Below are 57,671 nucleotides of genomic sequence, written 5' to 3' on the forward strand. Positions count from 1 at the left end.
GCCTGCGCTTCCTGACCCCCGAGAAGGCTGCCGTCGTGCTGGCGCACACAGCTGCCGAACGCCGGAGCGCCCCGGCGGCTGAGGACGAGGTCTGTCCCGTCGGAGTGTGACGATCTCGCAGGCGGAATCCGCCGTCCCGATCACGGAGCGGTCCGCTCAGGTCAGTCCTCGCCACGCGCGCTTGCACGATCACTCACGGCCGACAGTGCAGCGCCCCACGGATACGTCTCCATGACCTGCCCACCCGTTCGCGGCGGATGCGGCACGAAGCCGCCCTCGCCGAACAACACGGTCACCCCCGACTCGCGCAACTCCTCGACGCTGCGCCGGAAGGGGCGATTGTTCGCGAGCGCGGTGTTCACGAACGGCAAGACCGCAATCGGAACACCAAGACCGGTGAGTTCGGCGAGCTGCGTGAGCACGTAGGTGTCAGCGATGCCCGCCGCCCACTTGTTGATCGTGTTGTACGTGGCCGGAGCCACGATGACAGCCGCAGCTTCGGGAAGCGCCGGTTGCCCGGCTCGCTGGTGTCCCGTGCGGACGGGATGGCCGCTGAGTACTTCGAGTGCTTCGAGATCGAGGAAGTGTTCCACGGCGGCGGGCGTGGCGACGCACCAGACGTCCCACCCATCGGCCTGCGCCAGCTTCACCATGCGGTCGATGTGGTCGGCAGGTCCAGCCCCACAGATCATCAGGTACAGCACGGGTGCGCTCACGCCTCTACTCCCGCTCGTCCGGCCATCTGACGCACCAGCCTTCCAGGCTCGCCCGTGGTGTTGTTCAGCAGTGACCGCAGCAGGCCATGAGCCAGCGGCCGGCAGCGGACCTCCTCGGGTGCGATCTGCTCCGCACGTCCCAGCATCCGTACCGCTTGGCGGTAGTCGCCGACGCCCGCGTGCGCCTCGGTGAGATCGAGCAGGTAGTTGGCCTGCCGTTCGGCGGACAACGCGGCGACCGCACGAGAACTGATCGTCGCCGCGAACTCCAAGGCTTGCCCGCACTCGTGCAGCCGCACCAAGGCGGAGACACGGTGAATCTGCGTATTGGTGACACCGAAGAAAGTGTGGTGGTCGTTGTAGTGCGGCTCGTAGATCAGCGCGGATGCAAGCGCCGCCTCATGCATCTCACGAGCCAGGTCAGCGTCTTCCTGTCCAGCCGCCGTGATCGAGGCCGCCAGGTACAACATGCCGTGCAGCGACAGCAACTCTGCCGCGTTGCTGTTGACCTCTGGCCTCATCCGGTCCGCCATCGCCAGCAAGGTCGCAATGGCTTGCGACCGCTCGTGGATGCTGGTCATGGCGCGAGCGACGCTACGGGTCGCGCGGGCGAGGGACCACGTGTCGTCGATCCGCATCGCCGTGTTCATGGCGCGGTCAGCGGCGAGCCACGCCACGTCGTTCGTTTCGAACTTGAGCAGCATGGACGACGCAAGGCGGTACACCGTGACCAGGATGCGGTAAGCCGCTACGCGGTCGGCTTCCGACACGGTCTGCACCGCGACCTGAGCCTCGGCCATGAGTCCCGGCAAGTGCCTCGCCACAACGGTGAAGCGCGACATGCTCCAGGCATGGTCAAGATAGGACGCTTGGCGCGCAACAGTGCCGAAGTCCGCCTCCGGGGCCGACGTCCGCAACCCGGGGTACGCGGCAAGCGCTCGGCGGATCGCCTGGACTTCACCGACATCAACACATTGTCGGGCCCGCTGGTCGCGGTGGTCATCGGTGAGCACAGTGGGATCGATGCGCAGCACCTCCGCCACCCGCTCGATCATCGGCAGACGCGCCAGTTCACGCTCACCGGATTCGATCTTGTCCAGCCACGACGTCGAGCGTCCGACCATGTCGGCGAACTGCTTGCGTCCGAGCTTGCGCCGCTCACGCCAGTAGCGGACACGTGCACCGATGCGCTCGTCGGCCTGCTCCATGCTCCACCTCGCTGACCTGCGTGGACAGCCGCCACTGTACCCAGTCAGAGGTCACACATTTTGTACAAGCCGTTACGCGCGGTTGCCATAGCGTCCTTTCGACGCATCGACCTTGGCTGTCTACGGAGACGAGGAGCGATGAGCCAACTCATCGTGCCGTACATCACCAGTTGGAGTGCGGAGCAAGAGATTCCTTCCCGCGTGGTGGAGCTTCCCGGCATTGGCATCGGCTACGCGAACGAGATGTTCGGCGACCGGGACGCGCAGGGCGTGCTGTGGCTCCGGTCCGGTGTACGCCACGGCGTGGGCAAACCCGAGTTCGGCAAGGTGCACCCCCTCCGGCAACGGCGGGCCATGCGCAAGCTCCTGTGCCAGGTGTGCGCTGGACCCGCCGACCTGAACGACGACGGGCTGCTCTGGCTGCTGCGCGACTACCGGAGCGACTGGACGGGCTGGCCCGACGGCATGGGTTGCACCGAGCCGCCTGTCTGCCTGCCGTGCGCCTCCGTCTCGTTGCGGTTGTGTCCGGCGCTCAGGCGGGGAGCCGCGGCTGTTCGAGTACGTGAGTCCGTGGTTGCCGGAGTCCGCGGTGCGCTGTACAGGAAGAGCCCGATCGGGCCGGTCTCGGCGGAGGACGTGAACGTGGCCTACGACGACCCGGACATCCGGTGGGTGGTGGCGTCGGCGCTCATCCGCGAACTTCGGGACTGCACGCTCGTGCCGCTGGAGGAGCTGATTGAGCAGCGCTACGCGGCCCACAAGCGGTGATAGCGCCACCACGAACACCAGCTCGGCGCACTGAGCGTCGGAGTTCGGTGGGCGCGACAGGGATCGAACCTGCGACCGCTCGGGTGTAAACCGAGTGCTCTTCCGCTGAGCTACACGCCCCAACCCCACACCCCGGCAAGGGGCACAAGGAAGCTACATCATGCCGTGAGAGAGGCTACGGCCTTCTTCCAGGCGTCCTGATCCCGGGCCTCCCCCGGCGAGTTCACCTGAGCGAACCGCACCACACCGGTCAGGTCGACGAGGAACGTGCCCCGCACGGCCATGCCGGCGGCCTCGTTGAACACGCCGTACGCCTGCGCGACGGCGCCGTGCGGCCAGAAGTCGGACAGCAGCGGGAACTGGTAGCCCTCCTGCTGGGCCCACGCCTTCAGCGCGAACGGGGTGTCCACCGACACACCCAGCACCTGGACGTCGCGGTCGGAGTACTCGGCCAGCTCGTCGCGGAGCTGGCAGAGCTCGCCGCGGCACGTTCCGCTGAACGCGAACGGGTAGAAGACCACGAGGACGTTCTTCTCGCCTCGGAACGACGACAGCGTCACTGGCTGCTTGTTGTAGTCCTTCAGCGTGAAGTCCGGGGCTTCCGAACCGACGACGACCACCACGACCTCCGCACCCGACCAGGAGCCACGGGCGACTTGCGTGCCCGTGACCAACCTAGCCGAAGGTCAGCGCTTGGCCTTGGCCGACTTCGGCCAGACCAGGCGGGTGCCCGCCCAGTCGTCGGCGACGCTGATGTTCGAGGTCTGGGACAGGCCGGCGGTGGGCACGGCCTCGGCGATGTCCGAGGGTTCGACGTGGCCGGGGCGGCCGGTCTTCGGGGTGAGCACCCAGATCACGCCGTCCTCCGCGAGCACGCCGGTGGCTTCGAGCAGGGCGTCGACCAGGTCGCCGTCGTCCTCCCGCCACCAGAGCAGCACCACGCTCACGGTCTCGTCGGCATCCTCGTCGAGGAGGTCGCCCCCGATCTGCTCCTCGACGGCGGCACGGAGGTTGTCGTCGACGTCCTCGTCCCAGCCGAGTTCTTGGACGACCATGCCCGATTCGATCCCGAGCTTCTCGGCGACGCCGATCTTGCCGGCGTCTTCCGCGGCGACCACGGTTTTCACTCCTCCAACTACGCAAGAGCGACAGCCCTGAGACTGCCGCCGAAGTCCGTTACTCCGGCTAGCGAACACTGTCAGCTACCTCCGGCGCAACTGTTGACCACGTGACACGCCGTGACGCCCACCCCTGTGACGTTGCCTAGACTGGCATGAGGCACGCTCTACATACCTCTTATCGCGCGCGCGTGAGGACACGATCCAGAACTACTGACCAGTAGCGATGCCGAAGTCGGCGCGCAAGGACAACGATAGGAGCGCGTGGCACGGTTTCCGGGCCACGCGAGTACCGCCAACGAAGCCGAGGAGACACCTTGAGCCCGCAGAACACCGGCCCCGAGCGGGTGCGTGTCATTCGCGACGGACTGGCAGCTCACCTGCCCGACATCGACCCGGAAGAGACCAGCGAGTGGCTGGAGTCGTTCGACGAGGTCCTCAAGGGCGGTGGCCAGCAGCGGGCCCGCTACCTGATGCTGCGTCTGCTGGAGCGCGCGCGTGAGAGCCACGTGGGCATGCCTTCGCTGACCAGCACCGACTACGTCAACACCATCCCCACCGAGCAGGAGCCGTGGTTCCCCGGTGACGAGGAGGTGGAGCGTCGTTACCGTGCGTGGATCAGGTGGAACGCCGCGATGACGGTGCACCGCGCGCAGCGGCCCGGTGTGGGTGTCGGTGGCCACATTTCGACCTACGCGTCCAGCGCGTCGCTGTACGAGGTCGGCTTCAACCACTTCTTCCGCGGCAAGAACCACCCCGGCGGCGGCGACCAGATCTTCATCCAGGGGCACGCCTCGCCCGGTGTCTACGCCCGCGCGTACCTCGAGGGCCGGCTGTCGGAGCACCAGCTCGACGGCTTCCGCCAGGAGTACTCCCACGCCGGTCCCGGCGGTGGCCTGCCGTCGTACCCGCACCCGCGGCTGATGCCGGACTTCTGGGAGTTCCCCACGGTGTCCATGGGCATCGGCCCGATGAACGCGATCTACCAGGCGCGGTTCAACCGCTACCTGCAGGCCCGCGGCTTCCGGGACACGTCCGACCAGCACGTGTGGGCGTTCCTCGGCGACGGTGAAATGGACGAGCCGGAGTCGCGCGGTCTCCTCCAGCTCGCGGCGAACGAGCAGCTCGACAACCTGACGTTCGTCGTGAACTGCAACCTGCAGCGCCTCGACGGCCCGGTGCGCGGCAACGGCAAGATCATCCAGGAGCTGGAGTCGTTCTTCCGGGGTGCCGGCTGGAACGTCATCAAGGTCGTCTGGGGCCGCGAGTGGGACGCGCTGCTGCACGCCGACCGCGACGGCGCGCTGGTCAACCTGATGAACCAGACGGCCGACGGCGACTACCAGACGTACAAGGCCAACGACGGCGCGTACGTCAAGGAGCACTTCTTCGGCCGTGACCCGCGCACGAAGGCCCTCGTCGACTCGATGACCGACGACGAGGTGTGGAACCTCAAGCGCGGCGGTCACGACTACCGCAAGGTCTACGCGGCGTACAAGGCGGCGACCGAGACCGTCGGCCAGCCGACCGTGATCCTCGCCAAGACCATCAAGGGCTACTCGCTCGGCCCGCACTTCGCGGCCCGCAACGCGACGCACCAGATGAAGAAGATGACCCTGGACGACCTGAAGGGCTTCCGGGACAGCCTGCGCATCCCGATCTCGGACGAGCAGCTCGAGGCCGACCCGTACCTGCCGCCGTACTACCACCCCGGGCAGGACTCGCCGGAGATCCAGTACATGCTGGAGCGCCGCCGTCAGCTGGGCGGGTTCGTACCCGAGCGCCGGACGAAGTCGAAGGCCCTGGTGCTGCCCGGCGACAAGGTCTACGAGGGTGTCCGGCGCGGCTCCGGCAAGCAGGAGGTCGCCACGACGATGGCGTTCGTCCGGCTCGTCCGCGACCTCGCGAAGGACCCGGAGATCGGCCCGCGCATCGTGCCGATCATCCCGGACGAGGCGCGCACGTTCGGCATGGACTCCATGTTCCCGACGCAGAAGATCTACAACCCGAACGGCCAGACGTACACGTCGGTCGACGCCAACCTGATGCTCGCCTACAAGGAGTCGGAGCAGGGCCAGATCCTGCACGAGGGCATCAACGAGGCGGGGTCCACGGCGTCGTTCACGGCGGCCGGCACGTCCTACGCGACGCAGGGCGAGCCGATGATCCCGATCTACATCTTCTACTCGATGTTCGGCTTCCAGCGCACGGGTGACGGCCTGTGGGCGGCGGCGGACCAGATGGCGCGCGGCTTCGTGCTCGGCGCCACCGCGGGCCGCACGACGCTGACGGGTGAGGGCCTGCAGCACGCCGACGGCCACTCGCTGCTGCTCGCGCACACGAACCCGGCCGTGATCGCGTACGACCCGGCGTGGTCGTTCGAGGTGGCGCACATCGTCAAGGACGGTCTGCGGCGGATGTACGGCGAGAACGCCGAGAACGTCTTCTACTACATCACCGTCTACAACGAGCCGTACGTGCAGCCGGCCGAGCCGGAGAACCTGGACGTGGAGGGCCTCCTGCGGGGCCTGTACAAGTACCAGGACGGCCCGCAGACCGGTGGTCCGCGCGCCCAGATCCTCGGGTCGGGCGTGGGCCTGCCGTGGGCGCTCAAGGCCCAGCAGCTGCTGGCCGACGAGTGGGGCGTCTCCGCGGACGTGTGGTCCGCCACGTCGTACTCGGAGCTGCGCCGCGAGGCCGTGGAGACCGACCGCCACAACCTGCTGCACCCGGACGCGGAGCCGCGCGTGCCCTACGTGACGCAGGTGCTGAACGACGTGCAGGGCCCGGTCGTGGCCGTGTCCGACTGGGCGTCGGCGATCCCGGACCTGATCCGCCCGTACGTCCCGACCGACATGACGACGCTGGGCACGGACGGCTTCGGCTTCTCCGACACCCGCCCGGCCGCCCGCCGCCACTTCCTGGTGGACGCGGAGTCGGTCGTCGTCGCCACGCTGGCCGCACTGGCCAAGCGCGGCGAGGTCGAGCAGGCGAAGGTCGTCGAGGCGGCCCGCAAGTACCGCATCGACGACGTGCAGGCGGCCGGCCCGTCCACGTCGGACGCGGGCCTCGCGTAACCAGCCGAACCGGAAAGGGCCACTCCGCCTCGTGCGGAGCGGCCCTTTCCGCGCCCTGAGAGCGCCGTCAGCACACGGACAGCCTTCAGGCGCCTCACCATCCTCAAAGGCCGTCCGGCGGCGGCACGGCGCTCCTCAGCGGGCAGAGATGATCAGCACTGCGGCACCGGCCTGGCCGCCAGCAGCGGCTGGTCCGCACGACCGTCCAACAGCAACGGGACCAACGGACGCGCCTCCTGCTTCAGCGGCACGATCCGGTCACCGCCACGCAGGTACTGCGACGTGATCCCGTGCAACGCCAGCTCGTCCTGCGCCTCGACGTACTGCGCCCCGGTGAGCACGTACCCGCACGGCGCCGCCACCACATCGGACGGATCCGGCGCCTCGTTGTCCGCCCCGCCGAAGTAGACCGGCCCGGACCGCGCGGCACGGGACGCCGCGTTGGCCGCCTCGATGCCCGCGCGGTTGTCCTGGACGAACGACTGCGTGCCGTCCAACGCCTTGAGGTGCGACTCGACGCGGTACGCGGGGGTGTTGGACGTGTTGGTCTCGACGAGCAGTCCCATGCCGTGCTTCAGGCCACCTGTGTTGCGCAGGATGCGTTCCTGGCCGTCACCGGCGACCTGACGGACGGGTTCACCGGTCACTGGGTCGACATAAATGCCGTAGACACCGGACGTGCGCCCGGCGGCCTCGACGGACGGGCGGACGTACGAGCGCGACAGCGTCTCCGAGAGGTCGTGCACGCCGTCGGCGACGTTGAGGTTGCGCGGCCACAGCCACAGCACGTCCTTGACGTAGTACGGCACGGACTGCCCGAACTCGTGCAGGTCGTGGATCACGTCGGGCTGCCAGTCGCGGATCACCGCGGCCATCGCGCGGGCCTCGGCGGTGCGCAGCAGCAGGTGGTCGCGGTTGATGTCGACGCCGTCGGAGTTGCCGCGGGTGTTGGCCGCGCGGCCGTCCGGGTTGGCGTTCGGGACGAACAGGTAGGTGACGGACGAGGTGCGCGGCAGCGAGCGCATCCGGATCAGGCACGCTTCGCGGCCCGCCGGCTCGTTGCCGTGCTGGGAGCAGAGGAAGAGCACGATGGTGCGCGCCGAGCGCGGGCCGACCCGGACGAGCTGGACCGGGCGGCCCTGGGCGGTTCTGCCGATCTCGGTGACGGGCAGGCCGGTGGCGCGCAGGTAGGTCTGCTCCCCGGCTTCGGTGGTCCACGCGCCGGTGAGCTCGAACTCGGTGCGGGGCGGTTCGGCGGCCCCGGCCGGGACCGGAACGAGAACCAGGACGAAGGCGAGTAATGCGATCAGTCCCCTCATAGGGGTGACTTTGCCGCCTGTGTCAACCGGTTGGCGGTCCGGTTCCAGTCGATGAAGCCGTGGACCACCAGGCCCGCGAAGATCAGGTAGACGAACGCGCTGAAGTACAGGCCGGACTGGATCTGCAACGGCACGCCGACGGCGTCGACCACGAGCCACACCAGCCAGAACTCCACGAGTCCCAGGCCCTGCAGGGCGAACGCCAGCACGGTGCCGACGAAGATCGCGGCGTCCGGCCACGGCGCCCACGAGGCGTCCAGCCAGTCGAGGACGAGGGCGAACGCGACGGTGCCCGCGGCGAAGACGCCGGCGACGGCGAGCCGTTCGCGCGGGGAGCCCTTGCGCACCACCACGCCGAAGACGGGGTCACGCCGGCGCACCCACGCGTACCAGCCGTAGATCGCGATCAGGCCGACGACGACCTGCCTGGTCGCGAGCCCGCCGAGGTGCGCGGAGAGGTAGACGGTGAACAGCAGTGCCACGGAGACCAGCTGCACGGGCCAGGTCAGCAGCGAGCGGCGCTGCGCGAGGAAGACGACCGCCAGCGCGAGCACCTGCCCGACCAGCTCCGTGTACGCGATCTTCTGGCCGAAGATCGTCAGTCCCAGCTCGTACCACACGGTTCGTCTCCCGCGGTTCAGTCGCAGCACACCGGATGTTCCCGGCGGTCCCACCTTGTCACCCTCCACAGCACCGGCGCGCGTCTCTTTGTTCCAGTTCACGATTCGGAGGGCTCTAACCTGACCCGATGGGGATCTTGAGCCGGGACCGGCTGAACAGGGCGCTGGTCGAACGCCAGCTGCTGCGCGAACGCACGGGGATGAGCGCGCTCGCCACCGTCGAGCACCTCTTCGGGGTCCAGGCGCAGGAGCCGAAGTCCCCCTACATCGGGCTCTGGACCCGCGTCGAGGGCTTCCTGCCGAAGGAGCTGGAGGACCTGCTCACCGGCAGGCAGGCGGTCCGCATGCTGCTGATGCGCGGCACGATCCACCTGGTCAGCGCCCGGGACGCGCTCGGACTGCGTCCCCACACGCAGCTCAAGCTGGACCGCGAGCTGCAAAGCGGTCCGTTCGCGAGCCGGTTGCGCGGTCTCGACCTCGACGCGGTGGCGGAGGCAGGCCGCGCGATCCTCGACGACGTCCCGCAGGGCACCGCCGACGCCGGGAAGCAGCTGAGACAGCGCTGGCCCGACCGCGAGCACACCGTCCTCGGCAACGCCCTGCGCAACAAGCTGGCGCTGGTCCAGCTCCCGCCGCGCGGCCTGTGGCACCGCAGCGGCCGGGCGGTGTGCACGACGGTCGAGAACTGGCTGGGCAGGCCGCAGGAGGCCATCGGGAAGGACGAGATCGTCCTGCGCTACCTGCGGGCGTTCGGCCCGGCGACGGTCATGGACGCCCAGCAGTGGTCCGGTCTCACGCGGCTCCGCGAGACGTTCGAGGCGCTCCGGCCACAGCTCGTGACGTTCCGGGACGAGGCGGGCAAGGAGCTGTTCGACCTGCCCGACGCCCCGCGTCCGGACGCGGACACTGCGCTGCCGGTGCGGCTGCTGCCCGAGTTCGACAACATCCTGCTCGCCCACGCCGACCGCCGCCGCGTCATCGCCGACGACCGGCTGGGTGTCGTCGTCGGCGGCAAGCCCACGGTCCTCGTCGACGGGTACGTCGTCGCCACCTGGTCACTCGGCAAGGACGGCACGGTCACCGTCGACTACATCGACGACCTGCCGCCGAGCAGGAAGAAGGCGGTCGCCGAGGAGTGCGACCGCCTTCAGGACTGGGTGCGGGCCGGCTGAACACGCCTCAGCGGCACTGTCCGTGACGCCAAGCCGCACTCGCGACTCCCTTTCGTGTTTCTCGCCGGGTACGCGGGGGCCCTACGTTTCGTCCACCGACACGCGGGGACCCCGCGTACTAAGCCGCGTCACGCAGAGGCAGCGTTTACCGCTGGATGGGATGACACGCGAGTGGGTGTGCGTGGCGACCGGCGGAGGACAGAAGTCCGGTCGGGCGACTAAGCCGCGGCCACGTCGACGTGTGCGCCGTCGCCGACGATCAGGCGGTGCTGGCGCGCCGAGCCGACCCGCGCGCCACGGCCGATCAGCGACGTCTCGATGCCGGACACGTTGTGCACGGACGCCTCGTTCAGCACGATCGAGTCGGCCACGCCGGACTCGGTGATCCGGCAGTCGGCGCCGATCGACGTGTACGGGCCGATGACCGACTCCTCGACCAGCGTGCCGGCGCCGATGATCGCGGGCCCGACGATGCACGACCGCACGACGCGGGCGCCCTCCTCGACCACGACGTCGCCGATCAGCCGCGACTCGTCGTCCACGACGCCCTGGATGTCGGTCCGCAGCCCCATCAGCAGCTCGCGGTTGCACTCCAGCACGTCCTCGACCTTGCCGGTGTCCTTCCAGAACCCGGAGTACATCCGCGCCCGCACGTCCCGCTCGTGCGTCACGAGCCACTGCAACGCGTCGGTGATCTCGAACTCGCCGCGCCACGACGGCTCGATCGCGTCGACCGCGGCGTGGATGGCGGGCGTGAGGAAGTAGACGCCGATCATGGCGAGGTCGCTGCGGGGCTCCTGCGGGTGCTCGACCAGCCGCGTCACGCGGGAGTTCTCGTCCACCTCGGCGACGCCGTACAGGCGCGGGTCCTCGACCTTGTCCACGAGCACCTGCGCGGACGGGCGCAGGCGCGCGAACTCGTCCGCGATCTGCCCGATGCCCTCCACCAGCACGTTGTCGCCCAGGTACAGGACGAAGTCGTCGTCACCGAGGAACGGCCGGGCGATCCGCACGCAGTGCGCCACGCCGAGCGGCAGGTCCTGCCGGATGTAGGTGATCGACACGCCCAGGTACGAGCCGTCGCCGAACAGCTCGGAGATCTCCTGCCCGCCCTCGCCGACGACGATGCCGATCTCGGTGATCCCGACGTCCCTCAGGTTCTCGACCACGTACTCCAGCACCGGCTTGTTCGCGATGGGAACGATCTGCCGGGGCAGCGAGTATCCGGCGGGGCGCACGCCCGCGGACAGCACAAGGGCTTTCATAGGTCCTCCACCGCGACGGAACAGTTCGGGTGGAGACGACAGTGGGCCGGGTCGCTGGACCGGAGCTGGAGAACCGTCAGAACACGAGGAAGGGGCCCCGCGCGGCACGTTTGCGCGGAACCCCTTCCTGTGGAACGAGAACTACATCTCGGATCGCGGCGTGCCCGTCGGCGGCGTCGGGGCGTCCATCCGGCCGCCCACGTTCGACGGCATCTCCTGCGAGGCGCGCGGCATCGGCGACTGGACCCGCGTCTCCTCCTGCACGCGGGACAGCCAGCCCTCCCAGCGCTGCTGCATCGGGCGGACCAGGCCGCCGCCCACGCCGATGATGACGACACCGGCGACGGTGGCGAGGACCGCGATGAGCACCGGCATGGTCACCGAGATGGCGATGCCGAGCTGGTTGAGCGCCGCGATGACGCCGAGCGCCATCACGAAGCCGTAGGTGATGTTGCCGAGCAGCTTCGTGTACGAGCGCTGGCCGAGCGCACCGGTCACGAGGCCCTTCAGCGCGGTGCCGATGGCCGACGCGACGATCACGAGCACGATCGCCACGACGATGCGCGGCAGGTACGCGATGACCTCGTTGAGCAGCGTGCTCACGGGGTTCGTGGCGCCGAAGACGCCGAACGCGAGCTGCAACGCGATGAGCAGCACGAAGTAGTACACGATCTTGGCGATCAGCCCGGACGCGTCGAACGAGGACTGCTTCAGCGTGTTGTTCAGGCCCGAGCGGTCCACGAGCTTCTCGAAGCCGACGCGCTTGAGCAGGAACGCGACGCCCTTGGACAGCGCCTTCGCGATGAACCAGCCGATGAGCAGGACAACCAGGAAGCCGAGCAGCTTCGGCACGAACGTGGCGACCATCGCCCACGCCTGGCCCAGGCCCTCGGTGATTTGCGAGCCCACGGGCCCTCCTAGAACGAAAGTTGCGGTGAGTGAAGATCCGACACGGTGATCGTTTCGTGGATCACACCGCTCCACAACTTCGACACTGTGACACGAAAGGGTGGCTGACGTGGATTTTTGTCGTAATACAGTCCAGAGTGGAGCTACCGGTGGGGACCGGGGAGAGGGAAGCGCCCGCCACGCTCCGTGGCGGGCGCTTCCACGTTCCGGAGGCCGTGTTCCTCAGCCCCGTCCGGCGCTCAGCCCGCGGCCGTCGAGGTAGGCCCTGATCCGCTCCGGCGACGGCGAGGGCACGGTCCTGCCGCCCTCGCCGGCCGCCGGCACCTCGGGTCGCGGGTCGCCCGCGCACCGCGTGCTGCTGCCCGGCAGGACCCCGTCGACCAGGTACCGGTTCACCTTCTCGTCCACGCACGGGTTGCCGTGGTAGAGCCCGTGCTTGCCCTCGTCGACGACGGTGACCAGGTTGTGCCCCAGCCGCGCGGCCATCGCCGGACCGCCCGCGTACTGGGTCTGCGTGTCGCCCTCGGCCTGCACGACGACGCCGACCGGGTAGCGGTCGCGCTTGATCCGCACCGGCGGTTCCGGCGGCGTGAACGAGCGGAACGTGCACGTCATCGGCGCGGCCCTGACGACGCCGAACCCGTACGGGTAGCGGTCGCGGAACGCGCGCATGTCCTCGTAGTAGACGTGCAGGTCGGTCGGCCAGTCCGCCTCGCAGGGGACGGTGTCGAACACGCCGGACCGCAGCTCCGCGAGGCCGGTCTCGGCGAGCAGCCGCCCCGCCCGCGCGCCGTCGGCCTGGTCCGGGTCCTCCCCCGACCGCAGCTTGGCCACGACCGCGGCCAGCTCCGACCACAGTGGACGGTAGCGGGCGCCCACGCCGACCGCGCCGTCGAAGGACGACCGGCTGTAGTCGCCGACCGGTGTCGCGTGCAGCTTCGCGGCGACGTCCTCGATCGTGGCGAGGACCTGGTCGCGCGACGTGCCGAGCCCGAACGCCCTGTCGTGGCCGCCCGCCCAAGCGGCCCACGCCTCGACGTCCTCGCGGAGGGCGACGGCCTGCTGCCGGAACTGCTGGTGCCAGATCCACTCCGGGTGCACGGCCGAGTCGAGCACGCTGCGGTCGAGCCGGTGCGGGAACAGCGTCCCGTAGACCGCGCCGAGGTAGGTGCCGTAGGAGTAGCCGAAGTAGTTGATCTTCGGTTCGGCCAGCACCGCCCGCAGCACGTCCATGTCCCGCGCGGTGTTCGCGGTGCTGATGTGACGCCGGATGCCGCCGCCGGACCGCTGGCACGCCTCCTCCGCCTCCCGCGCCTCGGCCGCCCACTTCACGAACTCGCTGTCCGCGGGCCGGGACTCGGGCTCGGCGATCGCGGGCGTCGAGGGGCAGTTCAGCGCGGTCGACCCGCCGACGCCGCGCGGGTCGAACCCGATGAGGTCGTAGACCTGCGCGAGCTCGGTGTCCGCCAGGAACGCCGGCAGGCCGACCCCGGAGCTGCCGGGCCCGCCGGGGTTGGTGAACAGCACGCCGCGCCTGCGGTCCTCTGCCACCGCCCGCTTGCGGCTGACCAGCAGGCTGATCCGCTCGCCGGAGGGGTTGGCGTAGTCGAGCGGCGCGACGAGCGTGGCGCACTCCAGCTCCGCGAGCTCACCCGCGCACGGCGCCCAGCGCACCGGTTGCGCGTAGTAGACGGCGAGGGGGTCCGGAGGGTCGGCTGACGCTGTGACACCCGCGACGGCGAGCACGAGCACTCCCACGACGAAAGCCAGGAACCTGCGCAAGACCAACCTCCGTTGCGTCGCGGACGACCGACGTTTCCCGAAGGTATGGCCGGTCACACCGCCCGCCCGGTTGCGTCACCCGTCCCGGTGATGTCACCTCCGTGGCCTTAAGCTGCGGGTATGACGAGCAGCCCGGCGAAGGAGGAGCACCCGCCCGCGCTCTCCGCCCGCACGATGCGCAAGATCGAACGCGCGTCCGGCTCGCTCGCCACCGCGAGCGTCGCCGAGATGGAACGGCGGCTGCCCTGGTTCGCCCGGATGCCCGCGGACCAGCGGGCGAGCGTGCTGCTGCTGATCCAGAACGGCGTGGCGGGCTTCGTCGAGTGGCTGCACGACCGGCAGCAGGCGATCCGGCTCACCGCCGACGCGTTCCGCAGCGCCCCCAAGGACATCTCCCGCTGGGTGAGCCTGCGCCAGACCGTCGAGCTCGTCCGGATCGCCCTGGAGCTGTTCGAGCAGCAGATGCCCGCGATGGCGGCGGACGAGACCGAGCGCGGGCTGCTGATGGAGGGCGTGCTGCGGTACGGGCGGGAGATCGCCTTCTCCGCCGCCACCTCCTACGCGACGGCGGCCGAGGCGCGCGGTGCGTGGGACGCGCGGCTGGAGGCGCTGGTCGTCGACGGCATCGTGCGCGGCGATCCCGAGGAGTCGCTGCTGTCCCGCGCGGCGGCGCTGAACTGGGACCCGGCGCTCGAAGCGACGGTGCTGGTGGGCAACCCCGGCGGCGAGGACCCGCCCGCGATCATCTACTCGGTGCGCAGCAAGGCCGCACGCGCCGGACGCCCGGTGCTGCTGTCGGTGCAGGGGTCGCGGCTCGTCGTCGTGCTCGGCGGCCCGACGGAGACCGGTGACGACGTGCTGGGCCTCATCGCCGAGGGGTTCGGTGAGGGTCCCGTGGTGGCGGGGCCGACCGTGGCGAGCCTGTCCGAGGCCCACCGCAGCGCGGGCGACGCGCTGAGCGGGCTGCGGGCGGTCGTGGGCTGGCCGGCCGCGCCGCGACCGGTGCGGTCGCTCGACCTGCTGCCGGAACGGGCGCTCGCGGGCGACCCGGAGGCGGAGTGGCAGCTCGTCGACGGGGTCGCGCGGCCGCTGGAGGACGCCGGGGGCGCGCTGCTGGAGACCGTGGACGCGTTCCTGGAGGTCGGTGGCGTCCTGGAGACGTGCGCGAAAAGACTCTTCGTGCACCCGAACACGGTCAGATATCGCCTTCGGCGCGTTCAGGAAATGACCGGAAGAAATGCACATGACGCTCGAGACGCGCTTGTGCTTCGCGTCGCTTTGTCTGTAGGACGGCTTGCCCGCTCCCGGGGCCTGTGGTAGCGATCGAGCTGTGACGGAGTTCGCACACATCCGTTGGAGTGAGGGCCAAACGACCGTCCAGGCCGCTGAGCTGCGCAGACGCTGATTTCGTCACGACTGTCCGTCACTTTTGTAGGTTCTCTACAAATACGATCGCCGTACTTCGTTCTTCCCGACATGGGGTACCGGCCGGTCCACCGGCTTTAGTAATCGGCGTGATCGCACTCCTCGCGCCCGGACAAGGGTCCCAGACGCCCGGCATGCTGACCCCCTGGCTCGAACTGGAGGGGGCGGAGAAGCAGGTCCGCACGTGGTCGGAGATCACGGGCCTCGACCTGGTGCGTCTCGGCACCACCGCGGAAGCCGAGGAGATCGTCGACACCGCCATCACCCAGCCGCTGGTCGTGGCGCTCGCGCTGCTCGCGTTCGACGAGCTGCGCCGCCGCGTCGCGCTGCCCGCGGACGTGGTCGTCGCCGGCCACTCGGTCGGTGAGCTGGCCGCCGCGTCGATCGCCGGTGTGATCAGCGCGGACGACGCGGTCGCGCTGGCCGGGGTGCGCGGTGCCGCGATGGCCCGCGCGTGCGCCCTCGAACCGACCGGCATGGCCGCGGTGCTCGGCGGCGACGAGCAGGAGGTGCTCGCGCGCCTCGACGAGCTCGGCCTCGTGCCCGCCAACCGCAACGGCGCGGGTCAGATCGTCGCCGCGGGCCCCCGTCCCGCGCTCGACGAGCTCGCGGAGAACCCGCCCGGCACCGCGAAGGTCCGCAAGCTGGCCGTCGCGGGCGCGTTCCACACCCGCTTCATGGCTCCCGCCGAGGACGCGGTGCGCGCCCGTGCCGCCGAGGTCACGACGGTGGACCCGGCGCTGCCGCTGCTGTCCAACAAGGACGGCCAGGTCGTGACCTCCGGCGCCGAGGTGCTGAACCGCCTGGTCACCCAGGTCACGAGCCCCGTCCGCTGGGACGTCTGCCAGGCCACCCTCGTCGAGCGGGGCATCACCGGCTCGGTCGAGCTGCCGCCCGCGGGCGCGCTCACCGGTCTCGCCAAGCGCGCGATGAAGGGCACCACCACCCTCGCCCTGAAGACCCCCGACCAGCTGGACAAGGTCGCGGAGCTCTTCGACACCGCTGGAGCCACGCAGTGACGACCTCTTCCGGGACGACGTCTTCCGGGACCACCTCTTCCGGGACGCCCGCCGTGTCGATCGCCGCCCCGCGGGCGGCCGCGGGCAGCCGCATCCTCGGCCTCGGCAGCTACCAGCCGGACACGGTGGTGAGCAACCACGACCTCGCGGCGCGCATGGACACCTCGGACGAGTGGATCCGCGACCGCGTCGGCATCGTCAACCGCCGGTTCGCGGCCAAGGACGAGGGCGTCGTGGACATGGCCGTCACGGCCGGCACCAAGGCGATCGAGGACGCGGGCCTGACCCCGTCCGACATCGGCGCGGTGATCGTCGCGACCTGCACCATGCCGTCGACCATCCCGAACGCCGCCGCGCAGGTCGCCGACCGCATCGGCGTCAAGGCGGCCGCCGCGTTCGACCTCAACGCCGCGTGCGCGGGCTTCTGCTACGCCGTCGCGACCGCCGCGGACATCGTCCGCGCGGGCACGGTGCGCAACGTCCTCGTCATCGGCGCCGAGAAGCTCACCGACTGGACCCACCAGGACGACCGCTCGACCGCGATCATCTTCGCGGACGGCGCGGGTGCCGTCGTGGTCGGCGCCAGCGACGAGAACCAGATCGGTCCCGTCGCCTGGGGCTCGGCCGGTGACATGTCCGAGGTCATCAGGATCGACGACCGCGACTCGTTCATCCACCAGGAGGGCCAGACGGTCTTCCGGTGGGCGACGACCCAGATCGCACCGGTGGCCCTCCGCGCGGCCGAGCTGGCCGGCGTCGACCTGGCCGAGGTGGACGTCTTCGCCCCGCACCAGGCCAACCTGAGGATCATCGAGGCCATCGCCAAGCGCCTGCACAAGAATGGTGCCCGCGAGGACCTGAAGGTCGCTCGAGACATCGTCGAGTCCGGCAACACGTCGTCGGCCTCGATCCCCCTGGCACTGGACCACATGCGCGCCTCGGGGGAGATCTCCCGGGGAGACGTCGTGCTGATGGTCGGTTTCGGCGCGGGCCTGTCCTACGCGGGCCAGGTCGTCCGGTGCCCCTGAGCCACACCCCCAGTTTTTCCACCGTTTCAACCGAAAGGGAACTTCAGTGAGCGACAACGTCCTGTCCGGTCTTGCCGAGATCGTCGAAGAGGTCGCCGGCGTTGCCGCCGACGACGTCACCGCTGAGAAGTCCTTCGTGGACGACCTCGACATCGACTCGCTGTCGATGGTCGAGATCGCCGTCCAGGCCGAGGACAAGTTCGGCGTGAAGATCCCGGACGACGAGCTGGCCAACCTCAAGACCGTTGGTGACGCGGTGAACTACATCACCAGCAACAAGTGAGTTCCGGCATCGAGGTCGTCATCACCGGGCTGGGTGCCACCACCCCGCTCGGCGGTGACGTCACGTCGACCTGGGACGCGCTCCTGGCCGGCAAGTCGGGCGTCAGCCCGATGACCCACGACTGGGTCGAGAAGTACGACCTGCCGGTCAAGATCGCGTCACAGCTCGTCGTCGACCCGACCGAGGTGCTGCCCCGCGTGGAGGCCAGGCGTCTGGACCGCTCCGAGCAGGTCGCCGTCGTGGCGTCCCGCCAGGCGTGGCAGGACGCGGGCCACGACGACGACACCGTCGACCGCCAGCGCCTCGCCGTGATCATCGGCACGGGCATCGGCGGCGCGATCACCCTGCTCACCCAGGACGACCTCCTGGAGCAGCAGGGCCTGCGCAAGGTGTCGCCGCTGACCGTCCCGATGCTCATGCCGAACGGCCCCGCGGCCCACGTCGGCCTGGAGCTGAAGGCCCAGGCGGGCGTCCACGCCCCGGTGAGCGCCTGCGCCTCCGGCGCGGAAGCCATCGCGTGGGGCTACCGCATGATCATGTCCGGCGAGGCCGACGTGGTCGTGGCGGGCGGCGCGGAAGCGTGCATCACGGCGATCCCGGTGGCGGGCTTCTCGCAGGCCCGCACCATGAGCACCCGCAACGACGAGCCGGAGAAGGCGTCGCGCCCGTTCGACACGGCCCGCGACGGCTTCGTGCTCGGCGAGGGCGCGGGCATCATGGTCCTGGAACGCCGCGAGTTCGCCGAGGCCCGCGGCGCCAAGATCTACGGCCGCCTGGCGGGCATCGGCACCAGCGCCGACGGCTACCACATCACCGCCCCGGACCCCGAGGGTGTGGGCCAGTCACGTGCCATCGCCGCGTCCCTGCGGTCCGGTGGCATCGACCCGTCCGACGTGGGCCACGTGAACTGCCACGCCACCTCGACCCCGGTGGGCGACGTGGCGGAGACGGTGGCGATCCGCAAGGCGATCGGCGACCACCCGGTCCTGACCGCCCCGAAGGGCGCCCTGGGCCACCTGCTGGGAGCGGCAGGCGCGGTGGAAGCCATCGTCACGGTCCTCTCGATCCGCGACGGCATCGTTCCCCAGACCCTGAACCTGGAGAACCTGGACCCGGCCGTCTCCCTGGACGTGGTGGCAGGCGAACCCCGCAAGATCAAGCTGGACGCCGCGGTGAACGACTCGTTCGGCTTCGGCGGCCACAACGTGGCCCTGGCCTTCACCCCGGCCTAGGCCCTCCGCACACCGAGGCCCCGGTCCCACGAGGACCGGGGCCTCGCGCTGTCTCCGGCACCGGCGCGGTTTCGGCTTCCCCGGCGAAGCCGGATGGGTGGTCCCGTCACGACGCGACCGGCCTGCGCGGCGGCAAGCGAACCCGACCCGTCAACAGGCGGACATCTGAGGCGCCCGGTTCTCCGGAGCGTCATCCACCTTGAACCCGCCCCCCTCCCGGACCAGCACGTACACCACCCGCCACCGAATGCACTCCTCCGGCAAAGCAGGCGGAGCCTTGCTCACGTCCTGAGTGGACACGAACGAGATCATCACGCGAAGCCGCCCGGCGACATCAGCCTCGATCCGCTGGACGACCATCCCCCCGTCCCGAGTGCTCTCGTAAGCAGCCACCCACCCGGCCTCAGGCGTGACGGAGACCCGCCGAGCGGTCACCACCGACCGCCACGCACCGAAGTCCCGGGAGTTGATCGAGTCGAAGTACGTCTGCAGCACCCGCTGGACGTCCGTCCGGTCGGGGTGGGTGAACGAGTCGGGACTGAGCCGGACCTCCGCGGACCCCGGCAGCGGCCCCGCGACCGACGAGGACGGCACCACCGGTGTGCCCTTGGCCTCCGCCGGGCGTGAGTACACGGCCCGCCCCACCATCCCGGCCGCCACCGCGGCTCCGGTGATCACCACCACGGCCGGCACCAGCCAGCGGCTCGCCACGCTCCCCACGCACGCAGCCTAGCCGGACGAGGAGCTGCCGGACGCGGCCCCGTGAAGGTCTCCGGACGACCGTCCGGCTGTTACAACTCACCGCGAATTTCACCCGAAAGGTTTGGAGAAGACGAAAGTGACAGGAAGCATGTGGCAAGACAATCTTTGACACATAAATTCCATAGCGGCAATCTCCTCCAACGAATGAGTGCAAACGGTCCATCAAGTACCGCCGTTCGGTCGCTTCAAACACGCATTGGGCCGTAATTTCAGCCTCACCCGAAGAGAGCACACACCACAGCGCGTACACGACAGGTACCCACCCCCGCCTATACGTCAAGATCGATGTGGAATATCGCAGCTCAGAGACTCACGGAAACGGAACGGATCGGTTCAGTTCCAAATCGAACCGATGATCGACGACGAAACAGCTGCTCATCAAACATTGCGACCGGGTGAGATGGACCCAAACTTCATCACTCAGAGTCATATACCCACGGGTAGCGATGGATCTTTTGATCACGAACGGGTTACCCATACGACTCGAACGGCGGATTGGCCATAGGCGCCGAATTGTGCGGGAATATGCCGCGTCGAAGAAAACGCAAACGAGCCGAGGAGGGAATTCGGTGGACCTCAGATACGAGGCGTACTGCTTCGCCGATCGGCAGTTCTACGATCTGCAGAGCAGCACCGAAGGCACTCCCGGCGACGACTTTTCGATCGACCTGCCGGCTCTTCCCCACGACTGGGTGATGATCGAGCGGAACGTCTGGCGGCACCACCACCCCCAAGGGGTGCGGCTGCCGAACCAGGGCTGGAAGATCCACGTCTCGGCCGGTCTCGACAACGCCGGCCGGGTGTTGCGGAAGACCTACGACTACTGCGTCGAGCGCCGCATCCCGTTCAAGTACCTGCGGACGATGTCGATCGTGCTCGCCCGCAACTCGAAGTACGCCCCTCGAGAGGGCAGCGGCAAGCTCATCACGATCTACCCGGCGGGCACCGCGCAGCTGGAGGCGATCTGCACCGAGCTGGGGCAGCTGCTCGACGGTGAGCACGGCGCGTACGTCCTGAGCGACCTGCGCTTCGGCAAGGGGCCGCTGTTCGTGCGCTACGGCGGGTTCTCCGAGCAGTGGCTGGAGGTCGACGGGCAGCAGGTGCTCGCGATCGAGGGTCCCGACGGCAAGCTCGTCGCGGATAAGCGCAAGCCGGTGTTCAGCACGCCCGAGTGGATCGAGCTGCCGGAGTTCCTGGCGCCCCACCTGGCCGCGCGCAACGCCGGTGACCCGGAGAAGTTCCCGTACCACATCAAGAGCTCGCTGCACTTCTCCAACGGCGGCGGCGTCTACCTGGCCACGCGCAAGAGCGACGGCAAGGAGGTCGTGCTCAAGGAGGCACGGCCGCACGCCGGCCTCGACCGCGAGGGCCGCGACGCCGTGGCACGGCTGGAGCTCGAACACCAGGTTCTCACGCGGCTGCACGGAGTCCGGGGCGTGCCGGAGGTGTACGACCGCTTCACCGAGTGGGAGCACCTGTTCGTGGCCATGGAGTTCATGCCGGGGCGTTCGCTCGGGCAGTGGCTCGGCCACAACTACCCGTTGACGCGCCGCGAGACCACGCCCGAGGACCTGCGGGAGTACCGGGAGCGGGCACAGGCGCTCATCGGCCGCGTCGAGGACCTCGTCGGGCAGGTGCACGAACGCGGTGTCGTGTTCGGCGACCTGCACACGATGAACATCCTGGTGGACGAGGACGACCAGGTCTCGCTGATCGACTTCGAGCTGTCGTCCACCATCGAGGACGTGCACCGGCCGACGCTCGGTGCACCGGGGTTCCAGGCGCCGAACGACCGCGAGGGCTTCGACATCGACGCCTACCCGCTGGCCGCGCTGAAGCTGTGGATCTTCCTGCCGCTCAACGCGGTGCTGGAGCTCGCACCGGCCAAGCTGCGCCAGCACGTGCGCGTCGTCGCCGAGCGCTTCGGGCTCTCCGAGGACTACCAGCGCCAGATCGTGGACGTGCTCACGCCGCGCACCGACCCGCCCGCGGACCCGGCGTTCACCTCGTTCGACGACGAGAGTCCTGATTGGACGGTCGTGCGCAAGGAGATCGCCACGGCGGTCCTGCACAGCGCCACGCCGCACCGGAAGGACCGGCTGTTCCCCGGCGACATCGAGCAGTTCGAGGTCGGCGGCACCTGTTTCGGCTACGGCGCCGCGGGTGTGCTGCACGCCCTCGCCCACAGCGGTGAGGGCCGCTACGCCGAGCACGAGGACTGGCTGGTCGACAGGACGAAGCACGACCCGCCGAAGCAGCCCGGTTTCTTCGTCGGCGCGCACGGCATCGCCCACGTGCTGGAGAACTTCGGCCACCACGACCTCGCGACCGAGCTGGTCGAGAGCTACGCGCCGCTCGTGCGCACCACGCAGGACCACGGGCTCAGCACCGGTCTGTCCGGCATCGGCCTCAACCTGCTGCACTTCGCGGACTCGCGCGGCGACGGCGGGTACGCCGAGCAGGCGGGAGAGCTGGCCGAACGACTCGAGCAGCAGTTGGAGCAGGCGCCCGCGCCCGGCCAGAAGGCCAAGGCCGGTCTGCTGCACGGCTGGTCCGGTCCGGCGCTGTTCTTCCTGCGGATGTTCGAGCACACCGCGGACGAGCGCTGGCTCGACCGCTCCGAGCAGGCGCTGGAACGCGACCTGGCCGAGACGATGGTGGCGCTCGACGGCTCGCTGCAGGTGCGTGACGGCACGTTGCGGTCGCTGCCGTACGTCGGCATCGGCGGCGCGGGCATCGCCCTGGTGCTCACCGAGTTCGCGAAGGTCGCGCCGGAACGCCCTTGCGTCACCAAGCTTCCCGACCTGCTCAGCGGGTGCACCGGCGAGTTCGTCATCCAGCCCGCCTTCACGCTGGGCAGGGCAGGACTGATGGCGACGCTGGCGCACGCGCACCGGCACCGGCCCGACGAACGGCTCGGCCGCGCCGTCGACCGGCACCTCAAAGCCCTGGGCTGGCACGCCGTGCGCTACGGCGGCGGGCTCGCCTTCCCCGGCGTGCAGCTGCGCCGGCTCTCGATGGACCTCAACACCGGCGGTGCGGGCGTCCTGCTCGCGATCGCGTCCACTGTGGACGGAACTCCGCCACTGCCCTTCCTGGGCTCACGAACGCCGGTCACCTCCGACCGGTAGCAGTACACCGAATCACTCGAATGAAGGAGAACAGTCATGGGCTTCATCCTTGACATGCAGGACCTGGAGACCCCCGAGGCCCCGAGCAACGCGATGGCGTCGGGCCACGGCGGCGGCGGTGGCGGCGGCTCCACGACCGCGTCCAACGCGTCGCTCCTGCTGCCCTGCTCGCACAGCACCGTCAGCCTGCTGGCCTGCTGAGCTTCTCCACAGGTGAACCGCGGCCGGTGAGCGGCATAGGCGAAGTATGCCGCTCACCCGCCAACTGCAGGGCCCGGCGGCCGGCCAGCCGCCGGGCTCTGGCTCATGATGCGCCCTGACGACCCTCCGGAGGAACAGCGGATGGCCAAACCCGGTGACGCTCTTCTGGTCTCCGTCGTCCGGCGCGACCACCGCCCGTGGCTGCTGCTGCTCAACGCCGCCGTCGCCACGACCGGTGGCCTCCTCCTCCCCGCCGCCCTCGCCGACGCCGTCGACATGGCGCTGAGCGGGGAGTTCGTGCTGTTCACAGTGCTGTTCCTGCTCCTGCTCGCCGCGTCCGAGATCATCGGTGACGCCATCGGGATCGTGCTGGCCGCGAGCATCACCAGCCGCGCCACGGCGTGGCTGCGCCACACGCTCTCCCGCAAGCTGCTCGGTCTCGGCCACCCCTCGCCGTTCGCCGCCGGTGACGCGGTCAGCAGGATGACCGGCGACTGCGGCAACGCGGGCGGCATCGCCGTCACGCTGATCACCCTGCTCGTCACGGCCGTCTCCTCGGCCGGTGCCATCGTCGCGCTGGCGCTGCTCGACTGGCGGCTCGCCGTCGTCTTCGCGGTGAGCGTGCCGCTCGCGACGTTCCTGGTCCGCACGCATCTGCAGCTCACCGCCGACGACGTGCTGGCCTACCAGGATGTCTCCGGCGACGTCTCGGCCAGGCTGCTCGACGCCGTCGCGGGACGGCGCACGATCGCCGCCGCCGGGATCGCCGACGAGGAGACCGGCCGCGTGCTGCGCCCGCTCCCCCGGCTCGCCGCGGCGGGCGCGGGCATGTGGCGCACCCAGGCGCGGATGATGTGGCGGGCCGGTCTGCTGCTGCCGGCCGTGGAGATCGCGGTGCTGGTCACCGCCGGGTTCGGTGTCATGGCGGGCAGGCTGACCCCCGGCGACGTGCTGGCCGCGCTCGGCTACGCGGCGCTCGGCATGGGCATCGTCGGCCAGATCCCGCAGCTCACCGCGCTGGAACGCACCCGCGCGTCCGCGTCCCGCATCGCCGAGGTCCTCGACACCCCCGCGCCCGGCCGCCCGCCCGCCTCCCCCGGCGCCGGTGTCCTGGAGCTGCGGGACGTCAGCGTCGGGACCGCGCTGCGCGACGTGAACCTCACCATCCCCGCCGGCACGTTCACCGCCGTCGTCGGCAGCTCCGGCGCGGGCAAGTCGACGCTCGCCGCCGTGCTCGGCGGACTGTCCTCTGTGGACTCCGGACAGGTGCTGCGTGACGGCGAGGTCGGCTACGCCTTCGAGCGCCCCGCCTTGCTGGGCACGACGATCGGCCGTTCGATCGGGTACGGAACCACCGCCGACGACGCACGGGTCCGGGAGGCCGCGGTGGCCGCCCAGGTGCACGACGTGCTGGTCCGGCTGCCGCGGGGCTACGACACCCCGCTCTCCGACGCCCCGCTGTCCGGCGGTGAGGCGCAACGGGTCGGGCTCGCCAGGGCGCTCGTCCGGGAGCCGGAGGTCCTCGTGCTCGACGACGCCACGGCCAGTCTGGACACGGTGACCGAGGCCGAGGTGGACAGGGCGCTCACGACGGCGCTGCCCGGCAGGACGCGGGTGGTGGTCACGCACCGGGCAGCGACGGCGGCACGCGCGGATCTCGTGGTGTGGCTGGAGAACGGCCGGGTGCGCGGCACCGGCACCCATCGGGAGCTGTGGGACGACCGGGACTACCGCGCCGTGTTCACCGGGGGCGAGTGATGCGTTTCTACTTCTCCACGCTGGCAGGTCATCGCCGCGGCGTCCTGGTCCTGCTCGGCTGGTCCGCGCTGGAGGGCGTGCCCGCGTTCTTCGGCGGCAGGCTCGTCGGGACCGCCGTCGACCGGGGTTTCGCGGCCGGGGACCCGCTGGCGGGCGTGCTGTGGCTGCTCGCGTTCGCGGCGCTCGCGGTGGCGGGGGCCCTCGGCCAGCGGCAGGTGTTCGCCCGGCTCGGCGACGTCGTGGAACCACTGCGCGACGCCCTGGTCACCCGCGTCGTGCGGGGCGTGCTGAGCGACCCGGCGCACCGCCGCACCCCCGACGCCAGCGCGGTCGCGATGATCACCCGGCACGTCGAGGTGATCCGCGACGCCACGGCGGGCGTGCTGGTCCAGGCCCGTGCCCTGCTGGTCACGACGCTGGCCGCGCTCATCGGTCTCGCGACGACGGCGGCCGTGCTGTTCTGGCTGGTCGTGCTGCCGATCATCGGCGCGCTGGTGCTGTTCGGGCTCATGCTCCCGTCGCTGGCCCGGCGGCAGCGCGACGTCGTGATGGCCGACGAGGGCACGGCGGAGGCGTCCGGCGCGGTGTTCACCAGCCTGCGCGACGTGGCCGCCTGCGACGCCGCCGACGAGGCCCACCGCGACATCACCGCGCAGGTCGACCGGCAGGCCAGGGCCGCGGTCACGGTCGCGTGGGCGAACTCGTTGCGCGCCACGGTGATCGCGATCGGCGGGTTCGCCCCGATCGTCCTCCTGGTCGCGTTCGCTCCCCCGCTCGTCGCCTCCGGCAGGCTCACGACGGGCGCGGCACTCGCCGCCGTGGTGTACCTGACGAACAGCGTGAACCCCGCGCTGCACGGTCTCGCGCGCACCACGAGCACGGTCGTGATGCGGCTGATGGTCGCCCTGAAACGACTGGAGGAAGCCGCGCCGCCCGCGTCCGGTGACACCGGCGACGAGACCCCCGCGCACGGCGAGATCGAGTTGCGGAACGTCACGTTCGGCTGGAGCCCCGGCGCGGAGCCGGTGCTGCGCGACCTCTCGCTTACCCTCCGGCCCGGAGACCACCTGGCCGTCGTCGGCCCGTCCGGCATCGGCAAGTCCACAATGGCCAGTCTGCTGACCGGTCTGGTGGCTCCGGACTCCGGCAGCGTGCTGTTCGGCGGCGTTCCCGTCGACCGGGTCGCGCCGGCCGTCCGTCACCGCGAGATCGCCCTGATCCCGCAGGAGACGTACCTGTTCACGGGCACCGTGCGGGAGAACCTCGCGTTGCTCGCTCCGCACGCGAGCGACAGCCACCTGATCGATTCCGCGGAGAAGGTTGGCGCCAAACAACTTCTGGACAGGCTCGGCGGGCTGGACGCCTCACTCGGCCACGCGGGCGAAGGACTGTCCGCGGGGGAGGCACAGCTGCTGGCGCTCGCGCGGGTCTACGCCACGTCCGCGAGCGTCGTCGTGCTCGACGAGGCGACGTCCCACCTCGACCCCGCCGCTGAGGCACGCGTCGAGCGGGCTTTCGCGCAGCGGCAAGGAGTTCTCGTGGTGATCGCGCACCGGCTGAGCTCGGCGCTGCGGGCGAACCGCGTGCTGGTGCTGGACGGGGGCGCGCCGCTGCTCGGCTCGCACGAGCTGCTGATCAGGACCTCCGCGCTCTACGGGCGGCTCATGCTGGCCTGGGACCCGACCCACCACGAGAAGACCCCGCTCCCCAAGAGGTGAGCGGGGTCCACACCGGACTCGAAGGGCCGGTCAGCCGACACGGTGCAGCCAGGTGACCGGTGCGCCGTCGCCCGCACGGCGGAACGGTTCCAGCGCGTCGTCCCACGCGGCGCCCAGCAGCTCGTCCACGCCGTGCGCGAACGCCTCACCGCCGCGTGCGCGTACCGCGAGTGCTCTGAGCTGGTCCTCGTTGACCACGATGTCGCCGTTGGCCGACGTGCGCGCGTGCCACAGCCCCAGCACGGGGGCGAAGCAGAAGCGCTCGCCGTCCTGACCAGGTGACGGTTCCTCGGTCACCTCGAAGCGGAGCATTGGCCACGCACGCAGCGCAGCCACGAGTTTCGCGCCGGTACCGGCCTCTCCGGTCCATGCGCATTCAGCGCGCAACTGGCCTGGTGCCGCGGGTTGCGCTGCCCACCTGAGGTCCACCCGGACGCCGAGGGTGCCCGAGATAGCCCACTCGACGTGCGGACAGACCGCAGACGGCGACGAGTGGACGTAGACCACGCCACTGGTGCTGCCACGGGTGCTCACTGCTGACCTCCGCTACTCGACGAGGGACGTCTTCCCCTACGCCTTTGCCGAGCGAGGTGATCACCGTGCGATCCCGCTTGCTGCATTCTGCCTCGACTTGAGGCATGTCCGCCATAAGAACCAGCTCGATCATCACCCGACCGGGGCAGATACGGGTCTTAAGTCCCGATCTCCCCCGCCGAGTGATGCGTGATCGTGATCTACGGGGCGTTTACCGCGGCGACCACGTCGACCAGGCCCGTTCCCTTGTCGTACGAGGAGGTGTGGGGCCCGGCGGGCTGGTAGCCCGTGCCGTGCTTGTGGGCCGTCGACTTCAGCGCGTGCTCGATCTCGGCCGGCGTCGCGGAGGGCTTGGACTGGAACAGCTGTGCGACGATCCCCGCGACGTGCGGGGCCGCCATCGAGGTGCCGCTGATCGTGTTGAACGTGCCGAGGTCGAGCAGTCCGGGACCGTGCCGCGGGTCCAGTCCGGTGGCGCGGATCGGCAGGTGCAGACGGCAGGACGACGTGATGTTCTCGCCGGGCGCGGAGATGTCCGGCCACGTCGAGGAGTCCGCCGCAGCACCCCGCGACGAGAAACCGGACACGGCGCCGTCTCGCGTGCCCGTGCCCTGGTCGTCGTAGGACGCCACGGAGATCACGGGTCGATGCCGGGCGGGTTCGACAGGTTCGCCGACCCGTCGCCGCCGTCGTTGCCGTTCGCCCACACCACGACGACGAGCTGCCGCTGCAGCTTGACCGTCACGGACTCGGGGTTGAAGGCGCCGCCGCCGGACGGGCCGCAGGAGTTGTTGACGACCTTGATGGGCGGGTGGGGTCGGCGCCGGAGTCGATCACCGCGACCGACACGCCCTCGCCGGTGAGCCCGAGATCGTTGCGGGCGTCGAGGCCGCGGGTGGCGGTGTGCGAGGTGGAACCGAGGAACCGGACGGGTTGCCGGACCTCGACGCGCGTGACGCCCGCTTTGGTCCGCGCGGACGAGATCCGGCTGGCATCGCCCCGCGCGGCGACGACTCCGATCTTGCGGAAGCTCGTGATCTTCCGCAGGCCGGCGGCCTCGACCGCCTGTTGAGCGGCGGTGATGCCGGTGCCGTGGACGTAGACCGTGGAGGCGGGAGCGGCCGTCGCGACAGGGGAGGCGACGGCCACCGGCAGCACAGCCAGCTAGGGAACACGCAGGGATATGGACCCTCCGTGAACATAGGCAGGCAATCCATCTAACGAGTGATCCACAATCCGGTGACGGAACTCACCCAATGTGTCGACTGGCTGCGGTTGCCCGGTCCCGGACCGCTACGGTGTCCCCCCGTGCGGAAAGGTGGGGAGTCGTGCGGCTGATCCGTCTGGGTGCCGAGCCCTCGGCCATCGGGGCGGACGTGCGTGCCGCCCTCACGGCCTGCGGCACGGGCACCCAAGCCCTCGGTGGGATCGCGTTGCTCGGCGTCCAGCCACCCGGCTGCCCGATGCCCCTCGACGCGATCGTGGTGCTGCCCAAGGGCGTGCTGGTGATCGTCGGCGTCGACCTGCCGGACCCCGCCGTGAAGCTCGAGGCACCGCTCGGCGGCCAGTGGAAGATGGACGGCTGGCCCCTCGTCTCCCAGGACGGCTCGCCCAACCCGGCGGCCGAGGCCGTGGCGGCGGCGACCGCGGTCGCCCAGCGCCTCCAGACGATGCGCGCGGAACCGCTCCCCGTCAGCACGGTCGTCGCGGTCGGCCCGTTCGTCGGCCAGGTCGTGCAGCCGACGGTCGACCTCAACCGCGGCGTGCGCGTGCTGCACCCCAAGCTCTCCACGCTGCTCTCCGCCGCGCGCGAGCTCGCGACGGCGACGGTGCCGTGCACGGCCGACCACGCGGCGAAGCTCCTCGCGGTCCTGCAGACCACCGGTACCCCGCCGGATCCGCGCTCGTTGCTCACCGAGGGCTTCAGCGACGCCGTGGCCCCCGACCTCGCCTCCGCCAGCACGATGCTGATCCCCAAGATCGGCGGCACGCGGTCCCCGTTGTCCCGCAAACGCTTGCCGGACGGCACGCCGCAGAAGACGCCGTGGGCGGTCTTCGCGGTGGCCGGGGTCGTCGCGCTGGTCCTGCTCGTCTGGCTGCTGGTGCTGCTGCCCGGCGGCGACGACAACGCCACCGGCTCGACGCCGGAACCGACGGTGCCGCAACCGACGACGGTCGTCGTGGACGGCACGGCGTTCGTTCCCAAGGAGACGAAGACGGACAAGGAGTGCCAGGCGCAGGCGTTCGGCGACGTGAAGGCGTGGCTGATCGCGAACGAGTGCTCCGAGCTGCTGCGCGCCACCTACGAGACGAAGGTGGGCGACAAGCAGGCGACGGTGCTCGTGGCGGACCTGAACGTGCTCGACGCCCCCAGCGCGAAGGCACTGCTGTCCGTCGTGGCGCTGCCGGGTTCCGGCGGTGTGCACGGGCCGGACGGCAAACCGCTGGAGAACGCGGCCTTCGCGAGCACGTCGAAGGGCGGCCACGTCCAGCTGGCGTTCGTCGTGTGGTCGGGCGGGGCGGGCGACGCGTCCCTCGACCCGATCGCCAAGTCCGCGTTGCGGCTCCCCGTCACCCGGTAGAGGGTGGAAGGCATGGTCGGACAACTTCGTTCTGTCGTGCTCGACTGCCCCGATCCCGGCGAGCTCGCCTCGTTCTACGAGAAGCTCCTCGGCGCCCAGCGGCTGGCCGGGGGCAGCGACACCTGGGTGGTGATCGTCGCGTCCGGGACGCGGCTCGCGTTCCAGCGTTCCGGCGACTACCAGCCGCCGGCGTTCCCCGATCCGCACGGCTCCCAGCAGTTCCACCTCGACGTGCTCGTCGAGGACGTCGAAACGGCCGAGAAGCAGGTGCTCGAGCTAGGGGCCCGGCTGCTGCAAAAGGAGACCGACGGCGCGTTCCGCGTCTACGCGGACCCGGTGGGACACCCGTTCTGCCTGATGTGGCTCGACGCCTGACCCCCTTCCGCCACTCGCACGCGGGGCCCCTTCGTACTGTCACATAGTACGAAAGGCCCCCGCGTGGCTCGAACGGGCGCGAGGCGGCGGCTCGGGCCTACTGTGGGCGCCATGGACTTCGACGTGATCGTCATCGGTGGTGGCCCCGTCGGTGAGAACGTGGCGGCGCGGACGGCAGCGGGTGGCCTGTCCACCGCCATGGTCGAGAAGGAGCTCGTCGGCGGCGAGTGCTCGTACTGGGCCTGCATGCCCTCCAAGGCGTTGCTGCGGTCCGGTCACGCGCTCGCGGCCGCCCGGCGCGTGCAGGGGGTGACCGGCGGATCGCTCGACCCCCAGCAGGTTCTCGCGCGGCGCACCGGGTTCACCTCGAACTGGGACGACTCGGGCCAGGTGCAGTGGGCCGAGTCGGCGGACATCCACGTGCTGCGCGGCGAGGGCGAGGTCACCGGCGAGCGCGAGGTGACGGTCGGCGGCGAGGTGCACCGGGCGCGGCAGGCGGTCGTCGTGTGCACGGGCAGCGTGCCGAAGATGCCGCCGCTGGACGGGATCGCGGACGCCCGCGTGTGGACGTCCCGCGAGGCCACGTCGGCGCGGGAGGTGCCGGACTCGCTCATCGTGCTCGGCGGCGGTGTCGTCGGGGTCGAGATGGCGCAGGCGTGGGCCCGGCTCGGGTCGAAGGTGACGCTCGTCGTGTCCGGCGACCGGCCGCTGCCCCGGATGGAGGAGTTCGTCGGGCCGCTGGTGGCCGAGGGACTCCGGGAGGACGGCGTCGAGGTGCTGCTCAACGCCCGTGCGTCGGCCGTCGCGCCGGGTGCGCTGACGCTGGAGGACGGCAGGGTCGTCCGCGGCTCGGAGATCCTCGTCGCGACCGGGCGGGTGCCCGCGACGAAGGACAGCAAGCCGCTGACCGTCGACGACACCGGCCTGGTGTCCGATGTGGACGGACGATGGCTGTACGCGGCGGGCGACGTCACCGGCCGCGCGCTGCTGACGCACCAGGGCAAGTACCAGGCGCGGGCGGTCGGGTCCGCGATCCTCGCGCAGGTGCGCGGGGAGGAGCCGGAGCCGTGGTCGGCCGGTCAGTCGAACGCGGACCACGTCGCGGTGCCGCAGGTCGTGTTCACCGACCCGGAGGTGGCGTTCGTCGGGCACACCGCGGAGGAGGCGCGCAAGGCGGGACGGGACGTCAAAGTCGTCGACCTCGACATCGCGGTCGCCGGGTCGTCGCTGCACGCCGACGGCTACAAGGGCAAGACGCGGATGGTCGTGGACGAACGCACGCGCACGCTGGTCGGCGTCACGTTCGTCGGTCAGGACGTCGCCGAGCTGCTGCACGCGGCCACCATCGCGATCGTCGGCGAGGTCCCCGTCGACCGGCTGTGGCACGCGGTGCCCGCGTACCCGACGATCAGCGAGGTCTGGCTGCGCCTGCTGGAGTCCTACGGGCTCTGAGACCCCACCGGGCCGGTGACCGGGTCCTGGGGTTCCAGCACGGTCCCCAGCATGCCGGTGAGCAGCTCGTTCGCCGTGCCGACCACGTACGCGCGGTCGTCCTCGTCGACGCGTTCGGCGAGCTTGAACAGCGCGTCCGCGGTCTGCACGGCGATCCGGAACGTCAGCATCACCGGTGCGTCGCCGTGGGCGCCGAACCGGGAGACGAACAGCTCCGCGAGGCGTTCGGCCATCAGCTCGTACTGGTCGACGCTCGAGTCGAGGCGGTGGCTGTCGAGCAGGTCGCTGAACCGCACCCGGCCGAAGCCGGGGATCTCGGTGAGCATCCGCAGATACACGCCGATGACCTGTCTCATCGCCTCACGCCACGTGCCGGCGATCCGGTCCGCGGCGAACATCTCCTCGATCTCGCGAAGGCACGTCTCCATACCGCGAAGTGCCAGCGCGTGTACCACAGATCGCTTGTCCGGAAAGTACTGATAGAAAGAACCGATGGGCACACCGGCCACTTCCACGATGCGCGCCGTGGTGATGTCGTCGTAGTCGTATTCGTTCAGAAGGCCCGCGCACGCGTCCAGGATCGCGGAGACGGTTGCCGCGCCGCGTTGTTGCACGGGCTGCCGCCGCATCACCCTGGCCAGCCTGCGCGTTGCCGGATTTTCATGCACGCGGACATCTTTATCCATAAATGGGCGCGTGCACAGCACATGTTCCTGACAAGTTCTCAGCCCGGATCGCCGCGGCGTTTGCGGCGGGCGACCCAGGCGAAGTCGACGAGGCACACGACGGCGAGCACCAGGAGCAGCACGCCGAGCCACACGAGATCGGCTCTGAGCGCCAGCCAGCCGGCGACCGCGTTGAACACCAGGCCGAACCCGGCGAGCCACAACCGCAAGGTCAACGCGCTGCGGGGCGGAGCAGGGGGAGGCAGGTAGTCGTTCACGTCACCCGGTTTCCCGCAGCAGCGGGGTCTCAACCCGGCGCAGCGGCCGGGGCGGCTTCGTCACGTACGGGCGCACGAGCCGCGTCACGGCGAGACCGGGCGCGATCAGCGGCACCACCGCGGTGAGCACGGCGGCGGTGATCCCGGCTCGCAGGACGTCCTTCGGGATGACGGCGACCCGGTCGACGACGAACGCGCGCCGCCCGGTGACGGAGACGACGGCGAGGACCGCCAGGAACACGACCATGCTGAGGATCGCGCGCCGGACGGCGTGGTCGTACCCGGCGGCCTCCCCCGCGACCAGAACCGCGAGCCACCCCGCGAGGGCGGGCAGTTGGCCCTGTTCGGTGGTCGCCGCCCAGCACAGGCCGCCGAGCGTGGCGAGCCAGACCAGGACGTCCACCCGTTCCCGCGCCCACAGCGACGCGGCGTCGAGCGGGATGCCCGTCCAGCCGAGCACGCCGAGCGGGCTCAGCGGTTCGTGGGCCAGCTGGCCGAGCACCCAGGCGAGCGTCCACGCGGACAGCACGACCGCGGCGACGAGCTGCCACCGCGGCCTGCGCACCACGCACCGGGCGAGCCGCACGATCTCCGCACGAGTCATACCCCCACCTTGCCGTGAACTGGTGGTTTGTGGTGAAACGTCACCCTGACGCTCACTCCGACGGCCCTCGTCCGGGCGCGTTGTGCACGCAGCGCTACCCACGATCGGGGGACGGAACTTTCCTATGCTGGAGACATGAGCATCGATCAGCTCCTGAGCCTTCCCAGCTACCTGATGCTCCAGCTGGTGCGAGAGGCTCGCCGGGCCGGGCGCACCGGGCCGCACCTGACGGTGCTCGCGCACCTCGCCGAACGGGACGCCGTGGCGCAGAAGCGGATCAGCGACAGCGTGCGGATGGACCCCAGCGACCTGGTCTCGGTCCTGGACGACCTGGAGGAGCTCGGGTTCGCGCGGCGCAGGAGGGACGAGCGGGACCGGCGGCGGTTCACCGTCTCGATCACCGAGGACGGCAGGCGGGAGCTGCGGGAGCGGATGGCGGCGGCGCGCAGGCACGAGGACGAGCTGCTGGCGCCGCTGACCCCGGCCGAGCGCGATACGTTGACCACACTGCTGCGCAAGACCTGGCTGCACCACGCCGATCTGCGTGTAGATTAGACAGTCTGCGCTCACGCGACCTGGCGCGGGCAGTTCTTTTCAACTGCATCGTTCGTCAACTGAACAACTGCAGGCGAGTCGGATAGAACCCGACGTCGCATCGTATCGAGAAATGAGGCAAGTTGTCAAGCCCCTCCGATGACCTCCGGCTTGCCGAAATGGAGCCGGAGCAGGAATACGTGGCCATGTTGTACGGCCGGCTCGACGACCTCCGCGAACAGACGTCGAAACGACTCGCACAATCGTTGCGACAAACCGGCGGCACGCACCAGATGCGGTCCGAACGCGACACGTCCGTCGCGATGTACACCGATCAATTGGCGCAGTACAGCGCCGTCGAGAACGGTCTCGCGTTCGGCAGGCTCGATTTCCACAACGGTGACCGCTTCTACATCGGCCGAATCGGTCTCTTCGACGAGGACAAGGAATACGAGCCGCTGCTGATGGACTGGCGGGCGCCCGCCGCCAGGCCGTTCTACCTCGCCACCGCCGCCTCGCCCGACGGCGTGCGGCGGCGCAGGCACCTGCGCACGCGCTCGCGCAAGGTGATCGGCCTCGACGACGAGGTGCTCGACATCAACTCGGCGGAGCCGTCCCGCAACGAGGGCCTGACCGGCGAGGCCACGCTGCTGGCCGCGCTGAACGAGTCGCGCACCGGCCAGATGAGCGACATCGTCGCGACCATCCAGGCCGAGCAGGACGTGATCATCCGGTCCGAGCTGAACGGCGTCGTGGTCGTGCAGGGCGGTCCGGGCACCGGCAAGACGGCCGTGGCGCTGCACCGCGCCGCGTACCTGCTCTACACCCATCGCCGCCAGCTCGCGAAGCGCGGCGTGCTGGTCGTCGGCCCGAACACGACGTTCCTGCGCTACATCAGCCAGGTCCTCCCCTCGCTCGGCGAGACCGGTGTCCTGCTGTCGACGGTCGGCGAGCTGTACCCGGGACTCACCGCCACCGGCAAGGAGCCCGCCGAGGTCGCCGCGGTCAAGGGCCGCCTGCAGATGGCCGACGTGATCGCCGCGGCCGTGCGCGACCGCCAGGAGGCGCCCGCGTTCGTCGAGATCCGCTTCGACAACGACGTGCTGCGCCTGGACCGGCGCGCGATCTCCGACGCCCGCGGCAGGGCGCGCCGCACCCGCCGCCCGCACAACGAGGCCCGCCGCACGTTCGCCCGCGAGATCATCTCGACGCTGGCGGGCATGGTGGTGTCCCGGCTGGGCGGGCACCTGCTCGACAAGACCGACGTGGACGACATCCGTCGCGAGCTGCGCGAGTCGGAGGAGGTGCAGGCCGCGATCTCGTCGCTGTGGCCGAAGCTGACGCCGTTCTCGCTGCTGTCGGAGCTCTACGCGAACCCGAAGCGCCGCAACCGGGCCATGTCGAAGTTCCCCCGCGAGGAACGCGACCTGCTCCAGCGCACCACCGACGACTGGACGCCGGCGGACGTGCCGCTGCTGGACGAGGCCGCGGAGCTGCTCGGCGAGGACGACACGGAGGCCAAGGCCCGTGCCGAACGCCAGCGCCGCCAGGCGATCGAGTACGCCCAGGGCGTGCTCGACATCCTCGACCTGGAGGACGACGCCGACCCCGAGATCCTGATGGCCACCGACCTGATGGACGCCTACCGCCTGGCAGAGCGCCACGGCGTGGACCGCTACGAGACGGCGGCCGAACGTGCCGCCGCCGACCGCACCTGGACGTTCGGCCACGTCATCGTGGACGAGGCGCAGGAGCTGTCGGCGATGGCGTGGCGCACCCTGATGCGCCGCTGCCCCAGCAAGTCCATGACGGTCGTCGGCGACATCGCGCAGACCGGTGACATCGGCGGCGCCACGTCGTGGGGCGAGGTGCTGTCGCCGTACGTGCAGAACCGCTGGCGGCTCACCGAGCTGACCGTCAACTACCGCACCCCGGCCGAGATCATGGAGGTCGCCGCGGACGTCCTCGCGTCCGTCGACCCGGACCTGGTCCCGCCGACGTCGGTGCGCGAAACCGGTGTGCCGCCGTGGGTCGCGGACGTCGCGTCGCTGGAGTCCGAGCTGCCGCAGCTCATCGCGGACGAGGTCACCGCCATCGGAGACGGCAAGGTCGCCGTGCTCGTGCCGGAGGCGCTGCTGCCGTCGGTGGGCGACGCGGTCGTTGCCGGGGTGCCGAACGCGTCGCAGGGCAACGACCTGGAACAGGCCCAGGTCGTGGTGCTCGGCGTGACCGACGCCAAGGGCCTGGAGTTCGACTCGGTGGTCGTGGTCGACCCGGCGGGCATCCTGGCCGAGTCGCCGCGCGGCGCGTCGGACCTCTACGTGGCGCTGACCCGTGCCACACAACGGCTCGGCGTGGTGCACACGGGCGCGTTGCCGGACGTGCTGTCCCGCTTGAAGAACTGACGCGTCGAGGACCTCCTCCGAAACGATTCCCGGCCACACGACGACATCGTCTGAAGCTGGGAATCTTCGAGGAGGTCCTCTTTGCCGAGCATCGAGTCGGTTGTCGTGCGGGTCGTCGCGGACGTCAGCGGAAGCCTCGCGCAGCGAGTCGACGAGTTGGTCGAGCCCGTCGACTTCTCGCTGCCGGACGACACCGAGCAGTTGCTGGACGCACTCGGCACCGACGCCGGGAAGCTCCTGGACTACCTGAACTCCCCTGACTTCAGCGTGATCGCGGCCCAACTCCGCATCGACTCCTCCCTCGCCGACGCCGCGGAGGAACAGGTCCGGCATGGTCTCCGGCTGGCGGGACTGCCGGAGAGATTCCTCGGTGAGACGGCCCGGATCGTCCGGCAGGTGCTCGTCATCTCGTGCCGCGAAGCTGTCTCCTCGTTCGACCGGCACAGCAGCCGCATCAACCGACAGGATCTGTCCGCAGCCGCCGTGGCGAACAGCCGGATGCTGGCGCGACTCGAATCCCTGACCCGGTTCCACACCTTCGCCTCACGGATGCGCAAGCAGATCGTCGCACTGCACGACAAGATCAGGCTGCCGCACATCGGAGTGAGTCGCGCGGTGCGTTACGACCAACTCTATGTGCGCCCCAACCTCGACGTGGAGGACGTCCGCCTCGGGGCGCCTGGCGACCGCAGCGTGATCCTCGGCGACCCTGGCGCGGGTAAGTCGACGTTCGCCGCCAAGCTCGCCCACGACATCGCGAGTGGTGACTCACAGCAGGTGCCTTTCTTGGTCGTGCTTAGGGAGTTCGTCGACACCCTCGGTCAGGGTGGCCACGACCTCCTGCACTACCTGGAGATGCTGTGCCGGGCGCCGTACAACGTCAAAACACCACCGGACGCCGTCGAGTACCTCCTGCGCTCCGGCCGGTCGGTGGTCATCCTCGACGGTCTCGACGAGATCGTGCAGACCGAACTCCGCCGGCGCGTCGTGGCGCTGGTGGAGGGCTTCGCGCATCTGTACCCGCTGGTGCCGATCGTCGTCACCGCTCGCCGGATCGGGTACGACGACGTGCCGCTGGCAAGCGATCTTTTCGCGACAACACAGATCCTGAAGTTCATAGACACCCAGGTGGACACCTACGTCCGCAGTTGGTTCGCCCTCGACGAGGCCGCCTCCCCCGCCGAACGCAAGCAACTCGCCTCTTCCTTTATCGCGGACAGCGTCCACATCAAAGAGTTGCGCACGAATCCACTTCTGCTCGCGTTGCTGTGCGCTATGTACTCCAGTGACCGCTACTTGCCCAGCAACTTGGCGCAGGTCTACGAACGATGCGCCTTGATGTTGTTCGAGCAGTGGGATGCCCGACGAGGCGTCCCACTGCCGTTGAAGTTCCAGGGCAGATTGCGCGGAGCAGTGCAGCACCTCGCCTGGAACATGTTCACCGCACCCAAGTCTGGACAGCCGCAACCCCGTTCCCGGATCGTGGGGACTCTCACTCGGTACCTGGAGGACAAACTCGACGATCACGACGAGTCTCTGGCTGCCGCGGAGCAGTTCCTCGCTTTCTGCACCGGTCGGGCATGGATTCTCACGGATGTAGGTGCGACCGAAAGCGAGCCGAGGTTCGGCTTCACACACCGCACATTCCTCGAGTACTTCGCGGCAGAGTACCTCGTACGGACCCACCGCACCGCGAAAGAGCTTTGGGCCACCTTGCTTCCTAACATCGACCAGTGGGACGTCGTCGGGCAGATCACCCTCCAGCTTTACGACAGGAATGTCGAGGGCGGGGCAGACGAACTGCTCGCCGCAGCGTTGTCCTCAGGCGGACTGGACTTCGCCGCAAGATCACTGGCCTACTCCCACCCGAGCAGCCGAACCATTCGCGCGATCACCGAGAAAGCTTTAACAAAGGCAGTTAGAGTTTCCCCTTTCGAGCGAATTTACATCGGAGACAGCGAGCGAGAGTACCCCACAGATGCCGCACTCTACACCTGCATGCACAGATGCTCACCAGCCAACCTATCCGTAATTGAAGAGGAAATCAGGTCAAACTTCGAAATCCTTCTCAATTCTTCCAACCCAGGCGCTATTGCAATCCTTCCTGCCATTGCATTCAAGGTGGCATCAGGATCACAAGATCGATGGAACGAAATTCAAGATGACCTCACTATCCGCTATAAGTCAACGATTACGAAGGAGGCGTTGAATGCCATTTGGGGAGTGGCAAGCTTCAGGGAAGACGGCAAGAATCTATCGGAGCTAATTCGTCGATGCGGAATCGTTCCACTCTACCTGAACTTCCGCTACCATAAATTTACTCTCTCCAGCGTCGGATCCTCCCTCTTGGGCAACCATTCCGGTAAATACAGGGTTCCGTCGGACGACCTGCTCGCCGTGACCATGACGGAACAGCCGACCCCCTGGGCCTCCGCAGACAACTTCGATGGTGACAACATCGATATTTACCACTGGACGAAATGCATAGACAACTTTCGCGCGATGTTGTCATTGCCAATATTGGAGTTGATCGCAGACAAAAAACAGCGGACTCAACTCACGGCATTCTACGACCGGCTCATGCGAGGCCGACGTGCGACCAATTCCCGGCGCGGCACCATCCGCTGGATTGACCAGGCCGATCTCGCCCCCGAGGTGAAGGAGTACCTCACGAAGTGGGTACGCCGGGAACTCAGCGTGGTAGGGCCATCCCCAGAGCCGCAGTCCCAACTCCCAGTACCACGCTGACCAGGACGTTCAGCAGGGCGGCACGGTACTTCTCCGCCTCCAGTAGCTTCACGGTCTCGTACGAGAACGTCGAGTACGTCGTGAGCCCGCCGCAGAACCCCAGTCCCAGCAACGGCATCCACGACGTGCCCACCACGAACCCGATCGCGAGGCACCCGAGGACGTTCACCGCCAGCGTGCCGAACGGGAAGCCGGACGAGTGCCGGGACTGGACGAACCGGTCCAGCAGGTACCGGCACGGCGCCCCGAGCGCGGCGCCGATGAACACCACGAGCGCGGTCATCGCGTCACCCGCAATCCGAGGAACGCCGCCAGCACAGCGCAGACGGGCGTCGCCAGCAGCGCCCACGACCACGACGCGGCGTAGGACGAGAAGGTCGTGAACCCGCCCAGCAGGCCGACGCCGAAGAACGCGCGCACCAACGGCCGGGGCACCAGGCCCATCAGCACGCCGATCAGGAACGACCCCAGCACGTTGACGAGGAACAGGCCCCACGCCCCCGGCACGAGCAGCGACAGGCCGTACCGCGCCACGCCGCCGAGCCCGCCACCCAGGGACACCAGCGACACGAAGGCCAGCGGACGGTCAGGCTGAGGGTTCGGCAAGGTGCTCCACCAGGTGGTCCAACGCTTTCAGCGCGCGCACGACGTCCTCCCGTTCGGACGCCTCCAGTTTGCCCAGTGCGGCGCCGATCCGCTTCTCGTGCTCGCGCTGCCACACGAGCAGCTGCTCGTGTCCACGAGGTGAGACGGACAGCCGTGCGACGCGTCGGTCCTTCGGGTCCCCGCCGCGCACGACGAGGCCGGAGTCGATCAGCTGGGACACCAGTCCCGACACGGTGTTGGGGGCCAGCCGCAGCACCCCGGCGAGGTCGCCGACCCGCATCGGCGGGCGCTCCGCGAGCGTTTGCAGCAGCTCCACCTGCGCCATCGGCAGGGACTCCCACGGCCAGTCCGCACGGATGCTCGTCCGCAGCGCCCGGCGCAGACGAGTGACGACGTCGGTGAGCGTGCGGGCTTCGTCTGACATGAGGAAATCGTAATGCCCGTCTCAAATAACGGGATGGGGCTTGATCTGCCGGACCCGCGTGACACACCGCTAGCCTGGGGGGCATGGCGGAACAGGCTGGCCGGATCCCCGAAGGTGTCGACACCGGCAGGCCGAGCGCGGCCCGCCTCTACGACTACCTGCTCGGCGGCGGCCACAACTTCGCGGCGGACCGGGCGCTGGCCGAGAGGTTCCTGCGGGCCCAGCCGAACGCGCGGACCATCGCGCGGCTCAACCGGGCGTTCCTGCGGCGGGCCGTGCTCTTCATGGTGGACAACGGCATCCGCCAGTTCCTCGACCTCGGCTCCGGCATCCCCACGGTCGGCAACGTGCACGAGATCGCGCGGAGGGCCGACCCGCGGGCCCGTGTCGTGTACGTCGACTTCGAGGAGGTCGCCGTCGCGCACAGCCGCCTCATCCTGGAGGACGACCCCCAGGCCGAGATCGTCCAGGAGGACATGACCAGGCCGGAGGAGGTGCTGGCGGCGACGCGCGAGACGGGGCTGCTCGACTTCTCCGAGCCCGTCGGCGTGCTGGCGGTCGGCGTCTTCCACTTCGTGCCACCGGAGGCGGACCCCCGCGCGGTCGTCGCCGCCTACCGCGACGCCGTGCCCGGCGGCAGCCACCTGGCGTTCTCGCAGTTCACCGGCGACCTGCAACCCGCGGAGATGGCCGGGATCGTCGAGGTGATGAAGAAGAGCCAGAACCCGATGTTCCCGCGCACCAGGGCCGAGATCGAAGGGCTCTTCGCCGGTTTCGACCTGGTGGAGCCCGGTGTCGTCCCGCTGCCGCTGTGGCGTCCGGAGGGGCAGAACACCGACGACCCGGACCGGGCGGGCATCTACGCCGCCGTCGGCAGAAAGATCTAGGACTCCGCGCGTTTGGTGGCCCGGCAGACGCGGAATCCGTACGCTCTGTCACAGGATGACACCCCCGGAGCTCGCCACCCGCTGGATGCACGCGCTCACCTCGACCGCGTACATCCCGCTGTCCCACGCCGAGATCCAGCAGGAACTGCGCGATGCACTGGCCCAGCTCCCCTCCTCACCCGAATCGGTTGCCAATCGATTGGTGTCACTCCACGCAACCGGCCCGGACTCGTTGCGCGTCACCATCGAGGTGCTCGCGCCCACGTTCGAGTTACCGATTCTCGCCCGTCTCAGCTCGGCGTACGCGCACGCCATGCGGCTCGACGCCTTCGACCAGCAGGAGCAGATCAAGGTCGCGATCGTGCGGGCCAAGCAGCGGGTCGAGCGCACGCTCAAGGTCAGCCAGGCGCGGTTCCGGGAGGTCTTCGACTCGGCCGCGCTGGGCATCGTGATCACCGACCTCTCCGGGAGGTGCGTCGAGGCGAACGACGCGCTCGCCCGCATCGTCGGGCTGTCCCGCGGCGCGGACCTGCACGACCGCGACCTGCGCGAGCTCTACCACCCCGACGACAGCGAGCGGCTGGACGCGGCGTACCGGCGGGTCGGCGCGGGGCTCGTCAACGGGTTCCGCGACCAGCGCAAGCTCGTCCGCGCGGACGGCGAGCCGGTGTGGGTGCACCTCGTCGTGTCGGTGCTGCGCGACGCGGACGGCGAACCGGCGCACCACGTGACGATGGTCGAGGACATGAGCGAGCTGCACCTGTTGCAGCGCAGCCTGGACCACCAGCTGCTGCACGACTCGCTCACCGGCCTGTCGAACCGCCAGCACTTCGTGACGCAGGTGGAACGGCGCTTGGACGGCACGCCGATCACGTTGTACCACCTGGGTCTCGACGCGTTCTCGGTCGTCAACAACGGCCTCGGCCACGACACCGGCGACAAGCTGCTCAAGATCGTCGCGAACCGCCTCGGCGAGCTGGCCGAGCGCAAGCGGGCCGTGCTCGCCCGGATCGGCGGCGACGAGTTCGCGCTCATGACGACCTCCGACACCGTCACCTCGACCGTCGAGGAGATCCAGCAGGCGCTCGGTGAGGCGACGTTCGTCGACGACCACGGCATCGCGCTGTCGGCCAGCATCGGTGTCGTGGACCGGCCGCCGTCGTTCGCGACGGCCGCCGAGCTGATGCGGTGCGCCAACACCGCCCTGCGCCAGGCGAAGGCGCGCGGCAAGCGGCAGTGGGCGCTGCACGACCCGCACGACGACGCCCGCCGCCGGGGCAGGTACGCGCTGGCCGCGTCGATGCCGGGTGCGTGGGAGCACGGCGAGCTGAAGATCGTCTACGCGCCGATCCACCTCCTGGAGACCCGCGAGGTGCTCGGCGCGGTCGCCCGGCTGCACTGGGACGACCTGAGCCACAACGACACGATGGCGCTGGCCGACTCGACGGGCCTGTCCCTGCCGATCGGCCGCTGGCTGCTGCGGGAGGCGTGCGCGCAGGCGGCGAGGTGGGTGGAGGAGTTCGGCGCGAAGGCGCCCTCGCTGCACATCGCGCTGGGCGCCTTGCAGTCCAGGGACGAGGACCTGGTCGCCGACGTCAAGCGAGCGCTCGACGAGAGCGGCCTGCCGCCCGAACGGCTCCGCATCGCCCTGGACGTCTCGTCGGTGCTCGCGGGTGACGACAACGCGGTGGTGCTGCACGACAACGGCATCGTGACCGCGCTGGACGGCTTCCGCGGCGGCCACGACGAGCTCGCCGTGCTGGCCGAGGTGCCGGTCCGCACGGTGATCACCCGCGCACCCGCACCCGGCCGGGAAACGCCGCTGCACCAGGCGATGCGCGGCCTGATCACGACCGTGCACGGCTTCGGCGTGCGGTTCGCCGCCGACGAGGTGCACACCTGCGCCGAGGCCGACGACTGGCACGCGGCCGGCGCCGACGGCGTGATCGGCCTGCTGCCCGCGCTGACCGCGGCCGAGGTGACCGAGCTGCTGGCTACAGCTGCTTCACCGCCGCCAGCAGCTTCGTGAGCGACTCCTTCGCGTCCCCGAACAGCAACGTCGTCTTCGGGTTGTAGAGCAGCTCGTTGTCCACGCCCGCGAACCCCGGCCGCATCGAGCGCTTCATGAACACGACGGACTTCGCGCGGTCCACGTCGAAGATCGGCATGCCGTAGATCGGGCTCGACGGCTCGTCACGCGCACCGGGGTTCACCACGTCGTTCGCCCCGACCACCACCGCCACGTCGACCGACGTGATGCCGGGGTTGACGTCGTCCAGCTCCTTCAGCTGCTCGTACGGCACGTCCGCCTCCGCCAGCAGCACGTTCATGTGCCCCGGCATCCGCCCCGCCACCGGGTGGATGCCGTACGACACCGCCACCCCACGTCGTTCGAGCTGCGCCACCAGCTCCCGCACGGCGTGCTGCGCCTGCGCGACGGCCAGCCCGTACCCCGGCACGACCACGACGTTGTTGGCGTACCCCAACAGGATCGCGACGTCCTCGACGGTGCCGGACTTGACCGTGCGCTGCTCCTCCTGCTGAGCCGTGGCACTCGTCGCCTTGAACGCACCGAACAGGATGTTGGTGAGCGACCGCCCCATCGCCTGCGCCATCAACCGGGTCAGGATCGTGCCGGACGCGCCGACGAGCGTGCCCGCCACGATCAGCAGCGTGTTCGCCAGCACGTACCCGGACGCCGCGACGGCGAGACCGGTGAACGCGTTCAGCAACGAGATCGCGATCGGCACGTCCGCCCCGCCCACCGGCAGCACGAACAGCACACCGAGCGCGAGCCCGACGACCGCCAGCAGCCACAGCAGGAACCCGTTCGGCACGGCCATCGTCAACGCGCACAAGGCAACCGACGAGACACCCGCGGCGATGGCGAGCTGCTGCCCGGCCGGCAACAACACCGGCCGCGTCGTCATCAGCTCCTGCAACTTGAGGAACGTGACGACCGAACCGGAGAAGCTGACCGAGCCGATCAGCACCGTGAGCACCGTCGCGAGCCGGAACAGCACGGTGCTGTCCGGCACCGCGAAGAACTCGGCCAGCGCCACCAGCGCCGCCGCCGCGCCACCGACACCGTTGAACAGCGCCACCATCTGCGGGATGGCCGTCATCTTCACCGCACGCGCGGCCGGAATGCCCACGACGACACCGAGTGCGATGGCGACGAGGATCAACAGTCCGTTGTGGACGACGCCGTGCACGTACGCGGTGACGACGGCGACCAGCATGCCGAACGCGCCGATGAAGTTGCCGTAGCGCGCGTACTTGGGCGAGCTCAAACCCTTGAGCGCCAAGATGAAGCAGAGCGCGGCGACGAGGTACATCAGCTGGACCGTCATTTCTTGAACATCTCCAGCATCCGGTCCGTCACCACGAAGCCGCCCACGACGTTCACCGTCGCCAGGAACACCGCCAGCAGCCCCAGCACCAGCTCCAGCGTGGTCTGCGCGGACCCCGTGATCAGGATCGCGCCGACCAGGATCACGCCGTGGATGGCGTTCGCACCGGACATGAGCGGCGTGTGCAGGATCGTGGACACCTTCGAGACCACCTCGAAGCCCACGAACACCGCCAGCACGAAGATCGTCAGCAGGTCGATCACGGCAACTCCTTGCGGATCCGACCGTCGTGGGTGAGGCAGCAGCCGTCGAGCACCTCGTCGGAGAGGTCCGGCCGCACCTCGCCGTCCACGAGCATCAGCTTGAGCAGGTTGACGACGTTGCGCGAGTACAGGCGGCTCGCGTGCACGGGCATCGACGACGGCAGGTTCAGCGCGCCGTGCACCAGCACGTCGCCGACCCAGATCTCCTCGCCCGCCACGGAACCGGGGTAGTTGCCGCCGGACTCCGCGGCCAGGTCGACCAGCACCGAGCCCGGTGCCATCGCCTTGAGCATGTCGGTCGTCACGAGCACCGGGGCCTTGCGGCCGGGGATCGCCGCGGTGGTGATCACGACGTCGGACGCCGCCACGTGGTCGCCGATCAGCTCCCGCTGGCGTTCCAGGAACTCCTCGGACTGCACGGACGCGTAGACGCCGGACTGCGTCTCCAGGTCCAGCTCGAGAAACTTGGCGCCGAGACTGCGCACCTCCTCCCCCGCCGCCTTGCGCACGTCGTACGCCTCGACGACGGCGCCGAGCCTGCGCGCGGTGGCGATGGCCTGCAGGCCCGCCACACCGGCGCCCAGCACCAGTACCTTCGCCGGGGGCACGGTGCCCGCCGCCGTCGTGAACATCGGCAGGAAGCGCGGTAGTCGTTCCGCGGCAACGAGAACGGCCCGGTAGCCCGACACCAGCGCCTGCGACGACAGCGCGTCGGCGGTCTGGGCGCGGGTCACGCGGGGCAGCAGGTCGAAGCTGAACGACGTGACGCGTCGTTCGCGGTAGACCTCCAGCAGCTCCCGTTCGGCACCGGGCTGCAGGAAGCTGATCGTGATGGCGCCGGGTTTGAGCCGGGCGGCCTGGTCCAGGCTCAGCGGCTGCACGGACACGACGACGTCGGACTCGGGTGACGGGTCCTCGGGCGTCACGGTGGCCCCGGCCGCGCGGTAGGCGGCGTCGAGGGCGTGGGCGTGCCGGCCCGCGCCCTCCTGGACGTGCACGGACAGTCCGGCGTCGGCCAGTGACGACACCGTTTCCGGTACGCAGGCGACTCGGCGCTCGGCGGGCCGCGACTCTGCGGGTGCTCCCACTCTCACCGTACGCACGTTACGCGATCAATGGTGATCTGGGCCACATCACAGTTGCCAGAGAACCGCTCCGGCGAGGACCAAGCACCCGATCAGGCCCACGGCGGGCACGATCCGCTTGCCGAGCGTCCACGCGCTGGCGTTGGCGATCGCGTAATAGAGCAGCACGCAGAACGAGCTGAACACGATCGCGCGCGTCACGTCGACGGAGAGCACCAGCGCCACGGCGGCGAGACCGGTGCAGACCTCGGCGACCCGCAGGTCCGCCAGCGGGCCGGGCAGCCTGCGGTCCCGCGCCATCGCCAGCGCGGTGCGGGACACGCCGAGCTGCAACGAGAGCAGCGACCCGAGCGCGGCCAGGCAGGCGGCGACGCGGAGGACGGGTGCCAGCGCCGGTGACACGTCGGCGAGGGTCGACGAGGCGAGATCGGAGCCCAGCGCGCGCAGCGCCACGACAGCGACGACCGCGTAGACGACGAGAGTGATCGCCAACGAGATGACCACGGCACGGGGGATCGTGCGTTCGGGTTCGCGGACCTCCTCTCCCAGCGTGGCAATGCGCGCGTAGCCCGCGAACGCGAAGAAGAGCAACGCGGCGGCGGGAAGGATTCCTGCGGGCAGGAACTCCGCCGGCTGCACGGCTTCGCGTGCGGTGGCTGCGGTTATCGCGGTGGTGCCGAGCACCAGCAGCACCACGACCACGATCACCCTGGTGGCCAGCGCGGACTTGCGGACCCCGGTCAGGTTGAGCACCGTCAACGCCACGATCGCCGCGACCGCACCGGTTGTGGGGAAGCCGGCGTACGTGCCGACGGTCAGCGCCATCGCGGCGCACGACGCCGTCTTGCCGAGCACGAACGCCCACCCGGCGAGGTCGCCCCACACGCGGCCGAGCCGTTCGCGGCCGTAGACGTACGTGCCGCCGGACTGCGGATACCGCGCGGCGAGCCAGGCGCTCGACAGCGCGTTGCAGCAGGCGACCACGCCCGCGACCACGAGGCTCACGAGCAGGGCGGACCCGGCCGCGGCGGCGGCCGGGGCGAACACCGCGAAGACTCCGGCGCCGATCATCGAGCCGAGGCCGACGAAGACGGCGTCGGTCAGGGTCAGACTGCGGGCCGGCTGCACCCGATCAGTGTGCGACAGGACATCCGGACGGCTTCGCCGCGGGGAAGAAGTTCGGCAGAAGTTCATCCGTGTCGTAGTAGCGGTGGTACACCGGCGTCAGCCCGCCCGACACGGGCGGCACGATCCAGGACCAGTCCGCGGGGCACTTGCGTCCGGCGGCCTCCTCCTTCTCCAGGTGGGTGAGGAACCTCTTCGACTCGGTGTGGTGGTCGGTGATCGTGACGCCCGCCAGGGCGAACGAGTGCAGGACGGCGCGGTTGAGCTCGATCAGGGCCCTGTCGCGCCACAACGTCGCCTCCGACGACATGTCGAGGCCCATCCGCTTGGCGATGTAGGGCAGCAGGTCGTAGCGGTCGTGGTCGGCGAGGTTGCGGGCGCCGATCTCGGTGCCCATGTACCAGCCGTTGAACGGCGCGGCCGGGTAGTCGATCCCGCCGATGCGCAGCCGCATGTTGCTGATGGCGGGGACGGCGTGCCACTTGACGCCCAGTCCCGCCACCCACGGCAGGTCGGGGTGGGACAGCTTGACCTCCAGCACCGCGTCGGCGGGGACGCGCAGCATCGCCGGCTCGTGGCCCTCGCAGGACACCATGAGCGGCAGCAGGTCGAACGGGCCGCGGATGACGGGTGGCTGCCAGCCCTGTTCCAGGGCGAGCTCGGTCAGCGCCAGGTTGCGCGCGTCGCCGAGCACTCCGCCGTCGGCGCCGCGGTAGGCGGCGTAGCGGATGATCTGCTCGTTGTGGATCACGGGAGCGTGCGTGCCGGGCTCCGCGGGGGCGAAGACCGTGATGACGGGCCGGATCTTGCCGTGGTTGGTGGCGACGCGCAGGTGCTCGACGCACTCGCGCGCCACGTCGGCGGGGGCGGACACCTCGCGCAGGTCGCGCACCTTCAGGCTGCGCCAGTAGAGGCGGCCGATGCAGCGGGAGCTGTTGCGCCAAGCCACGCGGGCGCCGAAGGCCAACTCCTCCGGCGTGTGCCGGTAGGTGCCGGTCGCGGCGATCTCCGCGTGGACCTCCGCCAGCCGGGCCTCGACCGGTCCGAGACCGGGGTTCTCCGAGTGGTGTTGCCGGATGAAGTCCTCTGCCTCGGCGATGTCGACGTCGCCGAGCTTCTCGACCTGCGCCGGGGGAAGCGCCGTGAGGGAACGGGGCAAAGCGTCAGTCGGGACGGGGGTCATGGCGGGCCACCGTAGTCGCGCTTCAGTGGAGCGGGAACCGCCTCTAGCGTTACTCCATCCGGATCATGTGCACAGGTCTGACACGCTCAGAAGTCCTTGATCCCGCAACCGGGTGACAATGCCTGGCACAAAGAGTGATTTCAGACTGTTATCTGCCCGAGATCAAACAGTGATCGGTGATTCAGCTCACTGCAAATTTCAACCCGTTCGAGTGAACTGAGTCGGCACCTGCCACGTAGCGAACTTTCCCATCCCGCGCACGGCCGCCGAAGACGGCGTCGCGCGGAGCACGAAGTCCCGCAACGCGACCGCGATCGGCGACCGCAGGCCGATGCCGAACCGCCCCGCCGCCCGCGAACCACGCCACACCGCACGGGTGCGGGGCCGCCGCACCGCGTCGTACCGCGCGAGGTCGCCGTCGCACAGAGCCAGGGTCACGGCGTCCTCCAGCGCCATGCACGCCCCCTGCCCGAGGTACGGCGTCATCGCGTGCGCGGCGTCGCCCAGCAACGCCACCCGCCCGGACACGAACGTCGGCAGCAACGGCAGCTCGTAGATGTCGTGCCTGATCACCGCCGGCGTCGAGGCCACCAGCTCCGGCAACGGGTCGTGCCACCCGGCGAACACCTCCGCCGGGTCGAGGTCCGCGCCGACGGGCGCGACGGCGGCGAGGTACCAGCAGACCCTGCCGTCGCCCAGCGGCAGGATGCCCGCCTCGCCGCCGGGACCGAGTGTCTGCGAGATCGGCAGGTCGAACGGCCCCGGCGCCACCCCTCGCCACGCCGTGGCCCCCGCGTACACCGGTCCCGGCGCGCTGGGCAGCAGATCCGCGCGCAGGCGGCTGTTGATGCCGTCCGCCGCCACCACGAGATCCGCGTCCAGGTCCTCAACGCTCGTCACCTCGACGTCGTTGAAAAGAATTTCCGACGGCAGTGCGCGCAGCAGAACGCCGTGCAGATCGGCGCGGTGCATCGCGATGATCTGCTCCTGACCGACGTCGGGCAGGTGCACGAGCCAGCGCCCGTCGGACGACCGCACGCCACCCGAGACCCGTGGGGTGCCGAGGCGCCGGATCTCCGCGTCGAGGCCCATCCACTCCAGCGCGCGCATCGCGTTCGGCATCACGCCCACACCGGCGCCGATCTCGCCGAAAGCGGCGGCACGCTCGTAGACGACGACTTCCCAGCCCACGCGCCGCAACGACACCGCCGCGGCCAGCCCGCCGATGCCACCGCCCACCACGATCGCCTTCATCCCAGCCTCCTCTACAGATGTAGAAGAATCTACACCTGTAGAGTCCGGCGCAGGAGGAGACGACGGGCACATGCGCAGGGAGCTGATCACCGACACCGCGATCCGGCTGGTCGCGGAGGAGGGCATGCGCGGGCTGACCCACCGCGCCGTCGACCGCCGGGCCGGTCTGCCCGAGGGGTCCACCAGCGCGTACTTCCGCACGCGCAAGGCGTTGGTGGAGGGGTTCGTGGCCCGCCTGGCCGAGCTGGAGCGCCTCGACCTGATGCCCGACCCGGACGACGTCGCGGGCAGCATCGCGCGCACGCTCGACAGCTGGCTCGTCGAACGCGACCGCACGCTGGCGCGGTACGCGGCGATGCTGGAGGCGACGCACCACCCGGAGCTGACGTCGATCCTCGCCCACTCGCCGCGCGAGCAGGCCACCGCGCTCGCCGCGATGCTGGGGCACGAGGACCCCGAGCGGGCGGGCGCGCACTTCACGGCGTTCCTGGAGGGCCTGCTGTTCTACCGGCTCGTCGGCGCGGGCAGCACGTCCGGACCGACACCGGGCACTCAGGAGAGCGTCGACGACCTGCGGCTCGCGGTCGAAAAGGCGTTGCGACCGTAGGTACCGTGGGTTTCATGGGATTCGGGCACGGGGTCTTCTACCTCTGATCTCGGACGTGTGCCACCACGCAACACGTCCCGATTTCGCATGCCTGAAAGAAGATTCCCGTGCGTTCGCATGTTCATCTGACGACCCAAGACCTCACCAAGGGCTATGAAGCGGGCCCCGTGGTCGACGGCATCTCCCTCACCGTCTCCGCGGGCCAGCGGCTCGGTGTCATCGGCGAGAACGGCCGCGGCAAGACCACCCTGCTGCGCCTGCTCGCCCAGGACCTGGTGCCGGACCAGGGAACTGTCGTGCGGCACGGCTCGTTGAGCCTGGTACGACAGGAAATGCCGTTCCACGAGGGCGAGACGGTGGGCGACCTGCTGTCCGAGGCGTTGAGCGCGAGCCGCGCCGCTCTGTCCGAACTGGACAGTGCGGCCGACCCGTTCGACGAACGGCGCTACGAGCGGGCGCTGGCCCACGCCGAGGACATCGAGGCGTGGGACGCCGACCGGCGGGCCCGCGTCGCGCTCGAGGCGCTCGACGCCGGCCACGACAGGTCGGTGGAGCTGGCCCGGCTGAGCGTCGGGCAGCGCTACCGCGTCCGGCTCGCGTGCCTGCTGGCCGAACGCGCCGACGTCCTGCTGCTCGACGAGCCGACGAACCACCTGGACGCGGGCGCTCTCACGTTCCTGACCGAACGCCTCCGGCAGCACCACGGCGTCGTCGTGCTGGTCAGCCACGACCGCACGTTGCTCGACGACGTCTGCACGCACCTGCTCGACCTCGACCCGGCACCGGACGGCGCGGTGCACCTCCACGGCGGCGGCTACCGCGCGTTCAAGGAGACCAAGCGCGCCGAACGGCAGCGCTGGGAGCAGCGCTTCGCCCAGGAGGAGGCCGAGCACCAGGAGCTGACGGACAAGGTCGAGCGCGCCCAGTCGCGCCTGCAGGACGCCTGGCGGCCTCCGAAGGGCGCGTTCAAGCACAAGCGCTCCACCCGTGCTGCGAACAAGGTGCGCAACGTCGCCCGCAGGCTGGAGGAGCTCGACGACCAGCGCGTCGCCGCTCCCCCGCCGCCGTTGCACCTCACCCCGCCCGAGCTGGAGGCGAGTGGCGACCTGCTGCACGCCACCCCGCTGGAGGTGCCGGGACGGCTGCTCCTGACCGAGCCGATCTCCCTCGCCGCGGGCGAGAAGCTCCTCGTCACCGGGCCGAACGGCGCGGGCAAGTCGACGCTGCTGAACGTGCTGGCGGGCCGGCTGACCCCGTCGACCGGCACCGTCCACCACGCCGGCCGGGTCGCGCTGCTCGCCCAGGAGTCCGCGTTCGAGGACGAGGACGCCACGGCCGCCCGGCTGTGCCCCGGGATCGGGGAGCTCGGCCTGCTGGCCGCGCAGGACCTCACGCGGCCCGTCTCACGGCTGTCCACCGGGCAGCGCAGGAGGCTGGAGCTGGGCGTGCTGCTGAGCGCCGGTCCGCACGTCCTGCTGCTCGACGAACCGACCAACCACCTGTCGATCGCCCTCGTCGACGAGCTGACGGACGTGCTGCTGCGGACCAGGGCCGCCGTGGCCGTCGCGACCCACGACAGGCAGATGCGGACAGATTTCGCGGCATGGCGCCAGGTCGTGCCGACCCAGCCTTCATGGACTCGTGAAACTTCTGTAGGTTCGGAAGCAGGTCTTCTGCCGAGCACTGGGAGGTGTGCGAGATGACCGAACTGATCTCCGACGAGCTGCCGATCACCCGCCAGAACCCGTTCGACCCGCCCGCCGAGGTCACCCGCATCCGCGAGACGGCCCGCGTGAGCAGGCTGAAGTTCTCCGACGGCCACCTCGGCTGGCTCGTCACGGGCCACCACCAGGTGCGGGAGGTGCTGGGGAGCCCGAAGTTCACCAACAACCCGAACAGGCACCACCTGCTGGACATCCGGTTCCAGGGCGAGCCGCCGAAGGAGCGCCGCCAGCCCCAGCCGGGCATGTTCCTCAGCCAGGACCCGCCGGACCACACGCGGCTGCGCAGGATGCTGCAGGGCCAGTTCACCGTCCGGCGGATGAACCAGCTGTCCGAGTGGATCGGGACCATCGTCGACGACCAGATCGAGCACCTGCGGTCGCTGGGCGGCAAGGCCGACCTCGTCACCGAGTTCGCGCTGCCCGTGCCGTCACTGGTGATCTGCGCGCTGCTCGGCGTCGACTACAGCGAGCGGGACAGGTTCCAGGAGGACACGGCGAAGCTGCTGAGCCTGGACTCGACCTTCGAGGAGGCCATGGACGCGATGGCGCGCATCCAGGTCTTCATGCGCGAGCTCATCGCCCGCAAGAAGGAGAACCCCGGCGACGACATGATCAGCGACCTGGTCGCCACCGGTGAGCCGACGGACGAGGAAGCGTCGAACATGGCGATGCTCCTGCTCCTCGCCGGCCACGAGACCACGGCGAACATGCTGGGACTCGGCACCTTCACGCTGCTGGAGCACCCGGACCAGCTCAAGATCCTCAAGGACGAGCCGGAGGTGATCGACAACGCCGTGGAGGAGCTGATGCGGTACCTGTCGATCATCCACTTCGGACCGGTGCGCACCGCCGCCGAGGACGTGGAGATCGACGGGCACCTGATCAAGGCCGGTGACACCGTGCTGCTGCACGTGCCCGCGGCCAACCGCGACCCGGAGAAGTTCACCGGCAACCCCGAGGAGCTCGACCTGCGGCGCCCGGCGAGCGGTCACGTCGCGTTCGGCCACGGCATCCACCAGTGCCTGGGCCAGCAGCTCGCGCGCATCGAGATGCGGATCGCGTTCGCCAGGCTCTTCGCGGCGTTCCCCGACCTGCGCCTCGACATCGACCCCGGCGAGGTGCCGCTGCGCACCGACATGGGGATCTACGGGGTGCACTCGCTGCCAGTAGCGTGGTCGGCATGAGGATCTCCGTCGACCAGAACAAGTGCTGCGGTTCGGGGATGTGCGTCCTGACCGACCCCGACCTCTTCGACCAGAACGACGAGGACGGGACGGTGGTGCTCCTCGTCGAGGAGCCGGACGCCGCGCACGAGGCCACCGCGAAGGAAGCGGCGGGTCTCTGCCCTGCCGGAGCCATCACCGTCAGCTGACACCCGAGGGGGAGAGCCGCCAGGCGACAACCGTGCCCCGTCGCCTGGCACCCCTCTGCCCGGCCAAGCGTTCCGGCAAACGCTGCCATGACGGCCACTCTTCCGTGTCCGTGACGAGTACGCGGGGGCCCCGCGTACTGTGAGAAGACACGTGGGGCTCCCGCGTGACTCGGAAAATCACTCGGTCGGGTGAGAGTCAGGACCTGGTCGTGAGCCGCAGCTCGTCGACCTCCGCCTGGAACCCCGCCGCGGTGAGGGTCTCCTCGGCCTGCCGCCAGTGCTCGCGGGCCTCCTCGGCCCGTCCCGCGCGCTCCAGGGCGTTGCCCAGCACGCGCAACGACCGGCCGAACTCCGGCGGCGAGTCCATCTCCCGCGCCTGCTCCAGCGCGAGCGACGCGAGCCGCAGCGCCTCCTGCGGCGACGAGGCGAGGCCGGACCTCAGGCGCCACACCCAGATGCGGCCCTGCCGGTCGTCGTGCTCCTCGAAGAACTCCCACGCCAGCCGCAGCTGCTCCTCGGCGAGCGCCACCTCGTCCGACCGGATCAGCGTGTCCGCGAGGAACAGCCGGATGTTCGCCGCCATGTCCGGGTCGCCCATCCTGCGGGCCGCCGCGAGCGAGGACCTCAGGAACTCCGCCGACCGCGCCAGCTCGCCGGTGAACTGGTGCAGCCGCCCCAGCTCCAGCGTCGCCATCAGCTCGCTCTGCTCGTCGCCGAGGCTGTTCGCGAGGCGCCGCGCCCGTTCCAGGTAGCCGGTGGCCGCGGCCAGCCCGCCCGCCCGGCGTTCGATGGCGCCCAGCGAGCACAGCACCTCGATCTCGCCGTGCGGGTTGCCGGAGGCGACGAACCGGGTCATCGCCTGACGGTGGGCCTCCCGCGCCTCGGCGGACCGGCCGCTCCACTCGTGCATCCAGCCCATGCCGTACCAGCCGTACGCCTCGCCCCACACGTCCCCCGTGGCGGCGAAACCCTCCTGTGCGGCCTGGAAGTTCTCCGAGGCCGCCACGTAGTCGTGCATCCGGGCGCGCAGGATGCCGCGCTGCTGGAACAGGACGGGCTTGCGCTCGGGCGGCGCGCACGACAGCCCGATGCAGTTGAGCTGCTCCCAGTCGTCGAAGCGGGCCCGCAGGTCGCAGAACGCCGCCGACCGGATCGCGAGCTCGGCGGCCTGCGCGCCCAGTCCGAGCGCGGCGGCCTGGGTGACGAGGGCGTGGATGTTCTGCCACTCCGCGTCGAACCAGGTGGCCGCGTCACCGAGGTCGAACGGCGCGAGCTCCGCCGGTTCCAGCCGGATCGCCTGGTGGGGCAGCTCGGCGTCGGCACGCGTCGCGAGGTCGAGCCACTGCTCGAACAGCGCCTTCAGCGCCTCGGCCGGGTCCTCGGTCGCCGCCTCCCTGCCGAACGCGCGCAGCAGGTCGTGCAGCCGGTACCGCACCTGCCCGGCCGCGTCCCTGCCCGCGTAGTCGACGAGCCGGGCGTCGACGAGCGCCTCGACGTGGTCCTCCGCGTCGTCGACGTCGAGGCCCAGCAGCGGTGAGGCCGTCCACGCCGGGAAGTCCGGTGTGTCGACCAGCGACAGCAGCCGGAACGCCGTCTGGTGTGACGCGTCGAGACCGTCGTAGGACAGCGCCAGCGAGGCGCGGACGTCGAGGTCGCCGAGGGACAGCTCGTCGAAGCGGCGGCGCTCGTCGGACAGCCGTCCCGCGAGCTTCGCGAGCTGCCAGTGCGGGCGGGCGACCAGCCGGGCCGCCGCCACCCGCAACGCGAGCGGCAACTGGCCGCAGTACGCCACGATCTCCTGCGCCGCACGGGGTTCCGCGGCACATCTGGCCTCGCCGACGGCCGTCCGCAGCAACGTCAGCGCGTCGTCCTGGGGCAGCACGTCCAGCGGCACGACGTGCGCCGCCTCCAGCCCCGCCAGGGCCGCACGGGACGTCACCAGCGCCGCACCCGACGTCGTGCCCGGCAGCAACGGCCGCACCTGCGCCTCGTTGACCGCGTTGTCCAGCACGACGAGGATCCGCCGGTCCGACAACAGGTCCCGGTACAGGTCCACCCGGTCCTCCACGGAGGACGGAATGGCGCCGCCGGAGACGCCGAGGCCGCGCAGCAACCGGTCCAGCGCCGCCGCGGGCCCGACCGGTTGCTGCTCGCCGCCGCGCAGGTTCAGGTACAGCTGGCCGTCCGGGAACGCGTCGCGCACGGCGTGTGCGCAGTGGACGGCCAGCGAGGTCTTGCCGACACCGCCGGGACCGGTGATCGTCCACGTGCCGCCGGCGCGCAGCCCGGTCGTGAGCCGCGCGACCTCGTCGGCACGGCCGGAGAAGTCGCCGACCGCGGGCGGCAGCCAGGACGGTCCCGCCTGGACGGCGACCGGTGCCGACGACCCGGCGAGCACCTCCATGTGCAGTGCGCGCAGCTCCGCGTTCGGGTCGATGCCGAGCTCGTCGGCGAGCACCTCGCTCGCCCGGCGGAAGACGTCGAGGGCCTGCGCCTGCTGGCCGGACCGGTGCAGCGCGAGCATCAGCTGGTACCAGAACCGCTCCCGCAGCGGGTGTTCCGCGACCAGCGAGCGCAGCTCGTCGACGAGCTGGTCGTGCCTGCCGAGCTGCAGCTCGGCGTCGTTGCGGCGTTCCAGCACCTCCCAGCGCTGCTCGTTGAGCCGCTGCACGTCGGTCTGCTCCATCCGCAGCGACGAGACCTGGTCCAGCGCCGGTCCTCGCCACAGCGCCGCGGCCTCGCCGAGCAGCCGCGCCTCGGTCTCCAGGTCGGGGGCGCGCCGGGCCTCCGCCCGCAGCTTCTGGAACGTCAGCAGGTCGAGCTGGTCGTCCTCGACGTGGATGGAGTAGCCGGTCGGCCACGTGCGGACGAGCTTGCGGTCGGCGAGGTCGTCCAGCGACTGCCGCAGCCGCATGACGTAGGTCTGCAGGGTCGCGCGCGCCGCACCGGAGGGCTCGTCGCCCCACAGGTGCTCCATCAGCTCGTAGGACGACACCGGCGCGTTGGCCTTCATCAGCAACGCGGCGAGCAGCACGCGCTGCTTGGCCGACCGCAGCTCCACGACCCGGCCGGAATCGATGACCTGCAACGATCCGAGAACCCTGAACGCCCACCGCCGTCGCATGGGCCAGATCCTAACCAGCCGGTAACCGGACGTGTCAGTGAAATGTCAGCGGGTCACGTGATGCTCCTCGCCCATGAGAAGGACTTCCCTCGCCGCCGTCGTCGCGCTGCTGCTGGGGCTGGTGACCGCGAACAACGCGCTGGCCGAGAGCGCGCCCGGCTGCGGGCCCGTGACCCAGATCGGCAGCACCGGCTACATCGGTGACAACGGGCAGCGCTGGGCGTCGGTCAAGCAGTTCAAGGGCTGTGGCAAGAACTGGGCGTACATCTACACCTGGGCCAGCGTGCACGGCGCGGGCGCCCCGTACACCCCCGAGATGATCATCATCGAGAAGTGGGCCAGCACCAGTGCCCGCGAGCCGTTCGGGCACGCCGGCCAGAAGTCGGGCAAGTACCGCCAGCAGGAGCTGTGGTCGTCCGGCACCGACACGCTGAGCGTCTGCACCTCCGCCTACGCCGAGTGGAACTCCGGCGCGATGACCTACCGGGCGCGGTCCAGCATCCGCTGCTGACCGCCCGCAGAGCCGGAACGGCTCCCGGCCCCCCAGCGGGGTGGCCGTTCCGACCGGGGTGTCGCCGGGGCCCGAAGCCCAAACCTCTCCTCGGGTCCCGGCGGCCCCTTCCAGGTCCGGTGTCCTCCTGGTCAGGCCGCTCCCGGCGACCGCATGAACGCCCCCAGCCGCGACGACAGCTCGTCCGCCGCCTCGTTGCCGCGCAGCTTGTCCGCCTCCTGCTTCAACGGCCGCATCCGGTCCCTGGTGCGGGCCGAGCGGATGGGTCCGGACAGCGCGATCGCCTTCTCCCCGATCTCACGGGCGTGCTCCGGCTCGTTCTGCACCAGGTAGTTGACCGCCAGCGCCGCGAGGCGGAACGACTGGCTGCGCGAGGCGTCCTCTCCCCCGGTCGCGATGGCCCTGGTGAGCAGCGGGATCGCCGTGCGCGCGTACTTCACGTCGCAGTTGCGTGCCAGCTCCGTGTGCACCATGCCGCCGATCGACACGAGGTCCGCCAGGTCGAAGAACCGCGCCCACGGCGGCGCGTGCTCGGCTTCCGCTCGTTCGAACTCGTCCTGGGCTCGGGCGAACTGGCGCAGCGCCTGCCGTTCCGCGCCCATCTTGGCGAACGCCCAGGCTTCGTTGGCGTGCAGGATCGACACGGCCAGCGTCGACCCGCTGGCCTGCGCGATGGGCAGGCCGCGCTGGAACGACTCCAGCGCGTCCTGGGGCAGCTCGTAGTGCAGGTGCACGCGGCCCATCCGGTAGTGGATGTTGGCCTCCAGCGCGCTGTTACCCGACGCGCGGGCCAGCTCCATCGCCCGGCCGAAGTGCCGGTGGGCGGACTCCAGCAGGCCCATGTCGAACGACGCCCAGCCCGCCAGGTTGTTGAGGTCGGCGATGGCGACCTGGAGCCGTTGCAGCACCACGCCCGGCGCCCCGGTGCCGAGCAACGGGTTCGCCCAGCCGAGCAACGCGACGCACGCGTCCCGGCAGGCACCTCCGCCGTACTCGTAGTCGAGTGCCCTCAACGCCCCTGTCAGCGTCTCGACGTGCCGCACGTCTGTCTTGTCCACATGAGCGGGAAAAACGCCGTCGTCGAACATGGCTGGTCCTCCTGACGTGCGTCGGACACTCCTCGTCGAGATACCCGTTGCGCACCGCCGGTACTCACCGCGCCACCGGTCGCCCGGCCGGGGAAAGGGGCCACAACGGTGACAGGAAACCGGAGCCGAATCCAATTCGGTGACCGCACCTCACCGGAACGGCCGCCCGGTTCACTCTTCCAGGACTACCGCGGGTGAGCCGGGAACCCCACAGCCGGGAGCACTGCCGAGCAGGCCGGTGCGCCGCACCTTCATCCACCGCAGCTGGGTGCCGTGCGCGGCCGTGATCACCGACTGGATGACCACCGCGTACGTCAGCTGCCGGTAGACGAGCTGCTGCAACGGGTACGCCCACAACGGTTTGAGCGACTCGCCGT

General features: G+C 70.0%; 53 protein-coding genes and 1 tRNA gene (1 of these 54 running past the window's edge). 25 read left to right on the plus strand and 29 right to left on the minus strand.

Translation table 11 applies throughout. The annotated features are described in order from the left end of the window. Positions 1-161 precede the first annotated feature (161 nt). Both BLT23_RS35645 and BLT23_RS35650 read right to left on the minus strand, forming a co-directional pair. On the minus strand, positions 162-716 hold the full coding sequence (locus BLT23_RS35645; RefSeq protein WP_176947077.1) for a flavoprotein: 555 nt from the start codon (positions 714-716) through the stop codon (positions 162-164). Further along, positions 713-1,924, minus strand: coding sequence for a helix-turn-helix domain-containing protein (locus BLT23_RS35650; RefSeq protein ID WP_090058632.1), 1,212 nt, complete (start codon positions 1,922-1,924; stop codon positions 713-715). The genes BLT23_RS35645 and BLT23_RS35650 overlap by 4 nt, the downstream gene beginning before the upstream one ends. A 138-nt stretch (positions 1,925-2,062) precedes the next feature. Between BLT23_RS35650 and BLT23_RS35655 the strand changes: the two genes are divergently transcribed. After that, complete coding sequence (locus BLT23_RS35655; RefSeq protein ID WP_090058636.1) at positions 2,063-2,692, plus strand: hypothetical protein; 630 nt, start codon at positions 2,063-2,065, stop codon at positions 2,690-2,692. Positions 2,693-2,740: 48 nt separating this feature from the next. On the opposite strand, the gene BLT23_RS35660 is transcribed toward BLT23_RS35655, so the two are convergent. The 3 genes from BLT23_RS35660 to BLT23_RS35670 all read right to left on the minus strand — a co-directional run bounded on the left by BLT23_RS35660 (position 2,741) and on the right by BLT23_RS35670 (position 3,810). Next, positions 2,741-2,812 (minus strand) — tRNA-Val (locus tag BLT23_RS35660). 38 nt (positions 2,813-2,850) lie between these two features. Next, on the minus strand, positions 2,851-3,315 hold the full coding sequence (locus BLT23_RS35665; RefSeq protein WP_090059167.1) for a peroxiredoxin: 465 nt from the start codon (positions 3,313-3,315) through the stop codon (positions 2,851-2,853). Between the two features lie 63 nt (positions 3,316-3,378). After that, a complete protein-coding gene (locus BLT23_RS35670; protein ID WP_090058640.1) occupies positions 3,379-3,810 on the minus strand; it encodes a DUF3052 domain-containing protein in 432 nt (143 codons plus the stop codon). 317 nt (positions 3,811-4,127) lie between these two features. Here BLT23_RS35670 and aceE point away from each other — a divergent pair, with 317 nt between their 5' ends. Further along, on the plus strand, positions 4,128-6,887 hold the full coding sequence (gene aceE, locus BLT23_RS35675) for a pyruvate dehydrogenase (acetyl-transferring), homodimeric type (RefSeq protein ID WP_090058645.1): 2,760 nt from the start codon (positions 4,128-4,130) through the stop codon (positions 6,885-6,887). A gap of 152 nt (positions 6,888-7,039) precedes the next feature. On the opposite strand, the gene BLT23_RS35680 is transcribed toward aceE, so the two are convergent. Then, entirely contained in the window at positions 7,040-8,206 is a 1,167-nt protein-coding gene (locus tag BLT23_RS35680) for a M14 family metallopeptidase (protein WP_090058649.1), read from the minus strand. Next, positions 8,203-8,826 carry a nicotinamide riboside transporter PnuC gene (pnuC, locus tag BLT23_RS35685; protein WP_090058654.1) on the minus strand — a complete coding sequence of 208 codons (624 nt, stop codon included), beginning with the start codon at positions 8,824-8,826 and terminating at the stop codon, positions 8,203-8,205. Before pnuC ends, BLT23_RS35680 begins: the two co-directional genes overlap by 4 nt. Before the next feature lie 128 nt (positions 8,827-8,954). Here pnuC and BLT23_RS35690 point away from each other — a divergent pair, with 128 nt between their 5' ends. Then, a complete protein-coding gene (locus tag BLT23_RS35690) occupies positions 8,955-9,998 on the plus strand; it encodes a winged helix DNA-binding domain-containing protein (protein WP_090058658.1) in 1,044 nt (347 codons plus the stop codon). Positions 9,999-10,216: 218 nt separating this feature from the next. Here BLT23_RS35690 and BLT23_RS35695 read toward each other — a convergent pair whose 3' ends face one another. The 3 genes from BLT23_RS35695 to BLT23_RS35705 all read right to left on the minus strand — a co-directional run bounded on the left by BLT23_RS35695 (position 10,217) and on the right by BLT23_RS35705 (position 13,954). Next, positions 10,217-11,263 carry a glucose-1-phosphate thymidylyltransferase gene (locus BLT23_RS35695; RefSeq protein WP_090058663.1) on the minus strand — a complete coding sequence of 349 codons (1,047 nt, stop codon included), beginning with the start codon at positions 11,261-11,263 and terminating at the stop codon, positions 10,217-10,219. 141 nt (positions 11,264-11,404) lie between these two features. Next, a complete protein-coding gene (locus tag BLT23_RS35700) occupies positions 11,405-12,172 on the minus strand; it encodes a mechanosensitive ion channel family protein (RefSeq protein WP_090058667.1) in 768 nt (255 codons plus the stop codon). Between the two features lie 222 nt (positions 12,173-12,394). Then, the gene (locus tag BLT23_RS35705; RefSeq protein WP_245744531.1) at positions 12,395-13,954 is read right to left on the minus strand and encodes an alpha/beta fold hydrolase; all 1,560 of its coding nucleotides are present in this window, start codon (positions 13,952-13,954) and stop codon (positions 12,395-12,397) included. A gap of 120 nt (positions 13,955-14,074) precedes the next feature. Between BLT23_RS35705 and BLT23_RS35710 the strand changes: the two genes are divergently transcribed. The 5 genes from BLT23_RS35710 to BLT23_RS35730 all read left to right on the plus strand — a co-directional run bounded on the left by BLT23_RS35710 (position 14,075) and on the right by BLT23_RS35730 (position 18,941). After that, positions 14,075-15,274, plus strand: coding sequence for a PucR family transcriptional regulator (locus tag BLT23_RS35710; RefSeq protein WP_090058675.1), 1,200 nt, complete (start codon positions 14,075-14,077; stop codon positions 15,272-15,274). A gap of 194 nt (positions 15,275-15,468) precedes the next feature. Next, complete coding sequence (locus BLT23_RS35715; protein WP_176947079.1) at positions 15,469-16,398, plus strand: ACP S-malonyltransferase; 930 nt, start codon at positions 15,469-15,471, stop codon at positions 16,396-16,398. 53 nt (positions 16,399-16,451) lie between these two features. Further along, complete coding sequence (locus BLT23_RS35720; RefSeq protein WP_090058679.1) at positions 16,452-17,426, plus strand: beta-ketoacyl-ACP synthase III; 975 nt, start codon at positions 16,452-16,454, stop codon at positions 17,424-17,426. A 46-nt stretch (positions 17,427-17,472) separates the two neighbouring features. Next, the gene (locus BLT23_RS35725; RefSeq protein ID WP_030465146.1) at positions 17,473-17,709 is read left to right on the plus strand and encodes an acyl carrier protein; all 237 of its coding nucleotides are present in this window, start codon (positions 17,473-17,475) and stop codon (positions 17,707-17,709) included. Beyond that, complete coding sequence (locus BLT23_RS35730) at positions 17,706-18,941, plus strand: beta-ketoacyl-[acyl-carrier-protein] synthase family protein (protein WP_090058683.1); 1,236 nt, start codon at positions 17,706-17,708, stop codon at positions 18,939-18,941. The genes BLT23_RS35725 and BLT23_RS35730 overlap by 4 nt, the downstream gene beginning before the upstream one ends. Positions 18,942-19,091: 150 nt before the next feature. Here BLT23_RS35730 and BLT23_RS35735 read toward each other — a convergent pair whose 3' ends face one another. After that, the gene (locus BLT23_RS35735) at positions 19,092-19,661 is read right to left on the minus strand and encodes a hypothetical protein (RefSeq protein WP_143036153.1); all 570 of its coding nucleotides are present in this window, start codon (positions 19,659-19,661) and stop codon (positions 19,092-19,094) included. A 611-nt stretch (positions 19,662-20,272) separates the two neighbouring features. On the opposite strand from BLT23_RS35735, the gene lanKC reads away from it, so the two are divergent. From lanKC to BLT23_RS35755, 4 genes are all read left to right on the plus strand, one after another. Continuing rightward, positions 20,273-22,834, plus strand: a complete 2,562-nt coding sequence (gene lanKC, locus BLT23_RS35740; protein WP_090058692.1) for a class III lanthionine synthetase LanKC — start codon at positions 20,273-20,275, stop codon at positions 22,832-22,834. A 36-nt stretch (positions 22,835-22,870) separates the two neighbouring features. Further along, positions 22,871-23,035, plus strand: coding sequence for a SapB/AmfS family lanthipeptide (locus tag BLT23_RS35745; protein ID WP_090058697.1), 165 nt, complete (start codon positions 22,871-22,873; stop codon positions 23,033-23,035). A gap of 141 nt (positions 23,036-23,176) precedes the next feature. After that, positions 23,177-24,793 (plus strand): ABC transporter ATP-binding protein, encoded by a 1,617-nt coding sequence (locus BLT23_RS35750; protein ID WP_090058702.1) that lies wholly within the window; start codon positions 23,177-23,179, stop codon positions 24,791-24,793. Continuing rightward, on the plus strand, positions 24,793-26,511 hold the full coding sequence (locus BLT23_RS35755) for an ABC transporter ATP-binding protein (protein ID WP_090059172.1): 1,719 nt from the start codon (positions 24,793-24,795) through the stop codon (positions 26,509-26,511). The genes BLT23_RS35750 and BLT23_RS35755 overlap by 1 nt, the downstream gene beginning before the upstream one ends. 30 nt (positions 26,512-26,541) lie before the next feature. Here BLT23_RS35755 and BLT23_RS35760 read toward each other — a convergent pair whose 3' ends face one another. From BLT23_RS35760 to BLT23_RS41935, 3 genes are all read right to left on the minus strand, one after another. Then, positions 26,542-27,045 (minus strand): DUF3145 domain-containing protein, encoded by a 504-nt coding sequence (locus BLT23_RS35760; protein ID WP_090058707.1) that lies wholly within the window; start codon positions 27,043-27,045, stop codon positions 26,542-26,544. A gap of 200 nt (positions 27,046-27,245) precedes the next feature. Further along, on the minus strand, positions 27,246-27,686 hold the full coding sequence (locus tag BLT23_RS41930) for a S8 family serine peptidase (RefSeq protein WP_245744532.1): 441 nt from the start codon (positions 27,684-27,686) through the stop codon (positions 27,246-27,248). A 100-nt stretch (positions 27,687-27,786) separates the two neighbouring features. Then, complete coding sequence (locus BLT23_RS41935) at positions 27,787-28,203, minus strand: hypothetical protein (RefSeq protein ID WP_245744533.1); 417 nt, start codon at positions 28,201-28,203, stop codon at positions 27,787-27,789. Between the two features lie 170 nt (positions 28,204-28,373). Between BLT23_RS41935 and BLT23_RS35770 the strand changes: the two genes are divergently transcribed. From BLT23_RS35770 to BLT23_RS35780, 3 genes are all read left to right on the plus strand, one after another. Further along, positions 28,374-29,627 carry a hypothetical protein gene (locus BLT23_RS35770; protein WP_090058710.1) on the plus strand — a complete coding sequence of 418 codons (1,254 nt, stop codon included), beginning with the start codon at positions 28,374-28,376 and terminating at the stop codon, positions 29,625-29,627. A gap of 12 nt (positions 29,628-29,639) precedes the next feature. Continuing rightward, the gene (locus tag BLT23_RS35775) at positions 29,640-30,002 is read left to right on the plus strand and encodes a VOC family protein (protein ID WP_176947080.1); all 363 of its coding nucleotides are present in this window, start codon (positions 29,640-29,642) and stop codon (positions 30,000-30,002) included. A 111-nt stretch (positions 30,003-30,113) separates the two neighbouring features. Next, positions 30,114-31,454, plus strand: coding sequence for a dihydrolipoyl dehydrogenase family protein (locus BLT23_RS35780; RefSeq protein WP_090058720.1), 1,341 nt, complete (start codon positions 30,114-30,116; stop codon positions 31,452-31,454). On the opposite strand, the gene BLT23_RS35785 is transcribed toward BLT23_RS35780, so the two are convergent. The 3 genes from BLT23_RS35785 to BLT23_RS35795 are packed head-to-tail and all read right to left on the minus strand — an operon-like array spanning position 31,442 to position 33,001. Then, positions 31,442-32,161, minus strand: coding sequence for a TetR/AcrR family transcriptional regulator (locus tag BLT23_RS35785; protein ID WP_245744534.1), 720 nt, complete (start codon positions 32,159-32,161; stop codon positions 31,442-31,444). The genes BLT23_RS35780 and BLT23_RS35785 overlap by 13 nt on opposite strands. Positions 32,162-32,178: 17 nt before the next feature. Further along, the gene (locus BLT23_RS35790; RefSeq protein ID WP_218133985.1) at positions 32,179-32,397 is read right to left on the minus strand and encodes a DUF6343 family protein; all 219 of its coding nucleotides are present in this window, start codon (positions 32,395-32,397) and stop codon (positions 32,179-32,181) included. 1 nt (position 32,398) lies between these two features. Further along, positions 32,399-33,001, minus strand: coding sequence for a hypothetical protein (locus tag BLT23_RS35795; protein WP_090058732.1), 603 nt, complete (start codon positions 32,999-33,001; stop codon positions 32,399-32,401). Between the two features lie 135 nt (positions 33,002-33,136). On the opposite strand from BLT23_RS35795, the gene BLT23_RS35800 reads away from it, so the two are divergent. The 3 genes from BLT23_RS35800 (at position 33,137) to BLT23_RS35810 (ending at position 38,688) form a co-directional block, all read left to right on the plus strand. Continuing rightward, positions 33,137-33,556 (plus strand): MarR family winged helix-turn-helix transcriptional regulator, encoded by a 420-nt coding sequence (locus tag BLT23_RS35800; RefSeq protein ID WP_090058736.1) that lies wholly within the window; start codon positions 33,137-33,139, stop codon positions 33,554-33,556. A gap of 158 nt (positions 33,557-33,714) precedes the next feature. Then, positions 33,715-35,940, plus strand: coding sequence for a HelD family protein (locus BLT23_RS35805; protein ID WP_218133986.1), 2,226 nt, complete (start codon positions 33,715-33,717; stop codon positions 35,938-35,940). A gap of 81 nt (positions 35,941-36,021) precedes the next feature. Further along, positions 36,022-38,688, plus strand: a complete 2,667-nt coding sequence (locus BLT23_RS35810) for an NACHT domain-containing protein (RefSeq protein ID WP_090058746.1) — start codon at positions 36,022-36,024, stop codon at positions 38,686-38,688. Here the strand turns inward: BLT23_RS35810 and crcB are convergent. Genes crcB through BLT23_RS35825 form a run of 3 tightly spaced genes read right to left on the minus strand, consistent with a single transcriptional unit; the run spans position 38,633 to position 39,718 of the window. Further along, positions 38,633-38,971 carry a fluoride efflux transporter CrcB gene (crcB, locus tag BLT23_RS35815; protein ID WP_090058751.1) on the minus strand — a complete coding sequence of 113 codons (339 nt, stop codon included), beginning with the start codon at positions 38,969-38,971 and terminating at the stop codon, positions 38,633-38,635. The genes BLT23_RS35810 and crcB overlap by 56 nt on opposite strands. Next, a complete protein-coding gene (locus tag BLT23_RS35820; RefSeq protein WP_218133987.1) occupies positions 38,968-39,258 on the minus strand; it encodes a fluoride efflux transporter FluC in 291 nt (96 codons plus the stop codon). Before BLT23_RS35820 ends, crcB begins: the two co-directional genes overlap by 4 nt. A 16-nt stretch (positions 39,259-39,274) precedes the next feature. Then, the gene (locus BLT23_RS35825; RefSeq protein ID WP_090058756.1) at positions 39,275-39,718 is read right to left on the minus strand and encodes a MarR family winged helix-turn-helix transcriptional regulator; all 444 of its coding nucleotides are present in this window, start codon (positions 39,716-39,718) and stop codon (positions 39,275-39,277) included. A gap of 83 nt (positions 39,719-39,801) precedes the next feature. Here BLT23_RS35825 and BLT23_RS35830 point away from each other — a divergent pair, with 83 nt between their 5' ends. Then, the gene (locus tag BLT23_RS35830; RefSeq protein WP_090058761.1) at positions 39,802-40,605 is read left to right on the plus strand and encodes an SAM-dependent methyltransferase; all 804 of its coding nucleotides are present in this window, start codon (positions 39,802-39,804) and stop codon (positions 40,603-40,605) included. A 55-nt stretch (positions 40,606-40,660) separates the two neighbouring features. Further along, the gene (locus tag BLT23_RS35835; protein WP_090058765.1) at positions 40,661-42,634 is read left to right on the plus strand and encodes a diguanylate cyclase domain-containing protein; all 1,974 of its coding nucleotides are present in this window, start codon (positions 40,661-40,663) and stop codon (positions 42,632-42,634) included. On the opposite strand, the gene BLT23_RS35840 is transcribed toward BLT23_RS35835, so the two are convergent. From BLT23_RS35840 to BLT23_RS35865, 6 genes are all read right to left on the minus strand, one after another. After that, on the minus strand, positions 42,600-43,958 hold the full coding sequence (locus BLT23_RS35840; RefSeq protein WP_090058769.1) for an NAD(P)(+) transhydrogenase (Re/Si-specific) subunit beta: 1,359 nt from the start codon (positions 43,956-43,958) through the stop codon (positions 42,600-42,602). The genes BLT23_RS35835 and BLT23_RS35840 overlap by 35 nt on opposite strands. After that, complete coding sequence (locus BLT23_RS35845) at positions 43,955-44,221, minus strand: NAD(P) transhydrogenase subunit alpha part 2 (protein ID WP_218133988.1); 267 nt, start codon at positions 44,219-44,221, stop codon at positions 43,955-43,957. Before BLT23_RS35845 ends, BLT23_RS35840 begins: the two co-directional genes overlap by 4 nt. Next, positions 44,218-45,315, minus strand: a complete 1,098-nt coding sequence (locus BLT23_RS35850; protein ID WP_090058778.1) for an NAD(P) transhydrogenase subunit alpha — start codon at positions 45,313-45,315, stop codon at positions 44,218-44,220. The genes BLT23_RS35845 and BLT23_RS35850 overlap by 4 nt, the downstream gene beginning before the upstream one ends. A 39-nt stretch (positions 45,316-45,354) precedes the next feature. Beyond that, positions 45,355-46,434, minus strand: coding sequence for an APC family permease (locus tag BLT23_RS35855; protein ID WP_281248943.1), 1,080 nt, complete (start codon positions 46,432-46,434; stop codon positions 45,355-45,357). 4 nt (positions 46,435-46,438) lie between these two features. Further along, a complete protein-coding gene (locus tag BLT23_RS35860; RefSeq protein ID WP_090058787.1) occupies positions 46,439-47,614 on the minus strand; it encodes a nitric oxide synthase oxygenase in 1,176 nt (391 codons plus the stop codon). A 198-nt stretch (positions 47,615-47,812) separates the two neighbouring features. Continuing rightward, positions 47,813-48,868, minus strand: a complete 1,056-nt coding sequence (locus BLT23_RS35865) for an FAD-dependent monooxygenase (protein ID WP_090058791.1) — start codon at positions 48,866-48,868, stop codon at positions 47,813-47,815. Between the two features lie 70 nt (positions 48,869-48,938). Between BLT23_RS35865 and BLT23_RS35870 the strand changes: the two genes are divergently transcribed. The 4 genes from BLT23_RS35870 (at position 48,939) to BLT23_RS35885 (ending at position 52,571) form a co-directional block, all read left to right on the plus strand. Further along, entirely contained in the window at positions 48,939-49,475 is a 537-nt protein-coding gene (locus tag BLT23_RS35870; RefSeq protein ID WP_090058796.1) for a TetR/AcrR family transcriptional regulator, read from the plus strand. A gap of 107 nt (positions 49,476-49,582) precedes the next feature. Next, positions 49,583-51,178: an ABC-F family ATP-binding cassette domain-containing protein gene (locus BLT23_RS35875; protein WP_245744535.1), complete on the plus strand. Its 1,596-nt coding sequence runs from the start codon at positions 49,583-49,585 to the stop codon at positions 51,176-51,178. Beyond that, positions 51,175-52,383 carry a cytochrome P450 gene (locus BLT23_RS35880; RefSeq protein WP_090058806.1) on the plus strand — a complete coding sequence of 403 codons (1,209 nt, stop codon included), beginning with the start codon at positions 51,175-51,177 and terminating at the stop codon, positions 52,381-52,383. The genes BLT23_RS35875 and BLT23_RS35880 overlap by 4 nt, the downstream gene beginning before the upstream one ends. Further along, positions 52,380-52,571: a ferredoxin gene (locus tag BLT23_RS35885; RefSeq protein ID WP_090059177.1), complete on the plus strand. Its 192-nt coding sequence runs from the start codon at positions 52,380-52,382 to the stop codon at positions 52,569-52,571. Before BLT23_RS35880 ends, BLT23_RS35885 begins: the two co-directional genes overlap by 4 nt. Positions 52,572-52,767: 196 nt before the next feature. Here BLT23_RS35885 and BLT23_RS35890 read toward each other — a convergent pair whose 3' ends face one another. Then, a complete protein-coding gene (locus BLT23_RS35890) occupies positions 52,768-55,695 on the minus strand; it encodes an AfsR/SARP family transcriptional regulator (RefSeq protein ID WP_090058810.1) in 2,928 nt (975 codons plus the stop codon). A gap of 73 nt (positions 55,696-55,768) precedes the next feature. Between BLT23_RS35890 and BLT23_RS35895 the strand changes: the two genes are divergently transcribed. Further along, positions 55,769-56,206, plus strand: a complete 438-nt coding sequence (locus tag BLT23_RS35895; protein WP_090058814.1) for a hypothetical protein — start codon at positions 55,769-55,771, stop codon at positions 56,204-56,206. A 131-nt stretch (positions 56,207-56,337) separates the two neighbouring features. Here the strand turns inward: BLT23_RS35895 and BLT23_RS35900 are convergent, their stop codons facing one another. Together BLT23_RS35900 and BLT23_RS35905 are read right to left on the minus strand one after the other, a co-directional pair. Beyond that, on the minus strand, positions 56,338-57,294 hold the full coding sequence (locus BLT23_RS35900; RefSeq protein WP_090058819.1) for a tetratricopeptide repeat protein: 957 nt from the start codon (positions 57,292-57,294) through the stop codon (positions 56,338-56,340). Between the two features lie 171 nt (positions 57,295-57,465). Then, positions 57,466-57,671 carry the 3' end of a bifunctional polysaccharide deacetylase/glycosyltransferase family 2 protein gene (locus BLT23_RS35905; RefSeq protein ID WP_245744536.1) on the minus strand. Its footprint extends 1,708 nt past the window's final position, so only the last 206 of its 1,914 coding nucleotides appear in the window; the start codon falls outside the window, past its right edge; it ends in the stop codon at positions 57,466-57,468.

The organism is Lentzea fradiae, from assembly GCF_900100955.1.
Taxonomy (GTDB): domain Bacteria; phylum Actinomycetota; class Actinomycetes; order Mycobacteriales; family Pseudonocardiaceae; genus Lentzea; species Lentzea fradiae.

Bases quoted from the DNA above. Each gene is read 5' to 3' on its own strand.
- BLT23_RS35830 (WP_090058761.1), top strand. From the start codon at position 39,802: ATGGCGGAACAGGCTGGCCGGATCCCCGAAGGTGTCGACACCGGCAGG.
- BLT23_RS35775 (WP_176947080.1), top strand. From the start codon at position 29,640: ATGGTCGGACAACTTCGTTCTGTCGTGCTCGACTGCCCCGATCCCGGC.
- BLT23_RS35900 (WP_090058819.1), bottom strand. From the start codon at position 57,294: ATGTTCGACGACGGCGTTTTTCCCGCTCATGTGGACAAGACAGACGTG.
- BLT23_RS35690 (WP_090058658.1), top strand. From the start codon at position 8,955: ATGGGGATCTTGAGCCGGGACCGGCTGAACAGGGCGCTGGTCGAACGC.
- BLT23_RS35750 (WP_090058702.1), top strand. From the start codon at position 23,177: ATGGCCAAACCCGGTGACGCTCTTCTGGTCTCCGTCGTCCGGCGCGAC.
- BLT23_RS35680 (WP_090058649.1), bottom strand. From the start codon at position 8,206: ATGAGGGGACTGATCGCATTACTCGCCTTCGTCCTGGTTCTCGTTCCG.
- BLT23_RS35755 (WP_090059172.1), top strand. From the start codon at position 24,793: ATGCGTTTCTACTTCTCCACGCTGGCAGGTCATCGCCGCGGCGTCCTG.
- BLT23_RS35745 (WP_090058697.1), top strand. From the start codon at position 22,871: ATGGGCTTCATCCTTGACATGCAGGACCTGGAGACCCCCGAGGCCCCG.
- BLT23_RS35780 (WP_090058720.1), top strand. From the start codon at position 30,114: ATGGACTTCGACGTGATCGTCATCGGTGGTGGCCCCGTCGGTGAGAAC.
- BLT23_RS35825 (WP_090058756.1), bottom strand. From the start codon at position 39,718: ATGTCAGACGAAGCCCGCACGCTCACCGACGTCGTCACTCGTCTGCGC.
- BLT23_RS35795 (WP_090058732.1), bottom strand. From the start codon at position 33,001: ATGACTCGTGCGGAGATCGTGCGGCTCGCCCGGTGCGTGGTGCGCAGG.
- BLT23_RS35890 (WP_090058810.1), bottom strand. From the start codon at position 55,695: ATGCGACGGCGGTGGGCGTTCAGGGTTCTCGGATCGTTGCAGGTCATC.
- BLT23_RS35870 (WP_090058796.1), top strand. From the start codon at position 48,939: ATGCGCAGGGAGCTGATCACCGACACCGCGATCCGGCTGGTCGCGGAG.
- BLT23_RS35655 (WP_090058636.1), top strand. From the start codon at position 2,063: ATGAGCCAACTCATCGTGCCGTACATCACCAGTTGGAGTGCGGAGCAA.
- BLT23_RS35835 (WP_090058765.1), top strand. From the start codon at position 40,661: ATGACACCCCCGGAGCTCGCCACCCGCTGGATGCACGCGCTCACCTCG.
- BLT23_RS35710 (WP_090058675.1), top strand. From the start codon at position 14,075: ATGACGAGCAGCCCGGCGAAGGAGGAGCACCCGCCCGCGCTCTCCGCC.
- BLT23_RS35695 (WP_090058663.1), bottom strand. From the start codon at position 11,263: ATGAAAGCCCTTGTGCTGTCCGCGGGCGTGCGCCCCGCCGGATACTCG.
- BLT23_RS35865 (WP_090058791.1), bottom strand. From the start codon at position 48,868: ATGAAGGCGATCGTGGTGGGCGGTGGCATCGGCGGGCTGGCCGCGGCG.
- BLT23_RS35800 (WP_090058736.1), top strand. From the start codon at position 33,137: ATGAGCATCGATCAGCTCCTGAGCCTTCCCAGCTACCTGATGCTCCAG.
- crcB (WP_090058751.1), bottom strand. From the start codon at position 38,971: ATGACCGCGCTCGTGGTGTTCATCGGCGCCGCGCTCGGGGCGCCGTGC.
- BLT23_RS35880 (WP_090058806.1), top strand. From the start codon at position 51,175: ATGACCGAACTGATCTCCGACGAGCTGCCGATCACCCGCCAGAACCCG.
- BLT23_RS35840 (WP_090058769.1), bottom strand. From the start codon at position 43,958: ATGACGGTCCAGCTGATGTACCTCGTCGCCGCGCTCTGCTTCATCTTG.
- BLT23_RS35805 (WP_218133986.1), top strand. From the start codon at position 33,715: ATGGAGCCGGAGCAGGAATACGTGGCCATGTTGTACGGCCGGCTCGAC.
- BLT23_RS35895 (WP_090058814.1), top strand. From the start codon at position 55,769: ATGAGAAGGACTTCCCTCGCCGCCGTCGTCGCGCTGCTGCTGGGGCTG.
- BLT23_RS35860 (WP_090058787.1), bottom strand. From the start codon at position 47,614: ATGACCCCCGTCCCGACTGACGCTTTGCCCCGTTCCCTCACGGCGCTT.
- BLT23_RS35650 (WP_090058632.1), bottom strand. From the start codon at position 1,924: ATGGAGCAGGCCGACGAGCGCATCGGTGCACGTGTCCGCTACTGGCGT.
- BLT23_RS35885 (WP_090059177.1), top strand. From the start codon at position 52,380: ATGAGGATCTCCGTCGACCAGAACAAGTGCTGCGGTTCGGGGATGTGC.